A 50,208-nucleotide genomic window follows, 5' to 3' on the forward strand; every position below is an offset into this window, starting at 1 on the left:
GCCCCGGCGGAGCCGAACGGTCGGCCGACTCCATGCGGGCGACGTAGGCGCGGGCGACCCGCTCGGCCAGACCCTCGGCGTCCCCCGGACGCTGTCGGCGAGGTCCCGCGTCCCCGGCACGGCGGCGAGGAACAGCTTGAAACGCGGGAGGAAATACAGGGGCTGAGGCGCGGCGGGCTATTCGGGCTCGATGAGGAAGGTCTGTCCGGGTGTGGAGGCGCAGGGCCGTTCGACGGCCTCCGCCCCCGGCTCGCCGTCGTCCCCGTTGACCGCGAGACATCGGCCGCTCGACGCCGGACGGATGCGGAAGCCGTCCCCGTCGGTCGGTTCGAGCCGGAAGCGCTGGTTGGGCCGGGCGCCGGTGCAGTCGTTCCAGGGTGCGAGCATGCCCGTCGCCGGGCCCGTCGTGACCACCGTCAGGCAGCCGACGCCCTTCGCCGGGTCGGGGTGATCCCATTGGAGGTGGAACAGGCCGTCACCCGCGGGGGTGAGGAAGGTCCGCGGCGGAATCGCCGCGGAGCAGGGACGCAGGACCGCGACCTCGTCAGCGTACGAGACGTCCCTGGCACGGCCCGCCGTCAGGCACAGGGAGGGATCGGCGGCCGCCCGCACGCGGACCCACCTGCGGGCCGGCGCCTGCCCCTCCGCCCCGGCGGCCTCGTCCGACCGTGCCTGGCCTGCGGAGACCGACGTGGAGGTGCGGGAGGTCGCCTCGCCGCTGGAGACGCGGTCGAACTGCCAGGCTCCGGCCAGGAAGAGCAGGGCCGCGGCTCCGGCGCCCGCCACCAGCCTCCGGCGCGCCGGAGGCTTCCGCCCGGCGACTCCGCTCACGGGAGGCGAGCCCGGAGCCGGTCCGGCCGCCTCGGTGGCCAGTGGTTCGTCCGGCCGGGGGACGTCTCGTCCGGGAGCCGGCGGGGCCGACGTGTCGCCCGGTGGCGGCACGGCCGGCATCCCATCGGAAGCCGCGGCGCGCGTGTCACCCCCAGGCACGGCACGCATGCCGCAGGGCGTCTCACGGGCGACAGCCAGGCGCCGGCGGGCCTCCAGCCACTCGGCGACGGTGTCCTCGTCCGCCCCGCAGGCCCGTACGAACGCGGCGAGCAGGTGTTCGCGCGGCAGATCCTGGCGGCTGAGCGCGTCGGCCAGGGTGGCACGCGGCAGGACGTCGCCCACAATCTCGGCGCGGCGTTCGAGCTGCCGGTAGCTGCACCCGCTCCACGCCCGGAGTCGCCTCATCAGGGCGACGAACTCGGCGGGCGTGGTGGCGGCCTGCGGCTGCGGCCGGGTGTCGGTCACGCTCTCCCCATTTCGTAGATCCCTGCGCTTCCAGGCAGCCTATGCATGCTCCGGGGGTGTCCGAGATCGTCCGGGAGTGTCCGGGAAAGCGCCCATGGGTGGACGTGAGCCCGCACGCCGGGCCACGGTGGCCTTGCAAACGGCCCGTCGGCGCCGGAGCACCCAGGTGCTCGGGGGCGGCGTCGCGGGGGCGGGCCGTGGCGGCGGACGTGACCGCCCGACGTGACGGTGGGTGGCGGCGCACGCTCTCTCCGCAGGTGACTGGGTGCACGTCCGCCGCCACGTATCACTCGACACAAGGAAACGAACCCATGGGACGCATTGTTCTGTCTGTTTTCACCACTCTTGACGGCGTCATCGAGAACCCGCACGAGTGGGCTTTCGGATTCGTCAGCGAGGACTCGATGCAGGCCGGCCTCGACCAGATCCGCGCGGCGCGCGCACTACTCCTCGGACGGGTCACCTACGAGGGCTTCGCGGCCTCCTGGCCGTCGATGACCGACGAGGTGGGATACGCCGACGCGATGAACAACCTGCCGAAGTACGTCGTGTCGACCACGCTGACCGAGGCCACCTGGAACAACAGCACCATCATCGGCGCGGACGCCGCGGCCCGCATCGAGGCGCTGAAGAAGGAGGTGGACGGCGACATCCTCATCTTCGGCAGCGCGGCGCTGGTGCGGTGGCTGCTGCGGGAGAACCTCCTCGACGAGATGCGCCTGGCCGTCTACCCCGTCCTCGCCGGTCGCGGTGCCCGCCTGTTCGACGACGGCTCCGACGCCCCCGCCACGCTGCGGCTCGCCGGCACGCAGGCGTTCTCCTCCGGCGTGGTCCTGCTCACCTACGAGCCGACCGGCGAGGGTCTCGCCGACCCGGCCGCCGCGCGCCGGGCGGCCGAGGCGAACGCCGGGGGGTGATCGAGCGCCGCCGTGACCGAGCGCCATGGGGTCGGGCGCCATGGGGTCGGGCGCCATGGGGTCGGGCGCCATGGGGGCGGGTTCAGTGGCATCGGGCTCAGTGGCGGAGCCGGGTGACGGCGGCGTACAGGGTCAGGGAGAGGACCGCCCAGGTCAGGGTGGCGACCGTGAGGGACAGCCACAGCGGCCAGACGGTCGCCGTGAGCGCCACGACGACGGCGAAGGCGATCAGGCCGAGGGCGCCGAAGGTCGCGCCCCCCACGTCCTGCCCGGCCTGGCGTACGCCCTCCTCCTTCGCGATCAGGGTGACGCTCGCCAGCAGGATCGCCGGGAACGCGAGGAAGAGCCCGCCCGCGCGCGGGCCCGCCAGCACGGACACCACCCCCGCCAATGCCGACACTCCGGCGCCGAACGCGAAGCGGACCGCCCAGTCGCGCCTGGGCGGTCGCCTGAGCTCGCTGAGCCGCAGCCGCACCTTCCGGTCGTCGTCGGAACGCCGGCCTCTTCCACCAGGGGCGCTCACGGCAGGCGCGCCGGTGGCGGGGAGAGTTCCAGTGCCCCCGGCCCGGGAAGCGGAGTGGGGACCGCCGTCGCCCGGACGCCGAGCAGACCCTGCGGCGCCAGCGCGTACCCGACGGCCACGGCGACGCCCCAGACGGCGAGCGCGGCCAGCGCCCCCCACCAGGTGCCCCACCTGCGCAACAGGGGGACGGCGATCAGGCAGTAGAGGGTGAAGCCGACCGCGCCGATCTGCATGCCCCGGGCCGAGGCGAGGACGTCGGGGACGCCGGCGAGACCGGCGGTGACGATGAGGCTGGCCAGGGCCACCGAAGGGGCGGCGCAGAACACCCCGGCGAGCCGTTTCGGCGTCAGCATCTCGGCCAGCGCCGCGAAGGCCAGCACGAAGACGCCGCCGATCAGCGCCTTCATGACGACCTCCAGGATCTGGTCGGTCACCTCGCCCACGCCGCGTCCCCTCCCCGGAACCGACACATATGTTCGGGGGGCGCCGCTCGCCGGTTGAACCGCGTTGATTTCCGCCGCGGGAACGCCCGAAACCCGCGACGTGGGCTGCGTACAGAGCCCGTCAATACTCGGTTCGAACCCGTATGGAAGCCGTCAAGACCGGCCAAATGCCCCCGATCCCGGACTTTGCTTGTGCTGAGACCGCCGTAGAGCGGCGGACGTAATCACAACCGAGGAGTGGGGATGGCGGACGTCATCTTCGTCGCTCTGACGATCGCGGTGTTCACGATTTTCGGGCTCGTCGTGAGGGCGGTGGAGCGCCTGTGAGCGTGATCAACGCCGTCGGTCTCGGCGTGGCCGCGGCGCTGCTGGTCTTCATGGTCGCGGCCCTGCTGTTCCCGGAGCGCTTCTGATGGGCGCGGCAGCGGCAGGGGCCGTGCTCGTGCTGTCCGTCGTCGCGGTGCTCGCCGTCGTCTACCTGCTGCTGGGCGACTACCTGTACAAGGTCTACACCGGCACCCGCCACAGCGCGGCCGAGCGTCTCGTCTACCGCGTGATCGGTGTGCGGCCGGACGCCGAGCAGCCCTGGGCGGTCTACGCACGCGCCCTGCTGGCCTTCTCCGCGGTCTCCGTGCTCGTCGTGTACGGCCTGCAGCGCCTGCAGGACAGGCTGGTCCTCGGCCTCGGGCGGCCTCCGGTCCCCGCCCACGTCGCCTGGAACACGGCCGTCAGCTTCGTGACGAACACGAACTGGCAGGCGTACCCGGGTGAGACCGTCATGGGCCACCTGGTGCAGATGGCCGCACTCGCGGTGCAGAACTTCGTGTCGGCGGCGGTCGGCATGGCCGTGGCGGTCGCGCTGGTGCGGGGCTTCGCCCGCAGGCAGGCCGACACGATCGGCAACTTCTGGGTGGACCTCGTGCGCGGCACGTTCCGGGTGCTGCTGCCGATCGCGTTCGTCGCCGCGCTGGTCCTGGTCGCCGGGGGCGTGGTGCAGAACCTCGCGTCGCCGCACGAGGTGACCACGCTGACCGGCGGCACCCAGGCGATCACCGGGGGCCCGGTGGCGAGCCAGGAGGCCATCAAGGAGCTCGGCACCAACGGCGGCGGTTTCTACAACGCCAACTCCGCCCATCCCTTGGAGAATCCGGCCGGGTGGACGAACTGGCTGCAGATCGTCCTGCTCCTGGCGATCCCGGTCGCGCTGCCGCGCACCTTCGGCCGCATGGTCGGCCAGGTGCGTCAGGGCCACGCGATCCTCGCCGTCATGACGGTGATCGCTCTGGTGAGCGTGCTGCTGACGAACGTCTTCGAGGTCGCCGGCGGCGCCACGGTCCCCCGGGCCGCCGGGGCAGCGCTGGAGGGCAAGGAGGTCCGCTTCGGCGTGCCGGGCTCCGCGACGTTCGCCGCCGCCACCACGCTGACGTCGACCGGCGCCACGGACTCCGCCCACGACTCCTTCACGCCCCTGGGCGGCATGATGACGATGCTGAACATGATGCTCGGCGAGGTCGCGCCGGGCGGCGCCGGTTCCGGCCTGTACGGCATCCTCGTGCTGGCGGTGATCACGGTCTTCGTGGCCGGGCTGATGGTGGGCCGTACGCCCGAATACCTGGGCAAGAAGATCGGCTCGCGTGAGATCAAGCTGGCCTCGCTCTACTTCCTGGTCACCCCGGCGCTCGTGCTCGCCGGCACGGCCGCGGCGATGGGCAACCGGGCGGGTCTCGCGGCCATGCTGAACGGCGGCCCGCACGGGCTGTCGGAGATCCTCTACGCGTTCACCAGCGCGGCCAACAACAACGGCTCGGCCTTCGGCGGGATCTCGGCGGGCACGCCCTGGTGGTGCGTCGCGCTCGGCCTGTGCATGGCCTTCGGCCGGTTCCTGCCGATCGTCTTCATCCTCGCCCTGGCCGGGTCGCTGGCCCGGCAGGCGCCGGTGCCGGTCTCCGCAGGGACGCTGCCCACCCACCGCCTCCAGTTCGTCGGGATGGTGGCCGGAGTCACGGTCGTCCTCGTCGCCCTCACGTTCCTGCCGGCCCTCGCGCTCGCGCCGCTCGCGGAAGGACTCTCCTAGCCATGTCGACGTCATCACGGCGCGCGGGCCGAAAAAACGGCGGCAGGATCGGCGGCGGTCTGCTCGATCCCCGGCAGCTCGTGCGGTCACTGCCCGACGCGCTGCGCAAGCTGAACCCGGCGACGCTGTGGCGTAACCCGGTGATGTTCATCGTCGAGGTCGGCGCGTTCCTCACCACGGGGCTGGCCATCGCGAATCCCTCGGTCTTCGCCTGGGCGATCGTCGTGTGGCTGTGGCTGACCGTGCTGTTCGCCACCCTGGCCGAGGCGGTGGCCGAGGGGCGGGGCAAGGCCCAGGCCGCCACGTTGCGGGCGGCCAAGCGCGACACCATGGCCCGGCGGCTGGCGGACCCGCACGACCCCGCCCGGTGGGACGTCGTCGGCGCCCAGGAACTGAGACAGGGCGACCATGTCGTCGTCGAGGCCGGGGAGATCATCCCGGGCGACGGCGACGTGGTCGAGGGCATCGCCAGCGTGGACGAGTCGGCCATCACCGGGGAGTCCGCGCCGGTGATCCGCGAGTCGGGCGGCGACCGGTCGGCCGTCACGGGCGGCACGAAGGTGCTGTCGGACCGGATCATCGTACGGATCACCCAAAAGCCCGGAGAGAGCTTCATCGACCGGATGATCGCCCTGGTCGAGGGCGCCGACCGGCAGAAGACCCCCAACGAGATCGCCCTCAACATCCTGCTGGCCGCACTCACGATCATCTTCCTGATCGCCACCGTCACCATGCAGCCGCTGGCGATCTACTCCAAGGCGAACAACCCCGGCGTGCCGGACACGACCGCGCTCGGCGCCGACGGGGTCAGCGGCGTGGTGCTGGTGTCGCTGCTGGTCTGCCTGATCCCGACCACGATCGGGGCGTTGCTGTCGGCCATCGGCATCGCGGGCATGGACCGCCTGGTCCAGCGCAATGTGCTGGCCATGAGCGGGCGGGCGGTGGAGGCCGCCGGTGACGTCACCACCCTGCTGCTGGACAAGACCGGCACGATCACCCTGGGCAACCGGCAGGCGTCGCAGTTCGTCCCTGCCGAGGGCGTCGCCGAGCTCGACCTGGCCACCGCCGCGCAGCTGGCCAGCCTGGCCGATGAGACCCCCGAGGGGCGTTCGATCGTCGTGCACGCCAAACACGCCTACGACCTGCGCGAACGGCGGCCGGGCGAGCTGGCCCACGCCGAATGGATCCCCTTCACCGCCCAGACCCGCATGTCCGGGGTGAACGTCGACGGCCGCCAGGTCCGCAAGGGCGCGGCGACCTCGGTGATGAAGTGGGTGCGCGACAACGGCGGCCACCCCACCGCCGGTGTCGGGCACCTGGTCGACGGGATCTCCGCCTCCGGCGGCACCCCCCTGGTCGTGGGCGAGGTGAGCAGCGGCACGGCCCGCGTGCTGGGGGTGATCCATCTCAAGGACGTGGTCAAGCAGGGCATGCGGGAGCGGTTCGACGAGATGCGCCGGATGGGCATCCGCACCGTGATGATCACCGGGGACAACCCGATGACCGCCAGGGCCATCGCCCGCGAGGCCGGGGTGGACGACTTCCTGGCCGAGGCCACCCCCGAAGACAAACTCGCCCTGATCCGCAAGGAGCAGGAGGGTGGGCGGCTGGTCGCGATGACCGGCGACGGCACCAACGACGCCCCGGCGCTGGCGCAGGCCGACGTCGGGGTCGCGATGAACACCGGCACCTCGGCCGCCAAGGAGGCCGGGAACATGGTCGACCTCGACTCCAACCCGACCAAGCTCATCGAGATCGTCGAGATCGGCAAGCAGTTGCTGATCACCCGCGGGGCGCTGACCACCTTCTCCGTCGCCAACGACATCGCCAAGTATTTCGCGATCATCCCGGCCATGTTCGCGGCGCTCTACCCCGGCCTCGACGCGCTGAACGTGATGCGGTTGCACAGCCCGCAGTCGGCCATCCTGTCCGCGGTGATCTTCAACGCCCTGGTCATCGTGGCACTGATCCCGCTGGCCCTGCGCGGCGTCCGCTACCGCCCCTCCAGCGCACCCAAACTGCTCAGCCGCAACCTGTCCGTCTACGGCCTCGGCGGGATCGTCGTCCCGTTCCTCGGCATCAAGCTCATCGACCTGTTCGTCCAATTCCTTCCGGGGATGTCCTGATGGCTGGAAACGTGATGGAACGCCTGCCGAACACGCTCCGCCGGCACCTCGCGGCGGTCCGGGCCGTCGCCGTGCTCACGGTGATCCTGGGCGGGCTGTATCCCCTGCTGGTGACCGGCATCGCCCAGGTCCTCCTCCCTCACCGGGCCGGCGGCTCGATTGTGCGCGAGGACGGCAGGGAGGTGGGCAGCGCCCTCGTCGGGCAGCTCTTCACCGACCGGAACGGCCGCCCGGTGCGCGGGTACTTCCAGAGCCGCCCCTCCGCGGGCGGCTACGACCCGCTGGCCTCGGGCGCGAGCAACCTCGGCCCGCAGGACGTCGTCGACCGGCTGCCCGACCCCCGGGGGACGGACCAGGCCGCGCGGAAGGGCAGGATCTCCCTGCTCACCCAGGTGTGCGCGCGCTCCAAGGCGGTCGGCGAACTGGAGGGCGTCAGCGGGGCCAGGCCCTACTGCACGGCGGACGGGGCCGGTGCGGTGCTCAAGGTCTTCCCCGCCGTCGGCAGGCCCACCAGGGTGGTCAGCGTCAACCAGGCGTGCCCGGCCGCGCCGTTCGTCGCCACGTACCAGGGCGTCAAGGTCGAGTGCGGCAGACCTGGCGAGGACTACTCGATGGGGCGTACGGTGCCGGTGCGCGGAAACGCCCACGCAGTCGTCCCGCCGGACGCCGTGACGGCGAGCGGCAGCGGGCTCGACCCGCACATCTCCGTCGCGTACGCCGAGCTGCAGGCCCCCCGGGTGGCCAGGGAACGGGGACTGGACGTGCGCGGGGTGCGGACACTGATCAGGGAGCACACGACCGGCCGGGCCCTCGGCTTCCTGGGCGAGCCCGGCGTGAACGTGCTGGAGCTCAATCTGGCCCTCGACAGGGAGAGGTGACGGGCCATGCCACGCGGGCGACTGCGGATCTACCTCGGCGCGGCACCCGGGGTCGGCAAGACGTACGCGATGCTCTGCGAGGGGCACCGTCGCAGGGAACGCGGCACGGACGTCGTGGTCGGCCTGGTGGAGACCCACGGCCGCGTACGCACCGCGCGACTGCTGGAGGGACTGGAGATCGTCCCCCGCAGGACCCTCACGTACCGGGGGGCGACCTTCACCGAGCTGGACGTCGACGCGGTCGTCGCCCGGCGACCGCGGGTCGCCCTGGTGGACGAGCTGGCGCACACCAACGTGCCCGGCTCGCGCAACGCCAAGCGCTGGCAGGACATCGACGAGATCCTCGACGCCGGGATCGACGTGATCTCCACGGTGAACATCCAGCACCTGGAGTCGGTCAACGACGTCGTCCAGCACATCACCGGCATCCCGCAGCGCGAGACCGTGCCCGACGAGGTCGTACGGCGGGCCGACCAGGTCGAGCTGGTCGACATGACCCCGGAGGCGCTGCGGCGGCGGCTCGCGCACGGCAACGTGTACATGCCGGAGAAGGTGGACGCCGCGCTCGCCAACTACTTCCGCGTCGGCAACCTCACCGCGCTGCGCGAGCTGGCCCTGCTGTGGCTCGCCGACGAGGTGGACGAGCAGCTCGACCGCTACCGCGCCGAGCACGGCATCGCCGACACGTGGGAGGCGCGCGAGCGGGTCGTCGTCGCGCTGACCGGAGGCCCGGAGGGCGACACCCTCGTCCGGCGGGCCGCCCGCATCGCCGCCCGCACCAAGGGCGCGGACCTGCTGGCCGTCCACGTCACCCGGGCCGACGGCCTGGCCGGCGGCGACCCGGCGCTGCTGGCGCGCCAGCGCGCCCTCGTGGAGAGCATGGGCGGCACCTATCACCAGGTGGTGGGCGACGACGTGCCGCGGGCGCTGCTGGAGTTCGCCCGCGGGGTCAACGCCACCCAGCTCGTGCTGGGCGCCTCCCGGCGCGGCCGGGTCGCCCAGATCTTCAGCAGGGGGGTGGGCGTCGAGACGATCGCCAGGTCAGGCTCGATCGACGTCCACATGATCACCCACGAGCACGTCAAGAAGGGACGGGAGCGCCCGCAGCGGTCGCGGGCGGCGCTCACCCGGCGGCGCAGGCTGGCGGGGTGGGCCGTCGCCCTCACCGGCCTGCCGCTGCTCACCGCCGCCCTGCTCCCCTTCCGGGGCACGCTGGCGCTGCCGAGCTTCATCCTGCTGTTCCTGACCACCGTCGTGGGCGTGGCGCTGATCGGCGGCATGTGGCCGGCGATCACGGCGGCGGTCGCCGGGTCCCTCCTGCTGAACTTCTTCTTCACCCCGCCCCTGCACACCCTGACGATCGCCAACCCGGAGAACCTCTTCGCGCTGGTCGTCTTCGTGTTCGTCGCGGCGGCGGTCAGCATGATCGTGGACGTGGCGGCCCGCCGCACGAGGGAGGCGGCCCGCGCCGGGGCGGACGCGGAGATCCTGTCCGCGCTGGCCGGGCACGTGCTGCGCGGCGAGGCCGCCGTGCCCTCCCTGCTCGCGCGTACGCGGGAGACGTTCGGCCTGGTCTCGGTCACCCTGCTGGAACGGCGCCCGGAGGCGGGGCAGGGGCCGGACGACCGCTCCGACCCCGCCTCCTGGCGGATCGTCGCCACCTCGGGTGGGGAGCCCTGTACCTGTCCGGGCGCCGCCGACACCGACGTGGACATCGACGACGACCTCGTGCTCACCGCGCACGGACGCCTGCTCGACGCCTCCGAGCGCCGCGTGATCGAGGCGTTCGCCGCGCAGGTGGCCGTCGCCCTGCGGCAGGAACGGCTGGAGGAGGAGGCCGAGCAGGCCAGGCCGCTCGCGGAGGCCGACAGGATGCGCACCGCGCTGCTCGCGGCGGTCAGCCACGACCTGCGCACCCCGCTGGCCGCCGCGAAGGCCGCCGTGGAGAGCCTGCGCGCCACCGACGTCGAGTGGTCCGCGCGGGACCGCGCCGAGCTGCTGGAGACCGCGGACGAGTCGCTGGCCAAGCTCGACCGCCTGGTGGCGAACCTGCTCGACATGAGCCGCCTGCAGGCCGGGGTGCTTGGCGTGGCCGCCCAGCCGGTCGCCGTCGAGGAGATCGTGCCCCGGGCGGTCGACGACCTGGGGCCGCTCGCCGGCGAGGTGAAGATCGACATCCCGCACGACCTCCCCGAGGTCGTCGCCGACCCGGCGCTGCTGGAGCGCGTGCTCGCCAACGTCGTCGCCAACGCCGTCCGCTACACCCCCGAGGGGGAGAGCGTGCTCGTCACCGCCAGCAGGTACGGCGACCGGGCCGAGATCCGGATAATCGACCGTGGGCCCGGTGTGCCGCGCGACGCGTACGACCGGATCTTCCTGCCCTTCCAGCGGCTGGGGGACCGGGACAACCACACCGGGGTCGGGCTGGGCCTGGCCCTGGCGCGCGGACTGACCGAGGCGATGGGAGGAGAGTTGACACCCGACGAGACGCCCGGGGGAGGGCTCACCATGATCCTGACCCTGCCCGTCGCCGTGCACGCCCACGACGTGATCGAAGGCCCGGCGGAGCTCGGCGGTTCTCCGGATCTCGGTGGTTCTCTGGATATGGGCGGTGCGGCGCCGTGAGCCGGATCCTCGTCGTCGACGACGAGCCGCAGATCCTGCGCGCGCTGCGCATCAATCTGGCGGCGCGCGGATACGAGGTCGCCGTCGCGGCGGACGGAGGCTCCGCGTTGCGCGAGGCGGCCGACCGGCGTCCCGACCTGATCGTGCTGGACCTCGGGCTGCCCGACATGGACGGAGTCGAGGTCATCCACGGCCTACGCGGCTGGAGCAGCGTCCCGATCATCGTGCTGTCGGGGCGCACCGGCAACCAGGACAAGATCGACGCGCTGGACGCCGGGGCGGACGACTACGTCACCAAGCCCTTCGGGGTGGACGAGCTGCTGGCCCGCGTCCGTGCGGTGACCCGCCGCACCGGCTCCCGCGAGAGCGAGCCCGCCCGCGTACGGATCGGGGAGCATGTGGTCGACCTGGCCGACAAGACCGTCTCCGGCGACGTACGGCTGACCCCGACCGAGTGGCACATCCTCGAACTCCTCGTCCGCAACCCCGGCAAGCTGATCAGCCAGCGGCAGCTGCTGAGCGAGGTGTGGGGCGCACAGTACGTCAAGGAGACGCACTACCTGCGGCAGTACATGGCCCAGCTCCGGCGCAAGCTGGAGAAGGAGCCCGCCCACCCCGTCCACCTGATCACCGAGCCGGGCATGGGCTACCGATTCACCCCCTGACGCCCGGCTCCACCCCCAGGTGGGACGTGCACCGACAGCATGTGGCGGCGCCCCCGCAGCCGCCCGGCGTCGGCTGTCCAGATGTCCGGGCGCACCGGCACGCATGCGCCCGGGGACGGCTGTCGCGGGCGCGGAACTGTCGGTCGGGTGCGGAAGAATCGCTTTCATCATGACCACCACCACCGCGCCGATCGAGGTGCCCACACGTCCCCTGCCGGTCGAGCTCGTCGACGGCCCGGGAGGCAGGCTTTACCTGCTCCCCTTCGCGCCGCTCACCGCGGACGACTGCGAGGCACTGTCCGTGCTCCTCGCCGCCCGGGCCGCCGCCGTACGACGGCGAAACGAATCCCAGTGATCATCCGCGCCGCCACCATCACACCCGATCCGGCCTGACCCGCCTCCGACCCCCGATCAGGGCTCGGGGCCGCCCTCAGGCGAGCGTGTACTCCGTGTCTCCGAAGTCGGCCACCACACGCAACCTGCCGCCCAACGCCTCCACATAGGACCGGAGGGTCGACACCTCGGCCCGGTCGATCTCTCCGTGCTCGATCGCGGACACCCGGGGAGCGGAGACACCCATCAGCGCGGCGACATCCCGCTGGGTCAAATCCTGCTCCTGCCGAATCTCCGCAAGCCGATGGGCGCGTACTTCCGCGGCCAACCGATCCATGTCGGCCCTCTTCTGCTCCTCGGACCGCACCGGCAGTCCCGCGGCCTCACGGCGCTCACGGACCCTGCGCTTGGTTTCCTCCCAGCCCACAGAGCTCATTCGTACTCCCTGATCTCCAGCTCGATGAGATGAGCCTCGTAGCGCTTCTGCGAGGCGCAGGTTAACGCAAGTGTTAACTCCGCAGGTCGGTAATGCCTCGTTGCGTTAGTCGATGAAGGGAGCTGTGGCGGGGATCACATTAGGCGCATGTCACGTACGGGTGGCCCGCTTCCATCTGCTGGTCGTCAACGGCGAAACGAGGAGGCGGAAGCGATGAGCGCACAGCACGAAGCCGGTGCGGCGACCACCCACCGTGTGGTGATCCTGGGAGCGGGGTACGCGGGCCTGTCCGCGGCGATCCAGCTCGCGTCAAGGGTCAAGCGGGGCGAGAACGTGCGGGTGACCCTGGTGAACGCGCAGGAGCGGTTCACCGAGCGGCTGCGGCTGCACATGTCGGCGACCGGTCAGCGGCTCGCCGAGCTGAACATCCCCGACCTGCTGGAGGGCACCGGTGCCCACTTCGAGCGCGGGTGGGTGACGGCGGTGGACGCCGACGCGAAGACCGTGCGGATCGACGACGAACGCGTCCTGTCCTACGACACGCTGGTGTACGCGTTGGGCGGCGTGGCCGACACGGCGGCGGTGCCGGGCGTCGAGGACTACGCGTACACCCTGAACAGCGCCCAGGACGCCGAGGTGCTGGCCGACCGGCTCTCGCGGCTCGGCAGCGGCACGGTGGTGGTCGTCGGCAGCGGGCTGACCGGCGTCGAGTCGGCCGCGGAGATCGCCGAGCGGCACCCGGAGCTGAACGTCGTGCTGCTGGGCCGCGATGAACCAGGCGCGGCCATGAACCCGAAGGCCAGGGCGTATCTGCGGTCCGCGCTCGACCGCCTGGGCGTGACGGTGCGCAGCGGAGTCGAGGTGGTGAAGGTGCTGCCCGACATGGTCGAGCTGGCCGGCGGGGAGAGTGTGGCGGCCGACGCGGTCCTGTGGACGAGCGGTACGCGGATGTCGCCGCTGGCGGCCGCCGCCGGGCTGACCGTCGACGAACGCGGCCGCGTCGTGACCGACGCCACGCTGCGGTCGGTGTCCCACCCCGAGGTGTACGCCGTGGGTGACGCGGCGGCGATCCGCCAGGGCTACGGTGTCATGCACGGCACCTGCCAGGGCGGCATGCCGACCGGTGTGCACGCCGCGGTGTCGATCGTCCGGGAGTTGAAGGGCAAGCGGCCCAAGCCGTTCCGCTTCGGCTACTACCACACGCCGGTCAGCCTGGGCCGGCACGACGCGGTCGTGCAGTTCACCCACCCCGACGACAGCCCCCGGCGGCTGTACCTGACCGGCCGCATGGCGGCCCGCTATAAGGAGACGGTGACTGCTTCACCCTGGCCCACGTGGGGCCGCATGAAGAAGATGCCCGCCTCGGGCGCGTTCTGGCCCCGCGGGGGCCGCTTCACGCGGGTGCGGGAGGCGTGATGATTCAGCCTCCCGACCTCGACCAGCAGGTGTTCGTTCAGCACCGGAACCTGCTGTTCTCGGTGGCCTACCGCATCCTCGGCACCGCGGCCGACGCCGAGGACGCGGTTCAGGACGCCTGGATCAACTGGTCGGCGGCCGACCGCTCGCAGGTGGCCGATCCGAAGGCGTACCTGACGCGGATCGTGTCGAACGTGGCGCTGGAACGGCTGCGGTCCACCCAGCGCAAGCGTGAGGCCTATGTGGGCCCGTGGCTTCCGGAACCCATCCTGACCAGCGGAGACACCGCTGAGGCCGTCGCGGACGCCGAGTCGGTGTCGATGGCGATGCTCGTGGTGCTGGAGACGCTGAGCCCGCTCGAGCGCGCGGTGTTCGTGCTGAAGGAGGTCTTCGGCTTCAGCCACGCCGAGATCGCGGAGGCGGTCGAGCGTTCCGAAGCCGCGGTGCGGCAGGCCGCGCACCGCGCTCGCGAGCATGTGCGGGCCCGGCGGCCGCGCTTCGCGACGGACCGGTCGCGGCAGCGTGAGGTCACCGAGCGGTTCTTCGCCGCCGCGACCGGCGGTGACGTGAACGCCCTGATGGAGTTGCTGTCCCCGGACGTCACCCTGTGGACCGACGGCGGCGGCAAGGTCCGCCAGGCCCTGCGCCCGGTCGTGGGCGCGGCGACCGTGGCCGCCTGGTTCGCGGCCATCGGCACCGTCAGCTACCAGGGCATCGAGCCCGCCGACATGATCGCCGAACTCGTCGAGATCAACGGCGGTCCCGGCATCGTCTTCAGCGGCCAGGGTCGTGTGATCGCCACCGTCACCTTCGATTTCGACACCGACGGCCGGATCACCACCATCCACAACGTCGCCAATCCGGACAAACTCCAGGCGGTCGCCGATGGCACCACCCGAAGCCTCGGGACGCGGTGAGCACCGGTCCCCGGCGGGCGCGGCGGTGACGGACGCCGCGCCCGTTCCTTTCTGAGCTAGAGGCGGGCGCCCACGTCGGCGCCGTTGCGGGGCCGAAGGAAGTCCGAGGGCGGGATGGAGCCGTCGGCTCGCCGGGGTCCGGTCAGCGTCGAGGGATCGGTGCTGACCAGGGCGGCGTCGTTCCAGGTGCCGCCGATGTCCCAGGAGTTGCCGCTGCCGGTGGCCGCGGAGCCGAGGACGGCGGCGGTGCCGTTGCCGACGGACAGGTTGCGAGTGAGGGTGGCCGCGGCATCGGAGGCGTCGAAGCCGGTCGTGCCGTTGCGCCAGGCCGTGCTGTGGTCGATCGAGATGGCGCCGGGGTTGGCGTTGTCGACGAAACCGCCCGCGGAGTTGCCGTAGGCGATGCTGTCACGCACCACGTGCGCCGCGGGCGGGTCGACATCGCCGCCCCCGCCCAGCTTGAAGCCGTTGCCGTCGCCCGTGTAGTCGGGCAGGTTCCAGCGGTTGTAGCCGTTGCCGTACGCGACGCTGTCCTCGATCGTGATCGGGGACAGGAACTCCCAGGCGTCGAAGCCGTCGTCGGAGTTGTTCCACAGGCGGGCGCCGCGCACGACGTTCCCGGTGCCGCTGCCCTCCTTGATGCCGAGGCCGTCGGCGCTCTCGCCGTTCTTGCGCGGGTCGCGGTTGCCGTAGCTGTCCAGGTTGAGGACGAGGTTGCCGCTCGACGCGCCCTGGATCTGCACACCGGTCTCGTAGTTGTCGTGGGTGGAGAGCCGCTCGAAGACGTTGTCGGCGCAGCCGTCGCAGTACAGCGCGTACGGGCCGTTGACGATCTCCAGGCCGACCAGGCGCCAGTGCGATGCCTCCATGTGGATCGCGCCGCGCTGGGCCCTGGGGATGCTGCCGCCGACCGGGGCGGGCGTGTTCGGAAGCGGCTCGCCGTCGACGACCACGCGCTCGGTCCCGTACGCGGTCATCGTGATCGGATTGTCCGCGGTGCCGCTCTTGAGGATCTGGATGTTCGTGGTCAGCGGGTAGGTGCCGCCGCGGATCGCGATGACGGTGCCCGGCTGCGCGAGGTCGACGGCCTTCTGGATCGTGGCCAGAGGCCGGTCGAGCGTGCCCGGGTTGGTGTCGGCGCCGTTCACCGCCACGACGATCGTCCCGGTCCCAGTGGTGGCGCTGGGGGACGGCGAGGGCGAAGGGGACGGGGACGGCGAGGGCGAAGGGGACGGGGACGGGGACGGGGACGGCGAAGGGGAGGAGGACGGCGAGGCCACGTCTCCGGCTTCGACGTCGTCGAAGGACGCGGTGGCGCCGAACGTCTGCAGGCCGATGCGGCCCTTGCCCGACTGGCTCGCCCCCGAGCCGATCGCGGCGCCGTTCACGTAGCCGCGCACGATGCCGCCGGACTCCTCGATCCTGAGCGTGTACCAGCTTCCGGGCACCACGGCGAGGGGAACCGAGGCGATCACGCTGACCGCGCCACTGCGGACGGCCTGCAGTTCGGCGCGGCCGCCGCCCGTCAGGACCAGGCGGTCGAACGTCGTGGACGAGGTCGAGCGGGCGGCCAGGCCGGCGAAGGCCGTGGCTCCGCTCAGCGTGATCGGCCGCACCCGGGCCTGTACGGCGTAGTCGGTCCAGCCCGTCGAGCCGGCGAAGACCCGGGCCAGGTCACTGGGCAGCTTGCTCTGGCGTAACGCGGCCGATCCGTCGGACACCACCGACCAGGTGCCGCCCGACTTGGACCAGCCGCTCGCGTCGCCGTCCTCGAAATCGTCCCCGAACAAGGTGGCGGCCCGCGCTCCCGGCGCGGTGGCGAGGGCCGTCAGCGCAGCCAGCAACGCGGCGGTGATCCAGGGCACGCGTGTTCGCGGTCTTGCCGTTGTCGATCGCATCGTTTCTCTCCCATGCGGCGGAACCTCGAGAGAGCCGGGCACACGTGCCGGCCCTCAGCAGTCGCCATGCACGTCAGGCAGAAGAGTCCCTGACCATTGACCTTCCAGCGCGCATGGAAAAGCGTGAAACCCACGGCTGGGCCACGCACTCGGAACGCTGACACAGCGGCGGCGAGGCTGTCAAGATCTCATGCGCGGCTCAGCACACGCAGCAGGTGGAGCAGGGGTCGGCGTCCGGCAGCGTGATCCACAGGCAGCACGTGCGGCGGCGGTATCCGTCGCCGTCGGGCATGAGCAGTCCGGCCACCGGCGGCCCGATCTCGTCCAGCAGCCGGGCCGCCTCGGCGTACGGCCCGAGCGTGAGCAGCGGGTGGGCGACCGCCTCCGCGGTGGAGCCCCACAGGGTGCGCTCGCCCACCTTGGTCACCGCACTGAGCGCTCTGACGAACGGATACTGGCTCTCCAGGAGCGCCTCCCTGATGGCCGCCGCGAGGTCGGGGACGACGACGGTGCCCTCGGTCCCGGCCAGCGGGTCGCCGGGGAGCACGGCCACGGTCACCCGCGACGCCGCCACCGTCACCCCGGCCGCGGAGGGCCTGACCAGCGTGTCGTCCAGGCGCATCAGCGGCACCCGGCGGCCGAGAGCCCAGCCCAGGGCCATCGGCAGCGTGTGCCAGTAGCCATAGGTCTTCCACAGCAGCGCCGCCGACACGTGACGCGGCGCGCTCCAGCGTTCGGCCGTCTCGTCCACCAGCGCGAGCAGACCCTCGTACGGCTCCCGCACGAGGTCGGCGGCGGGGGTCCAGCCGGGGGAGTCGTCGGCGATCAACCTGGGCAGGACCCCCAGCACGCCGCCCCGCTCCGCCGCGAGGCCTTCCAGATGGTCGGAAAGGGCGTCGAGCACCACTCGCACTCCTTGATCTCAGCGGTCGTCTCTGGTGAGGAAGCACAGCCGGGCCCGCTTGTCCGGCAGGTCGATCTCGGGCCCGAGGGTGAAACCGGTGCGCAACAGGCGGTCCATCACCTTGTCGTTGCGGGTGTCCGGCTCGGCCACGATCCGGACGTGGCGCGGGTCGGAGAACGCGTACGCGAGGAGCACGGACAGCAGGGCGGCGGTGAAACCGCGCTCGCCCTCCCCCGCCGCCGGCCCGATGAGCAGGTGGACGCCGAAGTCGCCCGGCTGGACGTCGTAGCACTCCCCGACCGGGTCGGCCTCCGGCTCGTACGTCTGGAAGAGCGCCACCGGCCGGTCGTCGCGATGGACGAGATAGGCGTGGTGGGTGGTGAGGCCGTCGAGGTAGTCGTAGATCTCCAGCACCCGCTCGCGGCTCGCGTCGAGCATGCCCCAGAACCGGGCCCGCTCCTCGGTGACCCAGGAGTGGATCAGATCGACATCGGCGGGCGGGTCCACCGGCACGATGCGGAAGGCGCCGGATCCCTCGACCACCTGCTCCCACACGGCCTCGCGCCGTACGGGGGCCGTGGTGCGTGCGTCAGAGGTCATGTCGCTCCTCGGTCAATCGGTTCCAGTCCGTGATCACGGGCACGAGTTCCCCGCGCAGCCACAGCGGGTGCTGGTCACGCCGATGGGGGTCGCCGGGCACGCCGCTCGCGCCGAACGGGACGATCCACAGGCTCCCGTCGCGCTGGGCGAGGTCCCACACGTAGCGCGCCGCCGGGCCCCGGGCGCAGTGGTGGGTGACGCCGGGCACGCTCGACGTGGACAGCACGCAGTCGTGGTCGCCCGGCAGGCCTGCCTGCACCGGCGCCGCGCCGTCCACAGAGCTTGCGTTGTCCACAGAGCTTGCGTTGTCCACAGAGTTTGCGTTGTCCACGGAGCTTGCGTTGTCCACAGGGGGAGAGATCGCCGGGGACGGCAGCGCCCGCCAGGGGGTGAGCCGGTGCAGGTCACCCCAGCGGACGCCGGTCACCTCGCCTGACGGCGGGCGCCGTTGACAGAGCCGCGCCGCCACGTCCTCCAGGGCCCCCCGGGCCAGTCCCGCGAGGGCTCCCCGGTCCAGCCCCGGCAGCAGGTCGGTCGTCAGCAGGCTCTCCAGGGCGTACGCGACCCGGGGAGTCAGCGCGAGCCACGGCCGGAAGACCTCGGGAACCTCCGCGTCCAGTCCGGCCAGGGCGGCCAGGGCGGGATGGGCCGCCAGGCGCCGCACCACCTCGGCCCGGACGGCCGCGTACGCCGCCGCGTCGGTGCTGCCGGCGTCCATGCGCCGGTCCCAGGCGAGCAGCCGGTCCCGCAGGCGTACGGCCTGGGGGCCGAGCCCGTTCAGGCCGGCCAGCAGGTCCAGGAGAGGGCCCGCGCTGGGCAGCAGCGTGTCGGTGTGAATCGCCGCCATGTCCCCGGCGGACCAGCGCGGCGAGCCGTCGAGCAGGCGCCTGATCCGGCCGGCCCGGTATGGCGGGGCGAACTCGACGCCGAGCGGCGCGGCGATTCCCCGTTCGTTGGCCATGACCGTGATGCCGGAGACCGGCCGGCGGGGCATCGGCTCGTTCCGGTCGCGCCACTCGTGGCCGGGCTCCCAGGCGGGTACGGCCCGCAGCGCGTTGTCCGGGTGACGGACGGGCACCACCCCGGCGACCCGGTGCAGCAGCCCGCCGCCGGTGTCCGCGGCGAGCACGACGTTGACGGGCTCGGCCCAGCGGTCGAGCGCCCGGTCCACGTCGGCCACGGTCTTCGCGTGCAGCAGCGCCGGCAGCGCCGCGAACCCAAGGTCACGGCGCACTCGCGGCGGGTATCGCAGGCTCACCGCCTCCCACACGCGTCCGTGGCCGGTCTCCGGCCGGCTGTGGTGCCCGGCCGCCTGCTCGTGGTCTCGGCCGGTCTCCGGCTTGTGGTGGTGGCTGGTCGCCTGCTCGTGGTCTCGGCCGCTCTCCTCCACGGAGCGGGCGTCCATCATGACGACCGGGCCGCGCTCGGTCTCGACGATCTCGACCTCGACCGCGGCCTCCCCCGCCACCTCGATGACCTCGAGGTGCGCGGCGGCCGGGCGCCAGCCGTCCGGCCCCAGCGCCTCGACGCGGCCGTCCCCGCGCCGGAGCCGTTCGCGGTAGAGGTCCTGGTAGTCGGCCATGGCATTGGTGATCGCCCAGGCGACCGAGCCGGCGTGCCCGAAATGGGCGATGCCCGGGACGCCCGGCACGGCCAGCCCCACCACGTCGAACTCGGGACAGGCGAGGCGTATTTGCTGGTAGAAGCCTGGATCCTCGATGAACCGGTGGGGATCGCCCGCGATCAGGGCCGCGCCAGTGGCGGTGCGATCCGGGGGGACCAGCCAGCCGTTGCTCCCGCCGGTGCCCGGCCCGTCGGCCGCGAACAGCGCGACCGCCTCGGGGCCCAGCCGTTCTGCCACCGCCTCGCGCCACAGCTTCGCCGGGAAGTGCGCGAAGAGGATGTGGTGGGACAGCCAGATCGCCAGCGGCGTCCACGGCTCCCAGCGCCCGGGCGCGAGCCCGGCCACGTCAAAACCGGTCGCGCCGTGTCGCGCCGCTTCGTGCCCGGCCGCACCGAGCCCGGTCGCATCAAGCCCGGCCGCACCGTGTCGTGCCGCTTCGAGCCCTGCCGCGCCGTGCCCTGTCGCTTCGGGGCGTGTCGCTGGGGGGAGTGCCGTGGCGAACTCGGGAGCCCGGCGTGCCCCCTCGGGCAGCCCGGCGTTGACGCCGTCCACGTAGGCGCTCACCCAGCGCGCCGTGTCGTCGTCCAGGGCGTGCAGGCAGCGCTCGGCGGTGTCCGCCAGCCGGGCCTGCCGGGCGAAGCGGTCCCACGGGACGGCGTCCGGCCCGAGGATCGCCGCCGATGTGCCGGTCGCCCGGCGCCGCTCGACCTCGATCTGCCAGGCACGGTCCAGGGCCGTGACACGTCCCTGGGCGAAGGCCAGTACGTACGGATCGTCCGCGCGCAGGTGGGGGATGCCCCACGCATCCCGATACACCCTGTTCATAGCGCCGTCTCCGACACCGGGATGTTCATGACGCCGTCTCCGACACCGGGATGTTCGCGACGCCGTTCCCCGGCTCCCGGCCCGCCGCTCCCGTCACCGCGTCGCCGTTTCCGTACGGCGGCGGGCGGCGGGGACGACCAGCGGAGTTCCGGTCTCCGGGTCGTCGATCACCCGGCAGGGCAGCCGGAAGACCTCCTCCACCAGGTCGGCGGTCATGACCTCTCCGGGCGCCCCGGCGGCCACGACCCGGCCGTCGCGCATCGCGATCAGGTGGGTGGCGTAGCGGGCGGCGTGGTTGAGGTCGTGGAGCACCGCCACGAGCGTGCGTCCCGCCTCCTCGTGCAGCCGGGCGCACAGGTCGAGGACCTCGATCTGGTGGGCGATGTCCAGATAGGTCGTCGGCTCGTCCAGGAGCAGCAGCGGCGTCTCCTGCGCCAGCGCCATCGCGATCCACACGCGCTGGCGCTGCCCCCCGGACAGCTCGTCGACCAGGCGCCCGGCCAGGTCGGCGACCCCGGTGGCCTCCATCGACTCGCGCACCACCCGCTCGTCGTCCGCCGACCACTGGCGCAGCAGCCGCTGGTGGGGATAGCGTCCGCGGCCGACCAGTTCGGCGACCGTGATGCCGTCCGGCGCGACGGACGTCTGGGGCAGCAGGCCGAGGGTCCTCGCGACCTGCCTGGCGGGCAGGGAGGTGATGTCCCGCCCGTCGAGCAGCACGGTCCCCGCGGCCGGCCGGAGCGTGCGCGCCAGCGCCCGCAGCAGGGTGGACTTGCCGCAGGCGTTGGGCCCGATGATCACGGTGAAGGACTTGTCGGGGATGGCGACGTCGAGGCCCTCGGCGACGACCCTCTTGTCGTAGGAGAGGGTCAGCGCGCTGCCGCTCAGGCGCGGCCCGTCGTCGTGCATGCCTGCCACTCCGTTCCCCTGCCCGCTGGTTTCGTACGCGATCGTCTCGGTCAAATCCGTCCCGCCTTCCGCTGTGCGGCGAGCAGCCAGACGAGGTAGCCGCCGCCGAGCACCCCCGTCACCACCCCGACCGGCAGTTGGTGGCCCGCGAACAGCCGTTGGGCGACCAGGTCGGCGCCCGTCAGCAGCGCCGCGCCCGTGCACGTCGTGGCGAGCAGGTTCGGCCCGGGCGCCCCGGTCATCCGCCTGGCCAGGTGTGGGGCCGTGAGCGCGACGAACGACACCGGCCCGGCGGCCGCCGCGGCCAGGGAGGTGAGCAGCACGGCCGCCGCCAGCAGGACCAGCCGCAGGCCCTGGACCCGTACGCCGAGGCCGCGCGCCAGGTCGTCGCCCATCTCCGTGATGGCCAGCGGGCGCGCGCAGCCGAGCAGCACCACCGGCGCCAGCACCGCCATCGCGGCGAGCAGGGGGAGGACGTCCTCCCAGCCGCGCCCGTCCAGGCTGCCGGTGAGCCACAGCATGGCCCGCGCCGCCTCCATCAGCCGTCCCCGGGTCAGCAGATAGCCGTTGACGCCGGTGAGGATCGCGGTGGCGCCGATGCCCACCAGCACGAGGCGGTGGCCGTGCAGGCCGCCGCGCCAGGCCAGCGCGTAGATGACGACTCCGGTGACGACGCCGCCGAGCACCGCGCCGCCCGCGAGCGCCGCGCTGCCGCCTCCCGTGACGACCACGAGGAGCGCCCCGGCCGCCGAACCCTGGGTGAATCCGAGCAGGTCGGGGCTGCCCAGCGGGTTGCGTACGAGCGACTGGAAGACCGCCCCGGCCAGCGCGAGGGCGGCGCCCACGAGCAGCGCGGTGACCACGCGGGGCAGCCGGAGCTCGTGCACGATGAAGTCCTCGGCCGGGCTGCCGCCGCCCAGGATGGTGCGCACGACGTCGGAGGGGCTCATCGGATAGTCGCCGCCCCCGACCGCGAGCACGCAGAAGATAAGCGCGAGCAGCAGGCAGCCGGCTCCCACGGCGACAGCCCTGAACCGCAGGGTCACACCGCCGGCGATCCTTCGAACGGGCATCGGCCGTACGCCGCTCATGCTTCCGCCTCGCCTGACGGCCCGGGGTCGCACGAGCGCAGCGCGCCGTGCCTGCCGATTCGCTCGCTCACGCGCGGACCTTCCTTCGCACGAAGTACAGGAACAGCGGGCCGCCCAGCACCGCCGTGACGATGCCCGCCTGCAGCTCACCCGGCCGGGCCACCAGCCGCCCGAGCACGTCGGCGCCGAGCAGCAGCACGGGTGCGAGCAGCGCGCAGCAGGGCAGCATCCAGCGCTGGTCGGGGCCGGTCAGCGCCCGGACGAGGTGCGGCACCATGAGCCCGACGAAGACGATGGGCCCGCAGGCCGCCGTCGCCGCCCCGCACAGCAGCGTCACCGCCACGATGGCGCCCGCGCGGACCCGGGCGGGGTGCGCGCCGAGCGAGCGCGCCGAGTCGTCGCCGAGCGCGAGCGCGTTGAGCGGCCTGGCCAGGGCCAGAGCCAGCAGCAGGCCCGCCGCGACGAACGGCGCCAGCATGGCCGTGGTCGCGCCCTGCGCGCTCGCCAGCGAGCCGACCGTCCAGAAGCGCATGGTCTCCAGCGAGGCCGAGTCGAGCAGCATCGTCGCGTTCACATACGAGTAGAGGGCGGCGTTGATGGCGGCTCCCGCGAGCGCCAGCCGCGCCGGGGTGGCCGCCCGCCCGCCGCCCACGGCGTACACCAGCACGGACACGGCCGCCGCGCCGGCCAGCGCGAACCAGACGTAGCCCTGGAACGTCGCCACCCCGAAAAGCCCGGCGGCCGTGGCCACCGCTGCCGAGGCGCCCGCGTTGATCCCCAGCAGGCCGGGGTCGGCCAGCGGGTTGCGGGTCAGCGCCTGCATGACGCCGCCGGCGACCCCCAGCGCGACTCCGGCGAGCAACCCGAGGAGGGTGCGCGGAAGCCGCATCTGGTGGACGACCGTGTAGGCGGCCGAGTCGGCGTCGACGAGCCCGTGCCATACCTCGGCCGGGGACAGCTGCCGGGCGCCGAGCCCGAGGCTGAGCACGACGACGACGGCCAGCGCGATCGCCGAGCCCAGCAGCGCCGCGGCGCGCCGGCCGTTTTCCGCGCGTTTTCGCGGCACCCGGGCAGGCCCGCTGATCTGCGAGGACTCTGTGACGACCACGACCGGCTCCGCTGGGGGGCTGGGGACGATTTCTACCGCCCCTCTGGACAAGAACTTAGGTAAGGGTAACCTAACTAGTGATCAACCCCAAGGCGCAGCGTCACAAAACCCGTGCCACGAGAGAAAGACGAACCGTGCGAAACCTGAACTCCCCCATGTCCCGTCGCGGCCTTTTCGCGGCGGGCGGAGCCGCCGCACTCACCCTGGCGCTGGCCGCCTGCGGGTCGAGCGATCCGGCGCCCTCCACCGCAGGTCAGAGCGCGAAGTCGTGGTCCTTCACCGACGACAGGAAGGAGACGGTCACGGCCGCGGCCGCCCCGTCGCGGGTCGTGGCGTTCACCGGGACGGCGGCGGTGCTCGCCGACTACGGCCTGCAGCAGAAGGTCGCCGGCGTCTTCGGCGAGACGAAGCGCGCCGACGGTTCGCCCGACCCGCAGGCCGGCGACCTGGACGTGAACAAGGTCACGATCCTCGGCAACGTCTGGGGTGAGTTCAACATCGAGAAGTACGCGGCGCTGCGTCCCGAGCTTCTCGTCACGCACATGTACGACCCCGGGGCGCTGTGGTACGTGCCGGACGAGAGCAAGGACAAGATCGTCAAGCTTGCCCCGACCGTGGCCATCAGCACGGCCCGCGTCCCGATGACCGAGCCGATCGAGCGCTACGCCGCACTCGCCGAGTCGCTCGGCGCGGACCTCAAGGCCCCGAAGGTCGCCGAGGCCAAGGCCAGGTTCGAGGCCGCCGCGGAGAGCGTGCGCAAGGCGGTCGCGGAGAACCCCGGCATCAAGGTCCTGGCCGCCTCGGGCAGCCCCGACGTGCTGTACGTGTCGAACCCGGAGGTCAACACCGACCTCATGTACTTCGCCCAGCTGGGGGTCGACGTCGTCAAGCCGGAAAAGCCCGGCGAGGGCGGCTACTACGAGAACCTGAGCTGGGAGAACGCCGACAAGTACGACGCCGATGTGATCCTGCTCGACAACCGCAACACCGCGCTGCAGCCCAAGGACCTGGCGTCCAAGCCGTCCTGGGCCAAGCTCCCCGCCGTCAAGGCCGACCAGGTCGTCGCCTGGGACCCCGTGCCGCGCTTCTCGTACGCCGGAGCCGCGCCGATCCTGGAGAACCTGGCGACGGCGATCCGGAACGCCAAGAAGCTCGGCTGACCACGCCGCGGAGAAATCACAGGGACACGTGTCGATACCCGCAAGTTAGGTTCGCCTAACCTAACTCCTAACGGTAAGGATGACCATGACCTATCCCCATGCCGGGGCCGCGCGGCCGTACCTGTTCAACGACCGCACGGTGGAGGGATACCGGCGCGCGATGGCCGCGGGGACCGAGCGGGTGGCCGAGCGCATCCGGCGCGCCGGACGGCCGTTCAGCGGCGTGTCCCCGGAACGGCTCGCGCCGGAGATCGCCGCGATCGACCTCGAACGGCCGCTGCACGACCACGCCGCCGCCCTCGACGAGCTCGAACGGGTCTACCTGCGTGACGCCGTCTACTTCCACCACCCCCGCTACCTGGCGCACCTCAACTGCCCGGTGGTGATCCCCGCGCTGCTGGGGGAGGCGGTGTTGTCGGCGGTGAACTCCTCGCTCGACACGTGGGACCAGAGCGCGGGCGGCACGCTCATCGAGCGCCGCCTGATCGAGTGGACGGCCGGCCGGATCGGCTTCGGCCCCGCCGCCGACGGCGTCTTCACCAGCGGCGGCACCCAGTCGAACCTCCACGCCCTGCTGCTCGCCCGCGAGGAGGCTCATGCGATCGCCGGCGCCGTCTCGTCGCGGCTGCGCGTGATCACGTCGGAGGCCGGGCACTTCAGCGTGCGCAAGGCGGCGAACCTGCTCGGCCTCGGGCCGGACGCCGTCGTCACCGTGGAGACCGACGCCGACCGGCGGATGCGGCCGGAAGCGCTCGCCCGCGAACTCGACCGCTGCCGCCGCGCCGGACTGGTGGTCATGGCCGTGGTGGCCACCGCCGGCACCACCGACTTCGGCTCGATCGACCCGCTGCCGGAAATCGCGGCCCTGTGCGAGTCCGCCGGGGTGTGGCTGCACGTGGACGCGGCGTACGGCTGCGGGCTGCTGGTCTCCCGCAGGCGGCGGCACCTGCTCGACGGGATCGAGCGGGCCGACTCGGTCACCGTCGACTTCCACAAGTCCTTCTTCCAGCCGGTCAGCTCCAGCGCCGTGCTGGTGCGCGACGGCGCGGTGCTGCGGCACGCGGCCCACCACGCCGACTACCTCAACCCCCTGCGGATGGCCGAACGGGGCATCCCCAACCAGGTGGACAAGAGCCTGCAGACCACCCGCCGCTTCGACGCGCTCAAGCTCTGGCTGACGCTGCGGGTGATGGGCCCGGACGCGGTCGGCGAGCTGTTCGACGAGGTCGTGGACCGCGCGGCCGCCTCGTACGCCCTGGTCGCGGCGGACCCGCGGTTCGAGGTCGTCACGCGGTCGCCGCTGAGCACGCTGGTCTTCCGCTATCTCCCCCCGGAAGGCCCGGGCCGCAAGCTCGCCGACGACGCGAACCTGTACGCCCGCGAGGCGCTGGCCGCCTCCGGCGAGGCCGTCGTCGCCGGGACCACGGTCGACGGCCGCCACTACCTGAAGTTCACCCTGCTCAACCCGGAGACCACGCTGGACGACGTCGCGCACGTCCTCGACCTCCTCGCCGGACACGCCCAGCGGTACGTGGACGACCTCGCCCCGCTCGCCGACCACTCGGAGGTAACGCATGTCCACCCATGACTTCGTCGCGATCGGGCTGGGGCCGTTCAACCTGGGCCTGGCCTGCCTCGCCGAGCCCATCGCCGAGCTCGACGGCGTGTTCCTGGAGGCGAGGCCCGGCTTCGCCTGGCACCCCGGGATGATGCTCGACTCCGTGACGCTGCAGACGCCGTTCATCGCCGACCTCGTCACACTGGCCGACCCGACCTCGCCGTACTCCTTCCTGAACTACCTGAAGGAGACCGGCAGGCTGTATCCCTTCTACATCCGCGAGAGCTTCTACCAGCTCCGCGCCGAATACGACGCGTACTGCCGGTGGGCCGCCGCGCGGCTGCGGAGCGTCCGCTTCGGCCACCGGGTGACCTCGGTGACGTACGACGAGGCGGACGGCCACTACGTCGTACGCGCGGTCACCGACGGCGGCGAGGAGACCGAGCACCGTGAGACCGAGCACAGGGCCCCGCACCTCGTGCTCGGCACCGGCACCCCGCCGTACGTGCCGGAGACCTGCCGGGGCCTCGGCGGCGACCTCGTCCACAACGCCGGCTACCTCGACGCCAAGGCCGCGCTGCAGGCGAAGGAGAGCATCACGATCGTCGGCAGCGGGCAGAGCGCCGCCGAGATCTACCGCGACCTGCTGGCCGACATCGACACGCGCGGCTACCGGCTGAACTGGGTGACCAGGTCCCCGCGGTTCTTCCCGCTGGAATACACCAAACTGACCCTGGAGATGACCTCCCCCGAGTACGTCGACTACTTCCACGCGCTCCCCGAGGACACCCGCTACCGCCTCGAATCCGAGCAGAAGGGCCTCTACAAGGGCATCGACGCGGCGCTGATCAACGAGATCTTCGACCTCCTGTACGCCAAGACCGTCGGCGGCCCGATCCCCACCCGGCTGCTGACCTGCACCGAGCTGCGCGAGGCGGCCTACGACGCCGGCCGGGGCGAGTACACGCTCGGGCTGCGCCACCTGGAGCAGGAGCGCGACTTCACGCTCGTCACCCAGGGCCTCGTGCTGGCCACCGGCTACCGCTACACGCCCCCCGCCTTCCTCGACCCCGTACGCGACCGGATCCGGTGGGACCGGCACGGCCGGTTGGACGTGGCCAGGAACTACAGCGTCGACGTCACCGGCCGGGGGATCTTCGTGCAGAACGGCGCCACCCACGCCCACAGCGTCACCTCCCCCGACCTCGGCATGGGCCCCTACCGCAACTCGTGGATCATCAGCCAGATCCTGGGCCGGGAGCACTACCCCATCGAGAAGTCCATCGCCTTCCAGGAGTTCGGCGCGCCCGAGGGCGTGGTCGCGTGAGCGAGCGAAGCGAGCGCATCGGCAGGCACGGCGAGATCATCTTTCGCCACACCGACGACCGGGTCGGCGAGCTCGCCGTACGTCGGCTCGACCCGCAGGCCGACGCGCCGGCCGTGCACGCCTGGGTCACCCACCCCAAGGCCGTGTTCTGGATGATGCAGGACGCCGACGTCGCCCGCGTGGAGAAGGAGTATCGCGAGATCGTCGAGCACCCGCACCGCGACGCGTTCCTCGGGCTGCTGAACGGCCGCCCGGCCTTCCTGGCCGAGAGCTACGACCCCGCCCGGGTCGAGCTGGCGGGCCTCTACGACGCCGAGGACGGCGACGTCGGCATGCACTTCCTGTGCGCGCCCGCCGAGACCCCGATCCACGGGTTCACCCTGGCCGTGATCACGACCGTCATGGAGTTCCTGTTCGCCGACCCCGCGACCCGGCGGGTGGTGGTCGAGCCCGACGTGCGCAACACGGCGGTGCACGCGCTCAACGCGGCCGTCGGCTTCGAGGTCGTCGGCACGGTCGCCAAGCCGGAGAAGGACGCCCTGCTGAGCGTCTGCACCCGGGAGCGGTTCCTCGCGGCGACCCGGGAGGTGCGCGCGTGAACCCGATCGAGGCGGTCTCCCACCTCACGCCGGAGCTGTGGGAGCGGGCCAACCGGCGGCTGGTGCGCAAGGCGCTCGCCGAGTTCGCCCACGAGCGGCTGCTCACCCCGCGCCCGCTCGGCGACGGGCGATACGCGGTGCGCGGCGACTACGCCGAGTATCGCTTCACCGCGACCGTGATGTCCCTCGACCACTGGCACATCGGCGAGGTCACCCGCCACCGGCTCTCCGGCGAGATCCTGCCGCTGGACGCGCTGGAGTTCGTCACCGAGATGCGCGGCCCGCTCGGGCTGAGCGACGAGATCCTCCCGGTCTACCTGGAGGAGATCACCTCCACGCTGGCGAGCCTCGCGTACAAGCTGAGCCGCCCGCCGGTCGGCGCGGCCGAGCTGGCGAAGGCCGGTTTCCAGGAGATCGAGGCCGCCATGACCGAGGGCCATCCGTGCTTCGTGGCCAACAGCGGCAGGATCGGCTACGGGATCGACGACCACCACCACTACGCCCCCGAGGCCGCCGCGCCCGTACGGCTGATCTGGCTGGCCGCCCACCGCGACCACACCACGTTCAGCTGCTCACGCGACATCGACTACGAACGGCTCATGCGCGGCGAACTCGGCGAGGAGGCGCTGGCCCGCTTCGCGGCCACGCTGGCCGGTCTGGGGGTCGACATGGCCGACTACCTGCTCGTGCCGGTGCACCCCTGGCAGTGGTGGAACCGGATCTCGGTGACGTTCGCGGCGGAGGTCGCCGAGCGGCGGCTGGTCTGCCTGGGCCCCGGCGACGACGAGCACCTCGCCCAGCAGTCGGTGCGCACGTTCTTCAACGCGAGCGCGCCGTCGAAGCACTACGTCAAGACGGCACTGTCGGTGCTGAACATGGGCTTCATGCGGGGCCTGTCGGCGGCGTACATGGAGGGCACCCCGGCGATCAACGACTGGCTCGCCGACCTGATCGCGAGTGACGAGGTCCTCCGCGCGGCCCGCCTGACGATCATCCGCGAGCGGGCGGCCGTCGGATACCGCAACCGCCGGTTCGAGGCGGCCACGGATCGCTACTCGCCGTATCGGAAGATGCTGGCGGCGCTGTGGCGGGAGAGCCCGGTCGCCGGGCTGGAGCCGGGCCGGCGCCTGGCCACCATGGCCTCCCTGCTGCATGTCGACAGTGAGGGGCGGTCGTTCGCGGCGGCGCTGATCGAGCAGTCGGGCCTCACCCCCGAGGCGTGGCTGCGGCGCTACCTCGACGCGTACCTCGTCCCGCTGCTGCACGCCTTCTACGCGTACGACCTGGCGTTCATGCCGCACGGCGAGAACGTCATCCTGGTCCTGGACGGCGGCGTGGTCGAACGGGTGATCTTCAAGGACATCGCCGAGGAGATCGTGGTGATGGACCCGGACGCCGACCTGCCGCCCGAGGTCGCCCGGATCCGCGCCGAGGTGCCCGAGGAACACCGGCTGCTGTCGATCTTCACCGACGTCTTCGACTGCTTCCTGCGCTTCCTCAACGGGGTGCTGGCCACGGGCGGCGTGCTGGACGAGGACGCCTTCTGGCGGACCGTCGCCGAGTGCGCGGCGGCCTACCAGCGGTCGGTCCCGCACCTCGCGGACCGGTTCCTGCGCTACGACCTGTTCGCCCAGACGTTTGCCCTGTCGTGCCTCAACCGCCTGCAACTGCGCGACAACCGGCAGATGGTGGACCTGGCCGACCCGTCGGCCGCGCTGCAGATGGCCGGCGACCTGGTCAACCCCATCGCCCGCTTCGCCCCCGTGGATCCATGACCACCTCGGCGACTCCGTCACTGACGAGCGGGTCCAGCGGGTTCTGAGCCGGTCGAGGCGCGAATCCGGAGTTCGGTCGGGTGCACCCGCCTGACGGGCTCGTCGTCGGCCGCGTCCGCCGCAAGGATCTCCGCGAGCAGTTCGGCGGCGCTCACGCCGTAGGCACGCGGGCGCAGGTCGACGGCGGTGATCGGCGGGTCGCACATCTCCAGGCTCTGGCTCGCCACGCAGGACGCGAGCAGCAACTCCTCACCGACCCGCCGTCCCAGCGACCGCAACGTGCCGAGCGCGCGCAGGGCGCTGCCGTCCGGGGCGCAGACGAGAGCGTCGAGGTCGGGACGGGACGCCATCAGGTCGCGCACGACCGCGTCGAGCGTCTCGGGCGAGGCGTCCACCGCGACGCCTCTGGTGGCGGGTTCCACGCCGTGCGCCGAGCACCACCTCTCGTAGGTCTCCTGCAGCGTCAGCGACCAGTCGGTGAGGAAGTCCCCGTCCGGCATGATCAGCCCGGGCATCGTGGCGCCGCGGGAGCCGAGGTGTTCGAGGAGCAGGTTGGTCGTCTCCACGTGGTCGGCGCTCAGGACACCGCGCGGCGTGGGACCGGAACCCCGGTGGTAACCCACGGTGACCACCGGAACGCCCCCGCCGAGCAGGTCCGCGACGACCGGATCGTCCAGGATCGGGTCCAGGATGATCAGACCGTCCACCCGCAGCCGGGGTGCCTTGACCCCGCTGGAGTCGGGTCCGAGCAGCGTGAGGTCGAGCCCGGCCGCCCGGGCACGCTCGGCGACCCCGAAGGCGAACTCCATGTAGAAGCCCGTCCCCATCACCTGGCGCGGCAGGTAGAGGCCGACCGCGCCGACACGGCTGTTGCGCAGGTGGCGGGCGGCCGTGTTGGGGTGATAGCCGAGCCGCGCGGCGACCTCCTCGATCCGGGCCCGGGTCCGGGCCGAGACCCGGCCCGCGCCGGACAGCGCGTCGGAGGCGGTGGTCTTGGAGACCCCGGCGTGCCGGGCCACGTCGACGATCGTCACGGAACGGGCGGGCCCCGCGACGGGCGCGGATGACGCCCCCGGCGCCCCTCCGGACGGCGGCGCGGCGCCCTGCTCGTCGGCGCCCCCCTCACCGGCGCCCTGCTCACCGGCACTGTGCTCGCCGGCACCGTGGTCGCCGGTCCGCGGCTTCGGGCGGCCCTCCACATTTTTCACGACGTTAACTCCGAGGTCTTGCCGGAACGTTCCGACTGCCTTTACTTTAGCGACGCCGGAACGTTCCGGCATCTTCAACGTGGTCCACCTCATCGCACTACGGCACCAAGGACCCGCCATGAGCCAAGCCCCCCGCACTCGTCCCCGGCCGCGCGGCCTGTTCGCGGCCCTGCTCATCCTCGACGTCGTACTGACGCTCTGCCCGCCCGTGTACTGGTTCGTCGGAAACCGCGCGAACCCCGCGCTCTCCCTGCTCTACTTCGTCGGCGGCGGAGCCGTCGTGCTCGCCGGCATCCTGGTCATGTACGCGCTGGACCGCCCGCGCGCGACCACCCCCGGAGGCCGGTCGTGAACATGCTGGTCGGATACGGCGCGATCGCCCTGCTACTCCTGCTGATCGTGGTCGTCCTCGAACGCTCCAAGCGGGCGAACCACGACTTCAGCGACTACACGGTCGCCGGACGCTCCTTCGGCTCCTGGTATCAGACCATGTCGTTCCTGAACACATGGCTGCCCGGATCGATCTTCATCTCCTTCACCGGCCTGGCCGCGGGCTCCGGGGTGCTCGGCTTCTACTACCTGCCCTACTCGCTGCTCGCCGTGGTGCTGATGTTCTTCATGGCCCAGCGCGTACACGACTGGGGGCGCCGCTTCGACCTGCGCACCCAGGCGGACTTCCTCGGCCTGCGCTTCGGCTCCCGCCACGTGCGGACCGTCGCCGCCGTCATCGGCATCGTGGCGTCGTTCCCCTGGCTGGTCCTGGGGCTGCAGTCGCTCGGCCTGGTGTTCTCGTACCTGTCCTTCGGACGGGTGTCGGCGAACGCCGCCATCCTGATCGGCATCGGCTTCCTCGCGCTGCGCCAGATCTGGACGGTCCGCATGGGAATGCGCGGCGTCGTGGTCAGCGACATGGTCCAGGGCCTGGTGGCGTACGTGCTGGGGTTGTGCGTCATCCTCGGGCTGCTGGTGTGGCTGCTCACGAACGGGCACACCATGGACAAGCTCCCCGGCACGTTCTTCTCGCTGCCCGGACCCGGCAGCGAGACCGGCCCGCTCTACCTGATGTCGATCGTGCTGACCGGCGCGCTCGGCGGCTGGTGCTGGCCGGACATCTTCGTACGGCTGTTCACGGCGCGCAGCGCGGCGGTCATCAAGCGGTCGGCGGTGCAGATCGCGCCCTACGTCCTCGTCTTCGCCACCGCGCTGACCCTGCTGGGCATGCTGGCCTCGACGGTCCCCGGCGTCTCGGCCGCGCCCGACCACGTCTGGTTCATCACGGCGGGCGTCGGCGGCACGGTGCTCGTGGCCCTGGCCGGGGTCATCGTCCTGGCCGCCACCATGGGCAACGTCGACGCCAACATGCAGGCCTGCGGCGCGCTGATCACCAACGACGTGCTGCCCCGCCGCGCGGACGGCCGCCCCGACGACGGGCGGGAGACCGCCGCGGCCAAGACCGCCGTGATCGTGCTGACCGTGCTCGCCGCGGCCGCCGCCGCCGCGACCTCGAACAGCCAGGGCCTGGCCAGCCTCGCGATCATCTCCTACCAGGGCATCTGCCAGCTCGCACCGGCGCTCTTCCTCGGCATCTTCTGGAGGCGAGGCACCGCGACCGGGGCGATCACGGCCATGCTGACCGGGTTCGCCGTCGCCGCGGTGCTCCAGGCGGCGTACGAAACCTCGATTCCCTGGCTCGGCGGGCTGACCTCCGGCGTGGCCGGTCTGATCGTCAACACCGCCGTCTACGTCGGTCTCGCGTTCCTCGGGCCGCGCTCGCAGGCCGAGGAAGCCCGGATCGCCGCCCTCTTCGACGACGTCGCCGGCGCGACCCGGCCCGAAACCCTCCCCACCCAGTAAGGAGCCTGGAAACCCATGACGACCGGATACGTCTGGCACGAGCGCTACGCCTGGCACGACACGGGCACGCACGCCGGCCTGCTGCCCGCGGGCGGCGCCGTCCAGCCATTCCGGAACTTCGAGAGCCCGGAGTCCAAGACCCGGTTCGCCGGGCTCGTCGAGGTCTCCGGGCTGCTCGACCACCTGCTGCGCGTCCCGGCGCGACCCGCCACGGAAGAGGACCTGCTGCGCGTGCACAGCCCCGCGCACGTGGCACGCATCCGGGCCCTCAGCGAAGCGGGCGGCGGCGACGCGGGCGACGGACAGTCCCCCTTCGGACCGGGCTCGTACGAGATCGCCAGGCTGGCGGCGGGCGGGACGATCGCGGCGACCGAGGCGGTGCTGACGGGGGCGGCGGACAACGCGTACGCGCTGGTCCGCCCCCCGGGGCACCACGCGGAGCGCGACCGCGGAATGGGCTACTGCCTGTTCGCCAACATCGCGGTCGCCGTGGAGTGGGCGCGCGCCAACCACGGGGTGCGCCGGGTCGCGGTCGTCGACTACGACGTGCACCACGGCAACGGGACGCAGTCGGCGTTCTACGAGGACCCCGACGTCCTGACCGTCTCCATCCACCAGGAACACCTGTTCCCGCAGCACAGCGGCACGCTCGCGGAGACCGGCGCGGGAGCGGGCGCGGGGACGGCGCTCAACATTCCCCTTCCGGCCGGATGCGGCAACGGCGCCTACACCGAGGCGTTCCGCCGCGTGGTGGTGCCCGCCGTACGGGCGTTCGCCCCCGAACTCATCATGGTGGCGAGCGGGTTCGACGCCTCCGCGGCGGACCCGCTGGGGCGGATGACCGTGACGGCCGCCGGATACCGTGCGCTGACCCGGCAGCTGATGGACGTCGCCGAGGAGGTCTGCGGGGGCCGCCTCGTCATGTCCCACGAGGGCGGCTACTCCCCCGTGTACGTTCCGTTCTGCGGCCTGGCCGTGCTGGAGACCCTGTCGGGACACGAAACCGGCGTCGGAGACCCCTTCAACGAGGTGTGGGCCTCCTCTCCGCAGCACCCCCTCACCTCGTGGCAGGACGACGTGCTGAAGAAGGCCGAACGGCTCGCCCACAGCCTCGGCCTGCTCGCCCCCTCGCTTCCGGACCCCGGCGAGCCTACGCCGGGGCGTACGTGAGGCAGTCGGCCTCGTCCAGGGAGTAGCCGATGTCGATGCCGGGCGCCTGGCATTCCAGCGCCACGTTGTGCCGGCAGTCGGACATCTTGCAGGCGCCCACCCGGCCCACGGTCGTCTGGTCGCCCCCCTGCGCGGGCGCGGTGAAGAACGTGTCGCAATGCGCGTGCGACGCGTCCCCGACCGTGATCGCGGTGGCGTGGCACATGCGGTCACGGTTGTACGCACACGAGGTGGCCTCGCAACGGTTGACTACGGGCATCTCCATGAGCGGCTGTTCCCCCCTGGCGGTCGCGGCTTTCGCCCCGCTCATACCGCTGTTGACCAGGTCGGCAATCTCCGCCGCGGCCCCAGACTCGGCCAAGCCACGCCAGCGGCTCAGTGCAGCAGCTCAGTGCAGCAGCTCAGTGCAACAGTTCCTCGGCCGCGGCGAGGAGCTTCAGGGCGGTCGGGTCGGCGGCCCCGCCGCCCCGCGGCACCCGGTCGGAGATCCGCTGCAGCAGCACGTGGACGTCGTCGCCGCCCGGCGCGGCCGGGAGCGCCGTCTCGGCTCGCCTGAGCCGCAGCAGAAGCTCCAGGCCGTACGCGGCCTGGGCGGCGAGCAGCGCGAGGAGGTCCACGTCGGCGAGGTCCCCCCGCCAGGTGGCGGACCTGTCGAGCACCTCCAGCACGCCGATGCAGCTCTCCTGCCGGATGACCGGCGCGGCCATGATGCTGCGGGGGACGTACCCGGTGGACTCGGCGGCGTCGTGGGCGAACTGCGGCACCGCGGCCACCTCGTCGGCGATCATCGGCTGGCCGCTCGCCGCGACCCAGCCCGCGATGCCCGTGCCGGGCGCGAAACGCGTCCCGACCAGGTGCTGCTCCCCCTCGCCCGAGACGGCCTCGAAGACCAGCTCGCCGGTCTCCTGGTCCACCAGGAAGACCGACGCCGCGGCCGAGGCGAAGACGTTCCGGGCGACCTCGACGGTGGACTGCAACAGCCTGCGTTCGGTGATTTCGCTGCCGGAGCGCCGTTCATGCACGGACATGCGCGTCTCCCTTGGATGCGACGACATTGCTGGCGGCCAGATAGAGCACGGACTTGAGCTGGAAGGGGGTCATCCACCGGTGCCTGCTCAGGATGAGCGCGCAGATCCCGGTGATGTGCGGCGCGGCGAAGCTGTTCCCGGTGCTGCGGATCTCCCTGCCGCGGCGCCAGGCCACCGGGACCCGGACACCCCGGGCGAGGAACTCGGCCGGCGGCGCGGGGTTGTAGTAGTAGGTCATCGGATCCGGTTCGTCGTGGCTGGCCACCGAGATGACCGAGGAGAAGGTCCAGGGGAAGCTGACCACCGGCATGTTGTGGGCCGAGGCCACCAGAAGGCAGCGCCGGAAGTACGCGCGGTCGGCCAGCTCGTGCAGCGCGGGCAGATACTGGCTCCTGGTCGTGGACAGGCTGAGGTTGACCAGGTCGAAGCCCTCCTCGACGGCCCAGCGCAGCCCGGCCAGGAGGGCGCCGCCGCTGCCGGAGCGCCCGTCGGTCAGCACCCGCACCGAGGTCAGCGAGACGGCCGGGGCGATCGAGCGGATCACTCCGGCGCACGCGGTCCCGTGCCCCACGGGGTCCTCCGGGTCGCAGTCGACCACCGTCAGATCGTCGCCGTCGGCGGCGACCACCAGCGACCGCTCCACGCCGCCGACCCGCGGATGAGCGGCGTCCACGCCGGTGTCGAGCACGCAGACGCGCACGCCCGCCCCGTCGGCCCGGCCCGCCCCGTCGGCCTGGCCCGCCCCGTCGGCCTGGCCCGCGCTGTCACCACCCGCGCTGTCACCACCCGCGCTGTCATCACCCCATGCCCACTCCCTGGTGACGTCCTCCAGGCGGCTCACGCCGAACTCCTCGGGGGCCAGCCGGGAGGTCGCCAGGCTCCAGGCCGGCACGCCGGGGAATTGCTCACGCCGCTCCCGGCGCCATGGCGGCTCCGTCACGGTCACCTCTCCTCCTCGATCCACCGGCGTACCCGCCGGGCGGGCAGCTCCGCTCCCTTGGCCGCGTAGCCGCGCAGCGCGCGAGCCGCGGCCAGGGCCGCCGGGCCGGCGCGCCCGGCCGCCCGGTGCGCCACCGCCAGGTCGGCCAGCACGTCCCCGCGCAGGCAGGGGTCGTCGGTGCGGGCGAGCAGCTCCTCCGCGCGGGCGGCGAGGGCGCCCGACGTGGCGTGGTCGCCGTCAAGGGACGCCACCCGGGCGCTCAGCGCGAAAAGGGTCAGCTCGCCGCGGGCCTGCAGCCGTCCGCCCGCGGCCCGCAGCCGGTCCAGCTCCCGCGCGGCCTCGGGGTGACGCCCCTGCCGGAGCAACTCGCGCGCCGCGTAGAGCTCCAGCGTCCTGGCCGGCTCGGACTGGCCCGCCCGGTGGAGGTCCGCCGCCGCCCTTCGGAACAACGCCTCCGCCTCGGCGTGCCGGTCGACGAGCGACTCCACCAGCCCGCGCACCTGGAGGACCGCGGTCGCCGCGAGGCCGAGGTGGAGGTCGCCGGCGTGCCGGTCGGCCTTGTCGAGGACGGCCCTGGCGGCGGTGACGTAGCCGGCCAGCGCGAGCAGCCGCGCCTCGGTGACCAGGACGGGCAGCAGCATCGCCCGGTCGGCGCGGAATCTGGCCGACACCCCGACGCACAGACTCAGCCCCTCGGCCAGCGGCGTGGGGGACCACTGCGCCAGCTCGCAGAGCCCGCTGAGCAGGCGATTCTCCTCATACCTGTCGCCGAGGGAGCGGGCCCGGGCCAGGGCGTCGCGCAGCGCCGCCTCGGCCGCCCCGAACCGGCCCTCGCCGATGCGCACCAGCGCCTCCAGATGGTGGAAACGGCACCAGCCGAGGTCGTCACCCGGGTCGGCGGCCAGCAGGTCCCGGAACGGCTCGGCCGACGCGGGACGGGTGCCGAAGCGCACCGCCAGGGTCTCGCGCTGGATGGCGCAGGTGAGCCGGCCCCGCCGGTCGTCCGGCAGCATCCGCTCGGCCACGTCCAGTGCGTCGTACGGCCGGTCGGCCTCGCCCCGGGCCAGCCGGGCGTCACAGATGCGCACGGCCAGCGTCCGGTGCTCGGCGTGCCCGGCAGGCAGCAGGTCGCGTCCCCGCTCCAGCAGGGCGACGGCGGCGGGCAGGTCCTTGCGGTGCAGCGCCTGGGTGCCCTCGCCGACGAGAGCGCGGGCGGCCCGCTCGGTGAGCGCGGGCAGCAGCGGGTCGTCCGGCCGCACCTCCCGTTTGAGCAGGCAGGCCGTCTCCAGGTGGCGGGCCAGGTCGCCGTGCGAGCTCTCCTCGCCGGTATGAGACGAGGGGGCGGCGCGGGGCGGGACGGCGGCGGCCCGGCCGGTGATCCGGTCGGCGAGGGCCAGATGCCAGGTGGCCCGCAGGTCCTTGCGGGTCATGGCGTAGACCGTGTCGCGGGTCAGCGTCTGGGTGAAGTGGAACGACCCCGGCGCATCCCCCCGCCGGACCATGCGCTTGCGGATCAGGCGCCCGAGCAGCTCGTCGACGTCGAGCCGGGCCCGTGGCTCGGCCGCGCAGAGGACGCCGAGCTGGCCGCGGGTGAAGACGTGGCCGATCGTGGCGGCGCGTTCGAGCACGTCGCGCTCCCCCTCGTCGAGCAGGTCCAGGCGCGCACCGAGCAGCGCCTGGATGGTGGGCGGCAGCGGGGAGTCCTCCCCCTCCTCGGCAAGCGTCTCCAGCAGCAGCTCGGCGAACAGCGGGTTGCCGTCGGAGCTCCGCGCGACACGCCGGCACAGGGCCTGGCCCGCGGCCATGTCGTGGGCGACCACCTCGGCCTCCTGCAGCCGGTTCGCGGCCAGCTCGGCGACCAGCCGTTCCATCTGCGCGTCGTCGAGCGCCCCCAGCTCCACGGCGACGGCGCGGTCCGTGTCGTCCCCCCAGGCGGGCCGCGCCTCCAGCAGCTCGGGGCGGGCCACCCGTACGACCAGGACGGGCACGTCGGCGAGCCGCGCCGCGAGGTCGTCGATCAGGTCGAGCAGGGTCGGCTCGGCCCAGTGCAGGTCCTCCCAGACCGCCACCAGCGGCCCCCGCCCGGCCAGCGCCTCGAACAATGTGCGCACCGCCCGGGAGATCTCCTCGACACCCGCGTTCTCTCCGGTGCGCGGCGCACGCGAGGCGTCGGCGGTCACCAGGCCGCGCAGGGTGGAGCCGCTCGCCTCCTCCAGCGCCGGCAGGATGTCCGGCCAGCCGCCGCCGAGCGACTCGACCATCTCCACGATGGGGCGATAGGTGATCCCCACGCCGTACGAGCGGCACCTGCCGGTGATCACGGTGGCCCCGGCGGGCAGCTCGTGGACGAAGTCGCGCACGAGCCTGGACTTGCCGATGCCCGGCACGCCGAGCACGGTCACCACCCGGCACCGGCGGTCCCGCACCGCCTCGCTGTACGCCGCGCGCAGCCTCCCGGTCTCCGTGGCGCGGCCGATGAGCGGGATCTGGTCGTCGTCGTGGCCGCTCTCCGGCTCCAGCGACGTCACCCGCCAGGCCCGCACGGGGTTGCTCTTGCCCTTCAGCGTGAGCGGCGGCACGGGCTCGAGCCGCGCCTGGGCGCGGACCATGCGCGCGACCTCGTCCCCGACGAGGATCTCGCCGACGCCCGCGGCGGACTGCAGGCGGGCGGCCGTGTTGACGGTGTCGCCGATGACGCGCAGGTCCGCTCCCGGAGTGGCGATGACCACCGCCTCACCGGCGCTCACGCCGCAGTGCACGTCGAGCCGGATCCCGTGCGTGGGGGCCAGGCCGTCGCTCAGCTCCCGCACCCGCTGCAGCGCGGCGTGCGCGGCGCGGACCGCCCGGAGCGCGTCGTCCTCGCGGCCGGCGGGGATGCCGAAGGCCGCCATGATCGCATCCCCGATGTACTTCTCCACGACGCCGCCGTGCTCGCGGATGCCGGAGGTGCACGCCTGGTAGTAGCGGTCGAGGACGTCCCGGAGGAGCTCGGGGTCGAGCCGCTCGGCGAGCTCCGTCGAGCCGACCAGGTCGATGAAGACGACGACGACGTTCCGGCGCGCAGGGCGGGCCGCCCCTGCGCCCATCAGGATCCTCCGAGGATCACCAGCTGTGCGAACACACGTACGATCCTTTGCTGGGTGCGTGATGATGTGCGGCGTGGCGCAGATCGTGAAGCGGGCCTACAAGTACCGCTTCCACCCGACCCCAGGGCAAGCCGAAGAGCTTGCCCGGACGTTCGGATGCGTGCGCCTGGTCTACAACAAGGCGCTGGAGGAGCGCACCCGCGCCTACACCTTGCAGGGTCGCCGGGTGTCCTACGTGGAGTCCTCGGCGATGCTCACCCGGTGGAAGCGCAGTGGAGACTACGACTTCCTGTCGGAGGTCTCCTCCGTTCCCCTGCAGCAGGCTGCGCGCTGGTACGGGCGGGAGGTGCTGGTCGTGGACCGGTGGTTTCCCTCCTCCAAGCTGTGCTCCGCCTGCGGCGCTCTGCAGCAGTCCATGCCGTTGAACATCCGGCAGTGGACCTGTTCGTGCGGTGCGGCCCATGACCCGGACGTCAACGCCGCCAAGAACATCCTCGCCGCCGGGCCGGCGGCGAGGTGAAACGCCTGTGGAGCTGGTGCAAGACCTCAACGAGAGTCCTCTCGGACGAGGCGACCGGCAGTGAAGCAGGAAGCCCAACCGGCGACGGTTGGATCCCCTCGTTAACGAGGGGAGGATGTCAAACGAGTTTCAGTTCCTGTCCCTCGACCTCGCCGGCCGCCGCGTCCAGGCGGGTCTTGATCGAGTTGAGCAGCTCGACCTCCGGCCTGCTCAGCTCGGCGAACACCTGCCGCTGCCGCTCGTTGAGCAGGTCCACCGGGTGGCCCGCCTCGCGCAGGGCCGTCAACGGGTCGAACGGCGCCGGCCCGCCCTGAACCTCGCGGCTGTTCATCGGCCACCTCCTGGTCGTGCGGGACCTGCCGGCCTGTGGTGCCTGCCGGTCACTGTGGTACGCCGCCAACGGTAAGGACGGAGGGTTCAGGGCCAGTATGGCGACGCCATGCCGCCGCCATACTGGCGGCGAACGGGCTGAACCAGGCCGCGACAGGTCCCGCATACCGGCCCCATACCGCGTCCCTACTGGACGCCAACCACCGGTCGGGACGCTCCGAACATGAGCGAGCGATTCGGCAAGCACAGTGAGCTGCCGCCGCTGCGCCGCAACTCCCGGTTCCAGATGCTCTGGATCGGCCGTCGGAGCTGGGAACGACGCTCACCTGGGCGGCCTTCCCGCTGCTGATCCTGGCGGTCACCGGCTCCGCCGCGCTCACCGTCGCCGTCCTGGCCGATCGGGTGGCGCTGTGGCAGATCACGGCGGTCGCGGTGGTGACCGGCGCGGCCGACTCCTTCTTCGGCCCCGCCCAGGCCGCCGCGATCCGCGCCACCGTGGCTCCCGGGCAGCTCCCCGACGCGTACGCCCAGGAGGAGGCGCGCGGGCACGCGGCCTCCCTCGCCGGGCCGCCGCCCGGCGGTTTCCTGTTCGGCCTGGGCCGGGCCTTCCCGTTCGCCGTGGACGCGCTCGGCTACCTGGTCTCGCTGGTGTGCGTCGTACGCGCCCCGCGCTGCGCGGCCTCGACGTGCCGGCTCCCGCCGCCACCGAGGCCGGGCCTTCAGCGGTTCCCGTCCCCGCCCAGCTCGGCCGCGAACCGGTGGGCGAGTGGTGACATCGCGTACGACAGGGCGTGGGCGACCACCTCGGCGTCGGTCTCGATCTGCGGGATCGACAGGACGCCGGCCTCCAGCAGGGACTCGATGACCCGCTCGCCCGGCCCCTCTGTGCCGTCCAGCGCGGCGACGAGCTCGTCGTGCCCGAAGACAGGGCCGTCGAGCGCGCCCAGGGCGAGGAACGCGGGGCGGTGCGGCCACGACGGGTGGGCGTAGGACTCCTCGAACCGCCGGCGCAGCGACACGTCCCCCGCGACGAACTCGTCCAGCACGTTCTCGGTCCGTTCCAGCCGCTCGGCCAGCGGGCCGAGCGGCAGGTGCCGCAGCCCGGCGAGGCGGCACCCCAGCAGGCGCAGGACCAGGGGCGACAGCCCATACGTGCGGAAGATCCGCAGGACGGCGGGCAGATCCCCGGCCACCCGGTCGCGGCCGATCAACCGGCTCAGGAACTCGACGCCCTCGCTCGTGGACAGGTCGTCGAGACCGATCCTGGCCACCGACTCCAGCCCGCTGAGCCTGCTCCGGCTCGCCACCAGGACCCTGCTCGACGTGGTGCCGGGAAGCAGCATGCGGACGCTCGACTCGTCCGGCGAGTCGTCGAGGACCAGCAGGACCTTCCGGTCGGCGAGCCACGACCGCCAGACGGAGGCCAGCACGTCGTCCTCGCGCACACCGGCGACCTCCAGCCCCACGTCCTCCAGGATCTCCCGCTGGACGTCCCCGGCCGATCTGGGGGCGCCGTGGCGCCGCAGCGGGATCACCACCGCGCCGTCCGGGTAGCGGGGGGCCAGCATGTGCGCGACGTGGACGGCGAGGGCGGTCTTGCCGGTGCCCAGCCCGCCCGTGATCACCGTGACGGGCGCGGGCTCGTCCAGGATGCGCCGCACCTCCGCCTCCCGGCCCACGAAGTCGTCGACGTCGCGGGGCAGCCGGTTCGCCAGGGCGCGTACGGGCCGGGGGCGGGCGGCGCCGGCTAGGCCGGGAAGTCGCGCGGGCGGGGGCCCGTCACCGCGGAGGATGGCCTGGTAGAGCTGCCTGATCATCGGGCTGGGATCGATGCCCATCTCGGCGGCGAGGTGCCGGCGCAGGCCCTCGAAGTGCGCCAGGGCCTCGGCCGCCCGCCCGCACCGTGACAGCGCGGTCATCCTGGCCGCGGCGACGCGCTCGCGGGCGGGGAACCGCGCGGCGACGACGTCGAGGGAGCCCAGGGTCTCGACGTGGCGGCCCAGCTCGATCTCCAGCTCGACCCAGTCCTCGTAGATCGACAGGAAGAGCTCGGTGAAGCGGCCCACCTCGGCGGCCACGAGCGGGACGTGGCAGAACTCCTCGAGCGGCCGTTCCCGCCACATGCGGACGGCGTCGCCCAGCAGCGCGGCGGCGGCGACGAGGTCCCCGCTCCGCACGGCGGCGCGCCCCGACCTGCCCAGCTCCAGGAAGCGCAGCAGGTCGAGCTCCTCGCGATCGGCGCGCATGCGGTAGCCCCACCCCTGGAAGCTGATCCGGTCGCCCACGATCTTGCGCAGCGCGGACACGTAGACCTGCAGGTTCTTGCGCGCCGTACGCGGCGGGGTCTCGCCCCACAACGAGTCGATCAGATGGTCCGACGGGATGACCGCGTTCGCGTGGCACAGCAGTATCGCCAGGAGGAGCCGTTGCTTCGGAGCGCCGATGACGGCCCTGCGGCCCGCGACGCGGACCTCCAGCGAACCGAGTACAGAACAGTGCAGTCGTGGCGAGCTCACGTCACCCATGGCGCATTCCTTGGTCCGGGTCTGCGCGGCGACCCCGGTCACCGGCGGGAGCCGCGTGTCCGGGTGCCAAGCAGGAGGAAATCGACGAGTTCGAGCGGCGATGGAGGTCCGGCGTTCCCCAGGGCCGCCAGGTGGAGCGTCCTTGTCGCGAGCGCGACGGCGGTGGAGACCGCGCGCCCCCCGGCCTTCGCCTCGAACCAGCGCCAGTCGCCGTCGGTGTTGACCTCGAGGAACACCACCTCGCCCGCGCTGAGCAGCAGGTCGAAGGCGCCGTAGGTCAACCCCCACAGGCTCGCGAGCGCGCGTACGGCGTCGGCGACCGCGGGCGGGGCGGCGACCGGCGTGACCGTCACCTCGGCCTCCTCCCGCCACGGCGAGTCGGGGGCGCGCTTGCCGACGGCGTACGCGTGCACGGCTCCGGCGACGTGGTAGACCCGCAGCTCGGCGTCGTGCTCGACGTGTTCCTGCACGATGACCGGATAGTCGAGGGCGGGCCGGCGCAGGACCTCCGCGCGTGCCGCGATCTCGGGAAGCGCGCCGGTCAGGAGGCCGGGCGAGGTCTCGACGAAGTGCTCCCCGACGACCTTGACCACGACCCTGCTGCCCGGCATCGCGGCGGCCGCCTCCGCCGGTGCGGTGGTGACGACCGTCCGGGGGACGCGGATGCCGGCCGCCGCCGCGCCGGCGAGCTGCTCCAGGCGGCCGGGGCGGTTGCCGGGCAGGCTCGCGGGCGCGAGCGAGCAGAGCTGGCGGACGAACGCGTGCCAGGACTCGGCCCGCAGGAGGGTCTGTGCGGCATCCGCCGTCGCGGGCATGGCCCGGGGCGAGAAGTGACGCGCCCAGACGACGGTCGGAGCGATGCGGCGGCCGTCGAGGTCGAGCACGCCACACGTCCCCCCTCCGGTTCTCGCCCGGCCGTGCCCGGCCCCGCCGGTCACCGTGGCGGACAGCTGCAGCGAGGCCACGCTCTCGGCGTCGACGCGTACGCTCGGCACGCCGAGGCGGTGCAGGGTGTCCTGGAGGACGGCGAACTCGGCGCAGCCCGCACGGTCGGCCAGCACGACGCAGGGCACGGCGTCCGCGGCCGCTCCGGCGTCCGGCGGCCGCCACGACACCGCGCCCGGCGATCCGCGCAGGTCCACGGTGAGGTGAGGGCCGCACGACCGGCCGGGCCCGGCCGGGGCCGGGACGCCGGTGGCGCTCAACAAGGCGTGATCGCAGCCGTGCGCGATCCGAATCCGCCACTTCGCGCCGGTGACGTCTCCACCGGCATCGTTTTTATGATCACGCCCATATCCCACAAGTCAACGGTGGCCCCGGTTTGCTGTCAATAGAACGCAATGTGGCTAATCGATAGTTTTATAGTGATATATGGGAGTTGTGTATTCTGGCAGGTCATCATCCATGCGTGTCCGGAAATTGGCGACTGCCGGAAGCCCTGTCTGCGGTTCTGTCCTGGCGTGTAATTTGTGGTCAGTAGCAATTCCCGTATTAGGGCATACCTCTGCTGATCGCGAATCACACGGCCGTTGACGGCCACGGCGGCCGGTGGCCGTTCCGGTGCGGCACATAAACTGGGAGGCACTCGTGCGGAATCCGCCCCCTTCGCGACCGTCGCGCGGACCTGCGGGCAGGCGGGCGACAGGCTGAGCGGCAGGCCGGGTGGCGAGGATGGGAGGGCGGCGTGAGCCGGCGCGTACGCGGAGACCGGGAGGAGACGGATCTGCCGGTCGACCCCGACGTGGACCTCCGCCACGAACGGGACATGTTCCGCCGGCCGGCGGCCCCGGCCCGCCGCCGGACCTGGGACGTCCTCGCGATGATCGCTCTCGGCGGCGGGGCCGGCGCCGTGGCCAGGTATCTGGTCAGCCGGGCGATCCCCGCCTCGCCCACCGGATTCCCCTGGGCGACGTTCCTCGCCAACGTCACCGGCTGCCTCACGCTCGGGGCCCTGATGGTCTTCGTCCTGGACGTCTGGCCGCCGCGCCGCTACGTTCGTCCGTTCCTCGGGGTCGGCTTCCTCGGCGGATTCACGACGTTCTCCACTTTCGCGGCGGAGATCGTGGAAAGGTCGTCGCGCGGCGCGTGGCCGATGGCCGCCGTGTACGCCGCGAGCAGCCTGGCCGCCGGTCTGGTCGCGGTCTGGTGCGGCATCGTCCTCGCCCGCGCCGTGGCGGGCCTCCCCGTACGGCGGCGTGGGAGGAGAGAGGAATGAGACTGCACGGCCCGGCGCAGCGACTGACGATCTTGATAGGGGAGAGCGATCAGTACCGGCACCGGCCTCTGTACAGCGAGATCGTGCACCGGGCGCGCACGATGGGCCTGGCCGGGGCGAGCGTGTTCCGGGGCATCGAGGGCTTCGGCGCCTCCTCGCGCATCCACACCAGCCGCCTGCTGTCGCTCAGCGAGGACCTGCCCATCGCCGTCGTCATCGTGGACGTCCCGGAGAGGATCAGCGCGTTCGTGGCGGAGCTGGACGAACTGGTGACCGAGGGCCTGGTGATCGTCGATCCCGTGGAGGTCTACCGCTACGTGGGGCGTGAGCCGGGGCGGGCGGAGCCGTGACCCTGCTGCTCGTCTTCCTCGGCGGCGCCGTCGGCGCTCCCGCCCGCTACCTGGCCGACCGGCTGGTGCAGCGCCTGCACGACAGCGTGTTCCCCTGGGGCACGCTGTCGGTCAACGTGGCCGGGTCGCTCCTGCTCGGGCTGCTGCTCGGCGCGAGGGACGGCCTCGGGCTGCCCGCCGCGGCGGTCACCCTGCTCGGCGCCGGCTTCTGCGGCGCGCTCACGACGTTCAGCACGTTCGGCTTCGAGAGCGTACGGCTGCTGGAGGAGGGCTCGGTCCTGGAGGCCGGGCTCAACGCGCTCGGCAGCCTGGTCCTCGGCGTCCTCGCCGCCGCCGCCGGATTCGCCCTGGCCGCCCTCCTCGCCTGAGATGACCCTCGCCTGAGACGAACCGTGCCTGAGACGAAACACGCCGCCCCGCGGGCGGAGGAGCGGGGCGGCGTGTCGCTGTGGCTGACGGGTCAGTGGTGCCTGTGCCCGTGGCCGTCGTGCTTCTGGGTCCAGGGACCGGTGATCGCGAAGACGTAGCCGGGGGTCTGGATGTTGGCGAACAGGATGCGCCCGTCGTCGCTGAACGTCGGCCCGGTGAACTCGCTGTCGTTGAGCTCGTTGCGGGCCATCGGGTAGGGAGCGCCCTTGTCGGTCACGCCGACCAGGTGCGACAGGCCCTCGCCGTCCTCGGCGAGGATGACCCCGCCGTACGGCGAGACGGTGATGTTGTCCGGCCCGTCGTAGTTGGTGTCCTGCTCCGGGTCGGGGTTGACGCCGAAGATCGTCTTGAGCGTGACGGTCTCCGACTCGGGGTCGTAGAACCAGACCTGGCCGTCGTGCTCGTTGACGCTGCCGTCGCCGTGCCGGGCGTAGCTGGCGACGAAGTACGCCCCGCCGTCGCCCCACCAGGCACCCTCCAGCTTGCGGCTGCGGGTGATCTGGTCGTCGGTGAACTGCTTGCGCACCGAGGTCGTCCTGGCGTCCCGGTCCGGCACGTCGACCCACTCGACCTTGTAGCGCGTGCCCGGCTGGGTCGCCTCGGACAGGTCGGCGATGTGCTTGTTGCCCTTGCGGCACCGCATGGCCTGCAGCTTCCCGGCGGTGTCGCCGCCGGGGCCGAGGGCCAGCGCGCGCAGCGCGCCCTTGCGGCCGCGGAAGCCGTGGGGCGGGGTCCAGCGGAAGTACAGGCCGTTCGGGCCGCTCGCGTCCTCGGTCAGGTAGATCTCCGAGTTGCGCGGGTTGACCGCGACGGCCTCGTGGGAGTAGCGGCCGAGGAACTTCAGCGGCACCGGGTTCTTGTTGGCCTCGCGGTCGAACGGGTCGACCTCGAAGACGTACCCGTGGTCCTTCTGGAACGCGCCGCCCGCCCGCTGCTCGGTCTCCTCACAGGTCAGCCAGGTGTTCCACGGCGTGATGCCGCCCGCACAGTTGTTGTGCGTGCCGGCCACGCTGACGTACTCGCGGACCCGGTTGCCGTTCCTGTCGACCTCGATGTTCGTGGTGCCGCCCTTCGCACCCGGGTCGTAAGTCAGGCCCGGCAGGGCGGGCACGCCGTAGGGCTCGCCGCCGCCGATCTCGTGGTTGTTCACCAGCACCCAGCCGTCACGGCCGCGGAAGCAGCCGGTGCCGTCGGCGTCGCTCGGGGTCGGCTCGCCCGACTCCAGCAGCGTCTTGCCGGCCTGTGCGACGATCTTGTACGAGAAGCCCTTGGGCAGGGCGAGCAGGCCGGCGGGGTCGGCGACGACCGGGCCGTACCCGATCGTCTTGCCGACCCCCGCCTGGGCGGCCTGGGCGGCGGCGGGGCCGGCGATCGCCTCGATGCTGCCCGCGATGGCGATGCCGAGGCCGCCGGCGGCGGCCGAGCGCATGAGGTCGCGGCGGGAGAGGGAGGAACTCACAGACGTACCTTTCGGTGCATACGGCAGGCATTGTGATCCCATTCCCCCGCCCTGAACCTCTCCTTCCGTGAAACGGACGCGTGGGTGAACACGCGACAACGATCTCAGGAAGGCATATCCCGCCTGGGTGTCACTTCGCCAGGAAGGCGAGGAGCGCGTCGGTGACCTCCTGGGCGTGGGTCCACAGCAGGCCGTGCGGGGCACCCTCGATCTCGACGTACTCGGCCTGGGGGAGCGCCCGGTGGAACGGGCGGCCGGTGGAGTCGATGGGCAGGATGCGGTCGGCGGTGCCGTGCACGATGAGCGTCGGAACGTCGATCTTGGGGATGTCGGCCCGGAAGTCCGTCGTCCAGGTGGGGACGGCCGCGGACGAGGCATACCATGAGGCGCCCGCGGCGGTGTTCCAGTTGGCCCGGACGACCTCCTCGCTCAGGCGGGTGCCGAGGTTCTCATCGGTGTTGTAGAAGGCGTTGTAGAAGTCGGTGAAGTAGGCGTAGCGGTCCTTGGTGACGGCCTCGAGGATGCCCTCGAACACGCTGCCGTCCACGCCCTCCGGGTTGTCCTCCGTCTTGAGCAGGAACGGTTCGAGGGAGGCCAGGAACGCGGCCTTGGCCACCCGCGCCGAGCCGTACGTGCCAAGGTAGCGGCCGACCTCGCCGGTGCCCATGGAGAAGCCGACGAGGATCACGTCACGCAGGTCGAGGGTCTCCAGCAGCGTGTTCAGGTCGGCGGCGAAGGTGTCGTAGTCGTAGCCGACGGTGGGCTGGCTCGACTGGCCGAAGCCGCGGCGGTCATAGGTGATGACGCGGTAGCCGGCGCCGAGCAGGGCGGGAATCTGCTTCTCCCACGAGTGGCCGTCCAGCGGATAGCCGTGGATGAGCACGATGGGCTGCCCGCTGCCGTGGTCCTCGTAGTACAGGTTGATGTCGGTGCTGTTCTCCTGGCCGACGGTGATGTACGCCATGACGCGCTCCTTCTGATCTCCAGTGCGTGACCCGTGAGACTTCGTCGCACAGGCGACGGAATCCGGCGGCCCTTGCAACCGGTTTCCTCGTACGCACTAGAGGCTAGACCACGATTAGATTGTGCGCAAGGTAATCGCGCCCGTGGTGATCACCTGGGACCTGCTGCCGGTAAGGTCGCGGTTGTGCGGATCGTCAAGGATGCAGGTGAACCGGCATACGGCTCGCGTGCGGACTGCCAGGTTTGACCCCGCGCTCAGCAGGGTCACGCCCCGTCGTCCCTTCCCGATTCGGCGACGCGGTCCGTGCGGAAAGGTAGTAGTCGGTTGCGAAAGATCGGCTGGGGATGATCGCGCTCTTCCTGGCCGCGTTCGCGGTCTTCGAGAGCGTCAAGTGCGGCTTGCCGACCACCGTCGTCCGGGTGGTGAGGGCGGCTCTCAGCCCCGCCGGTTCGCGTAGGCGGTGACGTTGGCGGTCAGGCGGCGCAGCGTGGCGAGCGTGCGGGTGAACTCCTCGGGGTCGAGCGCCATCGCGTCGCCGACCGCGGTGAAGATGTGGTCGCTGCGCTCCCGCAGCCCGGCGCCCTTCTCGGTCAGCGTGATCTGCACCGTGCGTTCGTCGTCGGCGCGGCGCTCCCGGCGCAGCAGGCCGTTCGCCTCCAGGCGCTTGAGCAGGGGCGTCATCGTGCCGTAGTCGAGGTGCAGCGCGGCGCCGAGTTCCTTGACCGTGACGCCCTCCTCGGGGCCGTCCCACAAGACCAGCAGGACCAGGAACTGCGGGTAGGTGAGACCCATCTCGTCGAGCAGAGGCCGATAGAGGCCGGTGACGGCGCGGGAGGCGGCGTAGAGCGCGAAGCACATCTTGTCGTCGAGTACGCGGGGAAGCCGCTGCTCGCTCGTGGTGCTGGTCATCTTTCCACTCTAGGAGCCTGGCCCGCCATTCGCACGTGAACGGTCCAATCGTGCGCGAGGTTTTTTCGGGTGGCGTGACCCGGCCCCGGCCGGGTCACGCCCGCCCCGTCAGCGGCAACCGTGCAGCACCACGGGCTTGCCGCAGCTCATGGTCCCCGCGCCCGCGCCCGCGCCGACGCCGGCCTTCGCGTTCAGGTTCAGGTCGAGGGCGACGCCGAGGCCCACTTCGAGGCTCGCGTCGACCTCGGCGCCGAGATCCCGGGCGGCGGCCGAGGGTGTGGCGGCCTTCGGCGTGTCACACCCGCAGTCCGCGTACGCGGGCGCGGTGGCGAGCAGGCCCGCACAGGTCAGGGCGGCCAGGGACAGAAGGCGGAAAGGGCGGTGCATGAAGATTCCTCATCTCAGATGTAACTAATCGTGTTCGATCGTTACTCTTCGTATCCGTGTCGAGGTTGTGGCAAACTCAGGGCGCTCCCGGCGAAGCACCAAAAGCCGGGCGAGAGCCGATGGCGAAGCGGCCACTGCCCGCCGCCAGGTTCGGACGTGCCGTCGGTGGCCGTCAGAGGAGACCGGCCGCCGCCTGCGTCTTTGACGCCACCCTGCCGGATGCCGCGGGCCGGGCACTCCACACACGACTGAGGCCGGGTCGTCCACAGCCTGTGGACGACCCGGCCTCAGGATGATTCAGCGGAAGCGCCGGAGGCGGAGGCTGTTGCTGACGACGAAGACGCTGGAGAACGCCATCGCCGCTCCGGCGATCATGGGGTTGAGCAGTCCGGCGGCGGCCAGCGGCAGCGCCGCGACGTTGTAGGCGAACGCCCAGAACAGGTTGCCCTTGATCGTGCGCAGCGTGCGCCGTGACAGCCGGATCGCATCGGCCGCCACCCGCAGATCCCCCCTGACCAGGGTCAGATCGGCCGCCTCGATCGCCACGTCGGTGCCCGTGCCCATCGCCAGGCCCAGATCGGCCTGGGCCAGCGCGGCGGCGTCGTTGACCCCGTCACCGACCATCGCCACCGTCTTGCCCTCGGCCTGCAGCCGCTTGACCACGTCCACCTTGCCGGCCGGCAGCACCTCGGCGATGACCTCGGCGATGCCGACCTGGGCGGCGACCGCCTGGGCGACCGCCTGGTTGTCGCCGGTCAGCAGCACCGGCGTGAGGCCGAGGGCGCGCAGGTCCTTGACGGCCTCCGC

46 protein-coding genes and 1 pseudogene are annotated in these 50,208 nt (G+C 72.2%); 23 read left to right on the plus strand and 24 right to left on the minus strand.

All coding sequences use genetic code 11. From position 1 onward, the window contains the following. Window positions 1-177 precede the first annotated feature (177 nt). Window positions 178-1,296 (minus strand): RICIN domain-containing protein, encoded by a 1,119-nt coding sequence (locus ABZ857_RS13675; RefSeq protein ID WP_357042429.1) that lies wholly within the window; start codon window positions 1,294-1,296, stop codon window positions 178-180. Window positions 1,297-1,607: 311 nt separating this feature from the next. On the opposite strand from ABZ857_RS13675, the gene ABZ857_RS13680 reads away from it, so the two are divergent. Then, complete coding sequence (locus tag ABZ857_RS13680) at window positions 1,608-2,213, plus strand: dihydrofolate reductase family protein (RefSeq protein WP_357042432.1); 606 nt, start codon at window positions 1,608-1,610, stop codon at window positions 2,211-2,213. 97 nt (window positions 2,214-2,310) lie between these two features. On the opposite strand, the gene ABZ857_RS13685 is transcribed toward ABZ857_RS13680, so the two are convergent. Together ABZ857_RS13685 and ABZ857_RS13690 are read right to left on the minus strand one after the other, a co-directional pair. After that, entirely contained in the window at window positions 2,311-2,688 is a 378-nt protein-coding gene (locus tag ABZ857_RS13685) for a DUF3147 family protein (protein WP_357042435.1), read from the minus strand. A gap of 44 nt (window positions 2,689-2,732) precedes the next feature. Continuing rightward, window positions 2,733-3,179, minus strand: a complete 447-nt coding sequence (locus ABZ857_RS13690) for a DUF3147 family protein (RefSeq protein ID WP_357042438.1) — start codon at window positions 3,177-3,179, stop codon at window positions 2,733-2,735. A 323-nt stretch (window positions 3,180-3,502) separates the two neighbouring features. Between ABZ857_RS13690 and ABZ857_RS13695 the strand changes: the two genes are divergently transcribed. The 7 genes from ABZ857_RS13695 (at window position 3,503) to ABZ857_RS13725 (ending at window position 11,902) form a co-directional block, all read left to right on the plus strand. Further along, window positions 3,503-3,592 (plus strand): potassium-transporting ATPase subunit F, encoded by a 90-nt coding sequence (locus tag ABZ857_RS13695; protein ID WP_051762707.1) that lies wholly within the window; start codon window positions 3,503-3,505, stop codon window positions 3,590-3,592. Next, window positions 3,592-5,253 (plus strand): potassium-transporting ATPase subunit KdpA, encoded by a 1,662-nt coding sequence (kdpA, locus tag ABZ857_RS13700; protein WP_357042441.1) that lies wholly within the window; start codon window positions 3,592-3,594, stop codon window positions 5,251-5,253. The genes ABZ857_RS13695 and kdpA overlap by 1 nt, the downstream gene beginning before the upstream one ends. A 2-nt stretch (window positions 5,254-5,255) precedes the next feature. Next, entirely contained in the window at window positions 5,256-7,379 is a 2,124-nt protein-coding gene (gene kdpB / locus ABZ857_RS13705) for a potassium-transporting ATPase subunit KdpB (protein ID WP_357042444.1), read from the plus strand. 14 nt (window positions 7,380-7,393) lie between these two features. Beyond that, window positions 7,394-8,257 carry a potassium-transporting ATPase subunit C gene (locus ABZ857_RS13710; RefSeq protein WP_357042565.1) on the plus strand — a complete coding sequence of 288 codons (864 nt, stop codon included), beginning with the start codon at window positions 7,394-7,396 and terminating at the stop codon, window positions 8,255-8,257. A 6-nt stretch (window positions 8,258-8,263) separates the two neighbouring features. Further along, the gene (locus ABZ857_RS13715) at window positions 8,264-10,882 is read left to right on the plus strand and encodes a DUF4118 domain-containing protein (RefSeq protein ID WP_357042447.1); all 2,619 of its coding nucleotides are present in this window, start codon (window positions 8,264-8,266) and stop codon (window positions 10,880-10,882) included. Beyond that, window positions 10,879-11,547: a response regulator gene (locus tag ABZ857_RS13720; RefSeq protein ID WP_357042450.1), complete on the plus strand. Its 669-nt coding sequence runs from the start codon at window positions 10,879-10,881 to the stop codon at window positions 11,545-11,547. The genes ABZ857_RS13715 and ABZ857_RS13720 overlap by 4 nt, the downstream gene beginning before the upstream one ends. A gap of 169 nt (window positions 11,548-11,716) precedes the next feature. Continuing rightward, window positions 11,717-11,902 (plus strand): hypothetical protein, encoded by a 186-nt coding sequence (locus ABZ857_RS13725; protein WP_357042453.1) that lies wholly within the window; start codon window positions 11,717-11,719, stop codon window positions 11,900-11,902. Window positions 11,903-11,977: 75 nt separating this feature from the next. Here the strand turns inward: ABZ857_RS13725 and ABZ857_RS13730 are convergent, their stop codons facing one another. After that, window positions 11,978-12,316, minus strand: coding sequence for an XRE family transcriptional regulator (locus tag ABZ857_RS13730; RefSeq protein ID WP_357042456.1), 339 nt, complete (start codon window positions 12,314-12,316; stop codon window positions 11,978-11,980). A gap of 213 nt (window positions 12,317-12,529) precedes the next feature. Between ABZ857_RS13730 and ABZ857_RS13735 the strand changes: the two genes are divergently transcribed. Together ABZ857_RS13735 and ABZ857_RS13740 are read left to right on the plus strand one after the other, a co-directional pair. Further along, window positions 12,530-13,732: an FAD-dependent oxidoreductase gene (locus ABZ857_RS13735; RefSeq protein ID WP_357042459.1), complete on the plus strand. Its 1,203-nt coding sequence runs from the start codon at window positions 12,530-12,532 to the stop codon at window positions 13,730-13,732. After that, a complete protein-coding gene (locus ABZ857_RS13740) occupies window positions 13,732-14,649 on the plus strand; it encodes an RNA polymerase sigma-70 factor (RefSeq protein ID WP_357042463.1) in 918 nt (305 codons plus the stop codon). The genes ABZ857_RS13735 and ABZ857_RS13740 overlap by 1 nt, the downstream gene beginning before the upstream one ends. A 56-nt stretch (window positions 14,650-14,705) precedes the next feature. Here the strand turns inward: ABZ857_RS13740 and ABZ857_RS13745 are convergent, their stop codons facing one another. The 7 genes from ABZ857_RS13745 to ABZ857_RS13775 all read right to left on the minus strand — a co-directional run bounded on the left by ABZ857_RS13745 (window position 14,706) and on the right by ABZ857_RS13775 (window position 23,608). Continuing rightward, window positions 14,706-16,514, minus strand: coding sequence for a right-handed parallel beta-helix repeat-containing protein (locus ABZ857_RS13745; RefSeq protein WP_357042466.1), 1,809 nt, complete (start codon window positions 16,512-16,514; stop codon window positions 14,706-14,708). 232 nt (window positions 16,515-16,746) lie between these two features. Further along, entirely contained in the window at window positions 16,747-17,451 is a 705-nt protein-coding gene (locus ABZ857_RS13750; protein WP_357042469.1) for a (2Fe-2S)-binding protein, read from the minus strand. Window positions 17,452-17,469: 18 nt separating this feature from the next. Then, window positions 17,470-18,051 carry a GNAT family N-acetyltransferase gene (locus ABZ857_RS13755; RefSeq protein WP_357042472.1) on the minus strand — a complete coding sequence of 194 codons (582 nt, stop codon included), beginning with the start codon at window positions 18,049-18,051 and terminating at the stop codon, window positions 17,470-17,472. Continuing rightward, entirely contained in the window at window positions 18,041-20,500 is a 2,460-nt protein-coding gene (locus tag ABZ857_RS13760; protein ID WP_357042475.1) for a penicillin acylase family protein, read from the minus strand. The genes ABZ857_RS13755 and ABZ857_RS13760 overlap by 11 nt, the downstream gene beginning before the upstream one ends. Before the next feature lie 93 nt (window positions 20,501-20,593). Beyond that, window positions 20,594-21,409 (minus strand): ABC transporter ATP-binding protein, encoded by an 816-nt coding sequence (locus ABZ857_RS13765; RefSeq protein ID WP_357042568.1) that lies wholly within the window; start codon window positions 21,407-21,409, stop codon window positions 20,594-20,596. Window positions 21,410-21,459: 50 nt separating this feature from the next. Beyond that, window positions 21,460-22,455 (minus strand): iron chelate uptake ABC transporter family permease subunit, encoded by a 996-nt coding sequence (locus ABZ857_RS13770; protein WP_357042478.1) that lies wholly within the window; start codon window positions 22,453-22,455, stop codon window positions 21,460-21,462. A 112-nt stretch (window positions 22,456-22,567) separates the two neighbouring features. Next, complete coding sequence (locus ABZ857_RS13775; RefSeq protein ID WP_357042481.1) at window positions 22,568-23,608, minus strand: iron chelate uptake ABC transporter family permease subunit; 1,041 nt, start codon at window positions 23,606-23,608, stop codon at window positions 22,568-22,570. Window positions 23,609-23,742: 134 nt separating this feature from the next. Between ABZ857_RS13775 and ABZ857_RS13780 the strand changes: the two genes are divergently transcribed. The 5 genes from ABZ857_RS13780 to ABZ857_RS13800 all read left to right on the plus strand — a co-directional run bounded on the left by ABZ857_RS13780 (window position 23,743) and on the right by ABZ857_RS13800 (window position 30,027). Continuing rightward, the gene (locus ABZ857_RS13780) at window positions 23,743-24,768 is read left to right on the plus strand and encodes an ABC transporter substrate-binding protein (protein WP_357042483.1); all 1,026 of its coding nucleotides are present in this window, start codon (window positions 23,743-23,745) and stop codon (window positions 24,766-24,768) included. 160 nt (window positions 24,769-24,928) lie between these two features. Next, entirely contained in the window at window positions 24,929-26,356 is a 1,428-nt protein-coding gene (locus tag ABZ857_RS13785) for an aspartate aminotransferase family protein (protein ID WP_357042571.1), read from the plus strand. Next, complete coding sequence (locus tag ABZ857_RS13790) at window positions 26,343-27,653, plus strand: SidA/IucD/PvdA family monooxygenase (RefSeq protein ID WP_357042486.1); 1,311 nt, start codon at window positions 26,343-26,345, stop codon at window positions 27,651-27,653. The genes ABZ857_RS13785 and ABZ857_RS13790 overlap by 14 nt, the downstream gene beginning before the upstream one ends. Beyond that, entirely contained in the window at window positions 27,650-28,252 is a 603-nt protein-coding gene (locus ABZ857_RS13795; RefSeq protein WP_357042489.1) for a GNAT family N-acetyltransferase, read from the plus strand. The genes ABZ857_RS13790 and ABZ857_RS13795 overlap by 4 nt, the downstream gene beginning before the upstream one ends. Continuing rightward, entirely contained in the window at window positions 28,249-30,027 is a 1,779-nt protein-coding gene (locus tag ABZ857_RS13800; protein WP_357042492.1) for an IucA/IucC family siderophore biosynthesis protein, read from the plus strand. The genes ABZ857_RS13795 and ABZ857_RS13800 overlap by 4 nt, the downstream gene beginning before the upstream one ends. Window positions 30,028-30,044: 17 nt before the next feature. Here the strand turns inward: ABZ857_RS13800 and ABZ857_RS13805 are convergent, their stop codons facing one another. After that, entirely contained in the window at window positions 30,045-31,235 is a 1,191-nt protein-coding gene (locus ABZ857_RS13805) for a LacI family DNA-binding transcriptional regulator (protein ID WP_357042495.1), read from the minus strand. A 118-nt stretch (window positions 31,236-31,353) separates the two neighbouring features. Between ABZ857_RS13805 and ABZ857_RS13810 the strand changes: the two genes are divergently transcribed. Genes ABZ857_RS13810 through ABZ857_RS13820 form a run of 3 tightly spaced genes read left to right on the plus strand, consistent with a single transcriptional unit; the run spans window position 31,354 to window position 34,259 of the window. Continuing rightward, entirely contained in the window at window positions 31,354-31,587 is a 234-nt protein-coding gene (locus ABZ857_RS13810; RefSeq protein WP_193203820.1) for a hypothetical protein, read from the plus strand. Between the two features lie 2 nt (window positions 31,588-31,589). Then, entirely contained in the window at window positions 31,590-33,089 is a 1,500-nt protein-coding gene (locus tag ABZ857_RS13815; protein WP_357042574.1) for a sodium:solute symporter family protein, read from the plus strand. Between the two features lie 15 nt (window positions 33,090-33,104). After that, on the plus strand, window positions 33,105-34,259 hold the full coding sequence (locus ABZ857_RS13820) for a class II histone deacetylase (protein ID WP_357042498.1): 1,155 nt from the start codon (window positions 33,105-33,107) through the stop codon (window positions 34,257-34,259). On the opposite strand, the gene ABZ857_RS13825 is transcribed toward ABZ857_RS13820, so the two are convergent. The 4 genes from ABZ857_RS13825 to ABZ857_RS13840 form a co-directional block, all read right to left on the minus strand. Next, the gene (locus ABZ857_RS13825) at window positions 34,240-34,524 is read right to left on the minus strand and encodes a DUF1540 domain-containing protein (protein ID WP_357042501.1); all 285 of its coding nucleotides are present in this window, start codon (window positions 34,522-34,524) and stop codon (window positions 34,240-34,242) included. The genes ABZ857_RS13820 and ABZ857_RS13825 overlap by 20 nt on opposite strands. Before the next feature lie 136 nt (window positions 34,525-34,660). Further along, on the minus strand, window positions 34,661-35,287 hold the full coding sequence (locus ABZ857_RS13830) for a GAF domain-containing protein (RefSeq protein ID WP_357042504.1): 627 nt from the start codon (window positions 35,285-35,287) through the stop codon (window positions 34,661-34,663). After that, a complete protein-coding gene (locus tag ABZ857_RS13835; protein WP_357042507.1) occupies window positions 35,274-36,233 on the minus strand; it encodes a S8 family serine peptidase in 960 nt (319 codons plus the stop codon). Before ABZ857_RS13835 ends, ABZ857_RS13830 begins: the two co-directional genes overlap by 14 nt. Continuing rightward, complete coding sequence (locus ABZ857_RS13840) at window positions 36,230-39,313, minus strand: adenylate/guanylate cyclase domain-containing protein (RefSeq protein ID WP_357042510.1); 3,084 nt, start codon at window positions 39,311-39,313, stop codon at window positions 36,230-36,232. Before ABZ857_RS13840 ends, ABZ857_RS13835 begins: the two co-directional genes overlap by 4 nt. 64 nt (window positions 39,314-39,377) lie before the next feature. On the opposite strand from ABZ857_RS13840, the pseudogene ABZ857_RS13845 reads away from it, so the two are divergent. After that, window positions 39,378-39,938, plus strand: a pseudogene (locus ABZ857_RS13845) (helix-turn-helix domain-containing protein). Between the two features lie 13 nt (window positions 39,939-39,951). On the opposite strand, the gene ABZ857_RS13850 reads toward ABZ857_RS13845, so the two are convergent. Further along, window positions 39,952-40,164 (minus strand): aroma-sacti cluster domain-containing protein, encoded by a 213-nt coding sequence (locus ABZ857_RS13850; RefSeq protein WP_036409041.1) that lies wholly within the window; start codon window positions 40,162-40,164, stop codon window positions 39,952-39,954. Window positions 40,165-40,386: 222 nt separating this feature from the next. On the opposite strand from ABZ857_RS13850, the gene ABZ857_RS13855 reads away from it, so the two are divergent. Then, window positions 40,387-40,512, plus strand: coding sequence for a hypothetical protein (locus ABZ857_RS13855; protein ID WP_357042513.1), 126 nt, complete (start codon window positions 40,387-40,389; stop codon window positions 40,510-40,512). 370 nt (window positions 40,513-40,882) lie between these two features. Here ABZ857_RS13855 and ABZ857_RS13860 read toward each other — a convergent pair whose 3' ends face one another. Continuing rightward, the gene (locus ABZ857_RS13860) at window positions 40,883-42,688 is read right to left on the minus strand and encodes a BTAD domain-containing putative transcriptional regulator (protein ID WP_357042516.1); all 1,806 of its coding nucleotides are present in this window, start codon (window positions 42,686-42,688) and stop codon (window positions 40,883-40,885) included. 38 nt (window positions 42,689-42,726) lie between these two features. Then, entirely contained in the window at window positions 42,727-43,893 is a 1,167-nt protein-coding gene (locus ABZ857_RS13865) for a hypothetical protein (RefSeq protein ID WP_357042519.1), read from the minus strand. Window positions 43,894-44,372: 479 nt separating this feature from the next. Here ABZ857_RS13865 and crcB (ABZ857_RS13870) point away from each other — a divergent pair, with 479 nt between their 5' ends. From crcB (ABZ857_RS13870) to crcB (ABZ857_RS13880), 3 genes are read left to right on the plus strand one after another with little or no spacing between them, the layout of a single operon-like run. Next, window positions 44,373-44,903 (plus strand): fluoride efflux transporter CrcB, encoded by a 531-nt coding sequence (crcB, locus tag ABZ857_RS13870; protein ID WP_357042522.1) that lies wholly within the window; start codon window positions 44,373-44,375, stop codon window positions 44,901-44,903. Then, the gene (locus ABZ857_RS13875) at window positions 44,900-45,253 is read left to right on the plus strand and encodes a DUF190 domain-containing protein (protein ID WP_357042525.1); all 354 of its coding nucleotides are present in this window, start codon (window positions 44,900-44,902) and stop codon (window positions 45,251-45,253) included. Before crcB (ABZ857_RS13870) ends, ABZ857_RS13875 begins: the two co-directional genes overlap by 4 nt. Beyond that, complete coding sequence (crcB, locus tag ABZ857_RS13880) at window positions 45,250-45,621, plus strand: fluoride efflux transporter CrcB (RefSeq protein ID WP_357042528.1); 372 nt, start codon at window positions 45,250-45,252, stop codon at window positions 45,619-45,621. Before ABZ857_RS13875 ends, crcB (ABZ857_RS13880) begins: the two co-directional genes overlap by 4 nt. 92 nt (window positions 45,622-45,713) lie before the next feature. Here crcB (ABZ857_RS13880) and ABZ857_RS13885 read toward each other — a convergent pair whose 3' ends face one another. The 5 genes from ABZ857_RS13885 to ABZ857_RS13905 form a co-directional block, all read right to left on the minus strand. Continuing rightward, window positions 45,714-47,141, minus strand: coding sequence for an alkaline phosphatase PhoX (locus ABZ857_RS13885; protein WP_357042531.1), 1,428 nt, complete (start codon window positions 47,139-47,141; stop codon window positions 45,714-45,716). Window positions 47,142-47,271: 130 nt separating this feature from the next. Continuing rightward, on the minus strand, window positions 47,272-48,105 hold the full coding sequence (locus ABZ857_RS13890; RefSeq protein ID WP_357042533.1) for an alpha/beta hydrolase: 834 nt from the start codon (window positions 48,103-48,105) through the stop codon (window positions 47,272-47,274). A gap of 435 nt (window positions 48,106-48,540) precedes the next feature. Continuing rightward, window positions 48,541-49,014, minus strand: coding sequence for a MarR family transcriptional regulator (locus ABZ857_RS13895; protein WP_357042536.1), 474 nt, complete (start codon window positions 49,012-49,014; stop codon window positions 48,541-48,543). A 108-nt stretch (window positions 49,015-49,122) separates the two neighbouring features. Beyond that, entirely contained in the window at window positions 49,123-49,401 is a 279-nt protein-coding gene (locus tag ABZ857_RS13900) for a hypothetical protein (RefSeq protein ID WP_357042539.1), read from the minus strand. Window positions 49,402-49,698: 297 nt separating this feature from the next. Then, window positions 49,699-50,208: HAD-IC family P-type ATPase (locus ABZ857_RS13905; protein WP_357042542.1), on the minus strand; the 510-nt coding region annotated here is incomplete at its 5' end.

It is taken from the genome of Microbispora sp. NPDC046933 (assembly GCF_040644635.1).
GTDB lineage: Bacteria > Actinomycetota > Actinomycetes > Streptosporangiales > Streptosporangiaceae > Microbispora.

Bases quoted from the DNA above. Each gene is read 5' to 3' on its own strand.
- ABZ857_RS13820 (WP_357042498.1), top strand. From the start codon at position 33,105: ATGACGACCGGATACGTCTGGCACGAGCGCTACGCCTGGCACGACACG.
- ABZ857_RS13740 (WP_357042463.1), top strand. From the start codon at position 13,732: ATGATTCAGCCTCCCGACCTCGACCAGCAGGTGTTCGTTCAGCACCGG.
- ABZ857_RS13735 (WP_357042459.1), top strand. From the start codon at position 12,530: ATGAGCGCACAGCACGAAGCCGGTGCGGCGACCACCCACCGTGTGGTG.
- ABZ857_RS13815 (WP_357042574.1), top strand. From the start codon at position 31,590: ATGCTGGTCGGATACGGCGCGATCGCCCTGCTACTCCTGCTGATCGTG.
- ABZ857_RS13730 (WP_357042456.1), bottom strand. From the start codon at position 12,316: ATGAGCTCTGTGGGCTGGGAGGAAACCAAGCGCAGGGTCCGTGAGCGC.
- ABZ857_RS13755 (WP_357042472.1), bottom strand. From the start codon at position 18,051: ATGACCTCTGACGCACGCACCACGGCCCCCGTACGGCGCGAGGCCGTG.
- ABZ857_RS13790 (WP_357042486.1), top strand. From the start codon at position 26,343: ATGTCCACCCATGACTTCGTCGCGATCGGGCTGGGGCCGTTCAACCTG.
- ABZ857_RS13860 (WP_357042516.1), bottom strand. From the start codon at position 42,688: ATGGGTGACGTGAGCTCGCCACGACTGCACTGTTCTGTACTCGGTTCG.
- ABZ857_RS13890 (WP_357042533.1), bottom strand. From the start codon at position 48,105: ATGGCGTACATCACCGTCGGCCAGGAGAACAGCACCGACATCAACCTG.
- ABZ857_RS13725 (WP_357042453.1), top strand. From the start codon at position 11,717: ATGACCACCACCACCGCGCCGATCGAGGTGCCCACACGTCCCCTGCCG.
- ABZ857_RS13840 (WP_357042510.1), bottom strand. From the start codon at position 39,313: ATGGGCGCAGGGGCGGCCCGCCCTGCGCGCCGGAACGTCGTCGTCGTC.
- ABZ857_RS13895 (WP_357042536.1), bottom strand. From the start codon at position 49,014: ATGACCAGCACCACGAGCGAGCAGCGGCTTCCCCGCGTACTCGACGAC.
- ABZ857_RS13765 (WP_357042568.1), bottom strand. From the start codon at position 21,409: ATGCACGACGACGGGCCGCGCCTGAGCGGCAGCGCGCTGACCCTCTCC.
- ABZ857_RS13850 (WP_036409041.1), bottom strand. From the start codon at position 40,164: ATGAACAGCCGCGAGGTTCAGGGCGGGCCGGCGCCGTTCGACCCGTTG.
- ABZ857_RS13825 (WP_357042501.1), bottom strand. From the start codon at position 34,524: ATGGAGATGCCCGTAGTCAACCGTTGCGAGGCCACCTCGTGTGCGTAC.
- kdpB (WP_357042444.1), top strand. From the start codon at position 5,256: ATGTCGACGTCATCACGGCGCGCGGGCCGAAAAAACGGCGGCAGGATC.
- ABZ857_RS13830 (WP_357042504.1), bottom strand. From the start codon at position 35,287: ATGTCCGTGCATGAACGGCGCTCCGGCAGCGAAATCACCGAACGCAGG.
- ABZ857_RS13785 (WP_357042571.1), top strand. From the start codon at position 24,929: ATGGCCGCGGGGACCGAGCGGGTGGCCGAGCGCATCCGGCGCGCCGGA.
- ABZ857_RS13900 (WP_357042539.1), bottom strand. From the start codon at position 49,401: ATGCACCGCCCTTTCCGCCTTCTGTCCCTGGCCGCCCTGACCTGTGCG.
- ABZ857_RS13760 (WP_357042475.1), bottom strand. From the start codon at position 20,500: ATGAACAGGGTGTATCGGGATGCGTGGGGCATCCCCCACCTGCGCGCG.
- ABZ857_RS13680 (WP_357042432.1), top strand. From the start codon at position 1,608: ATGGGACGCATTGTTCTGTCTGTTTTCACCACTCTTGACGGCGTCATC.
- ABZ857_RS13715 (WP_357042447.1), top strand. From the start codon at position 8,264: ATGCCACGCGGGCGACTGCGGATCTACCTCGGCGCGGCACCCGGGGTC.
- ABZ857_RS13710 (WP_357042565.1), top strand. From the start codon at position 7,394: ATGGAACGCCTGCCGAACACGCTCCGCCGGCACCTCGCGGCGGTCCGG.
- ABZ857_RS13855 (WP_357042513.1), top strand. From the start codon at position 40,387: ATGAGCGAGCGATTCGGCAAGCACAGTGAGCTGCCGCCGCTGCGCCGC.
- kdpA (WP_357042441.1), top strand. From the start codon at position 3,592: ATGGGCGCGGCAGCGGCAGGGGCCGTGCTCGTGCTGTCCGTCGTCGCG.
- ABZ857_RS13810 (WP_193203820.1), top strand. From the start codon at position 31,354: ATGAGCCAAGCCCCCCGCACTCGTCCCCGGCCGCGCGGCCTGTTCGCG.
- ABZ857_RS13875 (WP_357042525.1), top strand. From the start codon at position 44,900: ATGAGACTGCACGGCCCGGCGCAGCGACTGACGATCTTGATAGGGGAG.